The organism is Sporosarcina sp. P34, from assembly GCF_002743375.1.
In the GTDB taxonomy this organism is placed as follows: domain Bacteria; phylum Bacillota; class Bacilli; order Bacillales_A; family Planococcaceae; genus Sporosarcina.
This window is the reverse complement of sequence record NZ_PDZC01000002.1, coordinates 285,820-343,490: the sequence shown is the minus strand read 5'-3', so window position 1 is coordinate 343,490 and position 57,671 is coordinate 285,820. Positions and strand designations below refer to the sequence as shown.

At 41.2% G+C, this 57,671-nt stretch carries 54 protein-coding genes, 1 pseudogene and 1 other annotated feature (2 of these 56 only partly in view); of the genes and pseudogenes, 30 read left to right on the top strand and 25 right to left on the bottom strand.

The annotated features are described in order from the left end of the window. Both ahpF and ahpC read right to left on the bottom strand, forming a co-directional pair. Positions 1-373, bottom strand: partial view of an alkyl hydroperoxide reductase subunit F gene (ahpF, locus tag CSV63_RS05605; protein ID WP_099694909.1) — the beginning only. Its footprint begins 1,166 nt before the window's first position; only the first 373 of its 1,539 coding nucleotides appear in the window; it begins with the start codon at positions 371-373; its stop codon lies off the left edge, out of view. A 13-nt stretch (positions 374-386) separates the two neighbouring features. Continuing rightward, the gene (gene ahpC / locus CSV63_RS05600; protein ID WP_099675825.1) at positions 387-956 is read right to left on the bottom strand and encodes an alkyl hydroperoxide reductase subunit C; all 570 of its coding nucleotides are present in this window, start codon (positions 954-956) and stop codon (positions 387-389) included. Positions 957-1,803: 847 nt separating this feature from the next. Here ahpC and CSV63_RS05595 point away from each other — a divergent pair. After that, entirely contained in the window at positions 1,804-2,019 is a 216-nt protein-coding gene (locus CSV63_RS05595) for a hypothetical protein (RefSeq protein ID WP_099694908.1), read from the top strand. A gap of 88 nt (positions 2,020-2,107) precedes the next feature. On the opposite strand, the pseudogene CSV63_RS05590 reads toward CSV63_RS05595, so the two are convergent. The 7 genes and pseudogenes from CSV63_RS05590 to CSV63_RS05560 all read right to left on the bottom strand — a co-directional run. Continuing rightward, positions 2,108-2,417 (bottom strand): annotated as a pseudogene (locus CSV63_RS05590) (IMP dehydrogenase); the annotation flags it as partial. Then, positions 2,416-3,180: an ABC transporter permease gene (locus CSV63_RS05585; RefSeq protein WP_099694907.1), complete on the bottom strand. Its 765-nt coding sequence runs from the start codon at positions 3,178-3,180 to the stop codon at positions 2,416-2,418. The gene CSV63_RS05585 and the pseudogene CSV63_RS05590, both read right to left, overlap by 2 nt. Next, entirely contained in the window at positions 3,177-4,079 is a 903-nt protein-coding gene (locus tag CSV63_RS05580; protein ID WP_233191956.1) for an ABC transporter ATP-binding protein, read from the bottom strand. Before CSV63_RS05580 ends, CSV63_RS05585 begins: the two co-directional genes overlap by 4 nt. Continuing rightward, positions 4,057-4,284: a PLD nuclease N-terminal domain-containing protein gene (locus tag CSV63_RS05575; protein ID WP_099694906.1), complete on the bottom strand. Its 228-nt coding sequence runs from the start codon at positions 4,282-4,284 to the stop codon at positions 4,057-4,059. The genes CSV63_RS05580 and CSV63_RS05575 overlap by 23 nt, the downstream gene beginning before the upstream one ends. After that, entirely contained in the window at positions 4,281-5,381 is a 1,101-nt protein-coding gene (locus CSV63_RS05570; RefSeq protein WP_099694905.1) for a helix-turn-helix domain-containing protein, read from the bottom strand. The genes CSV63_RS05575 and CSV63_RS05570 overlap by 4 nt, the downstream gene beginning before the upstream one ends. Before the next feature lie 149 nt (positions 5,382-5,530). Beyond that, positions 5,531-6,127: a GNAT family N-acetyltransferase gene (locus CSV63_RS05565; protein ID WP_099694904.1), complete on the bottom strand. Its 597-nt coding sequence runs from the start codon at positions 6,125-6,127 to the stop codon at positions 5,531-5,533. A 406-nt stretch (positions 6,128-6,533) separates the two neighbouring features. Further along, positions 6,534-7,148, bottom strand: a complete 615-nt coding sequence (locus CSV63_RS05560; protein WP_233191955.1) for a DUF421 domain-containing protein — start codon at positions 7,146-7,148, stop codon at positions 6,534-6,536. A 118-nt stretch (positions 7,149-7,266) separates the two neighbouring features. Between CSV63_RS05560 and CSV63_RS05555 the strand changes: the two genes are divergently transcribed. Beyond that, positions 7,267-8,217: a hypothetical protein gene (locus tag CSV63_RS05555; RefSeq protein WP_099694902.1), complete on the top strand. Its 951-nt coding sequence runs from the start codon at positions 7,267-7,269 to the stop codon at positions 8,215-8,217. A gap of 6 nt (positions 8,218-8,223) precedes the next feature. Here CSV63_RS05555 and nhaC read toward each other — a convergent pair whose 3' ends face one another. Next, positions 8,224-9,603, bottom strand: a complete 1,380-nt coding sequence (gene nhaC / locus CSV63_RS05550; RefSeq protein WP_099675819.1) for a Na+/H+ antiporter NhaC — start codon at positions 9,601-9,603, stop codon at positions 8,224-8,226. 265 nt (positions 9,604-9,868) lie between these two features. Here nhaC and CSV63_RS05545 point away from each other — a divergent pair, with 265 nt between their 5' ends. Continuing rightward, positions 9,869-11,131, top strand: coding sequence for a cytochrome P450 (locus tag CSV63_RS05545; protein ID WP_099694901.1), 1,263 nt, complete (start codon positions 9,869-9,871; stop codon positions 11,129-11,131). Positions 11,132-11,372: 241 nt separating this feature from the next. After that, a complete protein-coding gene (locus tag CSV63_RS05540; protein WP_199203606.1) occupies positions 11,373-12,869 on the top strand; it encodes a DASS family sodium-coupled anion symporter in 1,497 nt (498 codons plus the stop codon). A 140-nt stretch (positions 12,870-13,009) separates the two neighbouring features. Here CSV63_RS05540 and CSV63_RS05535 read toward each other — a convergent pair whose 3' ends face one another. After that, positions 13,010-14,521 (bottom strand): APC family permease, encoded by a 1,512-nt coding sequence (locus CSV63_RS05535; protein ID WP_099694900.1) that lies wholly within the window; start codon positions 14,519-14,521, stop codon positions 13,010-13,012. A 235-nt stretch (positions 14,522-14,756) separates the two neighbouring features. Here CSV63_RS05535 and CSV63_RS05530 point away from each other — a divergent pair, with 235 nt between their 5' ends. Genes CSV63_RS05530 through CSV63_RS05520 form a run of 3 tightly spaced genes read left to right on the top strand, consistent with a single transcriptional unit; the run spans position 14,757 to position 17,018 of the window. Continuing rightward, positions 14,757-15,578, top strand: a complete 822-nt coding sequence (locus CSV63_RS05530; protein WP_099694899.1) for an amino acid ABC transporter substrate-binding protein — start codon at positions 14,757-14,759, stop codon at positions 15,576-15,578. Continuing rightward, a complete protein-coding gene (locus CSV63_RS05525) occupies positions 15,568-16,284 on the top strand; it encodes an amino acid ABC transporter permease (RefSeq protein WP_099694898.1) in 717 nt (238 codons plus the stop codon). The genes CSV63_RS05530 and CSV63_RS05525 overlap by 11 nt, the downstream gene beginning before the upstream one ends. After that, positions 16,281-17,018, top strand: a complete 738-nt coding sequence (locus tag CSV63_RS05520; protein WP_099694897.1) for an amino acid ABC transporter ATP-binding protein — start codon at positions 16,281-16,283, stop codon at positions 17,016-17,018. The genes CSV63_RS05525 and CSV63_RS05520 overlap by 4 nt, the downstream gene beginning before the upstream one ends. Before the next feature lie 218 nt (positions 17,019-17,236). On the opposite strand, the gene CSV63_RS05515 is transcribed toward CSV63_RS05520, so the two are convergent. Further along, on the bottom strand, positions 17,237-17,551 hold the full coding sequence (locus CSV63_RS05515) for an MGMT family protein (RefSeq protein WP_099694896.1): 315 nt from the start codon (positions 17,549-17,551) through the stop codon (positions 17,237-17,239). A gap of 124 nt (positions 17,552-17,675) precedes the next feature. On the opposite strand from CSV63_RS05515, the gene kynU reads away from it, so the two are divergent. The 5 genes from kynU to CSV63_RS05490 all read left to right on the top strand — a co-directional run bounded on the left by kynU (position 17,676) and on the right by CSV63_RS05490 (position 23,613). Continuing rightward, complete coding sequence (gene kynU, locus CSV63_RS05510) at positions 17,676-18,947, top strand: kynureninase (RefSeq protein WP_099694895.1); 1,272 nt, start codon at positions 17,676-17,678, stop codon at positions 18,945-18,947. Further along, the gene (kynB, locus tag CSV63_RS05505; RefSeq protein WP_099694894.1) at positions 18,944-19,570 is read left to right on the top strand and encodes an arylformamidase; all 627 of its coding nucleotides are present in this window, start codon (positions 18,944-18,946) and stop codon (positions 19,568-19,570) included. Before kynU ends, kynB begins: the two co-directional genes overlap by 4 nt. 2 nt (positions 19,571-19,572) lie before the next feature. After that, complete coding sequence (kynA, locus tag CSV63_RS05500) at positions 19,573-20,391, top strand: tryptophan 2,3-dioxygenase (protein WP_099694893.1); 819 nt, start codon at positions 19,573-19,575, stop codon at positions 20,389-20,391. A 67-nt stretch (positions 20,392-20,458) separates the two neighbouring features. Then, a complete protein-coding gene (locus CSV63_RS05495; protein ID WP_099694892.1) occupies positions 20,459-22,090 on the top strand; it encodes an S-layer homology domain-containing protein in 1,632 nt (543 codons plus the stop codon). Between the two features lie 338 nt (positions 22,091-22,428). Beyond that, entirely contained in the window at positions 22,429-23,613 is a 1,185-nt protein-coding gene (locus CSV63_RS05490; protein ID WP_099694891.1) for an MFS transporter, read from the top strand. A 51-nt stretch (positions 23,614-23,664) separates the two neighbouring features. Here the strand turns inward: CSV63_RS05490 and CSV63_RS05485 are convergent, their stop codons facing one another. From CSV63_RS05485 to CSV63_RS05475, 3 genes are all read right to left on the bottom strand, one after another. After that, entirely contained in the window at positions 23,665-24,609 is a 945-nt protein-coding gene (locus CSV63_RS05485; RefSeq protein ID WP_099694890.1) for a GGDEF domain-containing protein, read from the bottom strand. A gap of 3 nt (positions 24,610-24,612) precedes the next feature. Then, positions 24,613-25,425 carry an alpha/beta fold hydrolase gene (locus CSV63_RS05480; RefSeq protein ID WP_099695015.1) on the bottom strand — a complete coding sequence of 271 codons (813 nt, stop codon included), beginning with the start codon at positions 25,423-25,425 and terminating at the stop codon, positions 24,613-24,615. Between the two features lie 125 nt (positions 25,426-25,550). Further along, positions 25,551-26,741, bottom strand: a complete 1,191-nt coding sequence (locus tag CSV63_RS05475; RefSeq protein ID WP_099694889.1) for a coenzyme F420-0:L-glutamate ligase — start codon at positions 26,739-26,741, stop codon at positions 25,551-25,553. A gap of 112 nt (positions 26,742-26,853) precedes the next feature. Here CSV63_RS05475 and CSV63_RS05470 point away from each other — a divergent pair, with 112 nt between their 5' ends. Further along, complete coding sequence (locus CSV63_RS05470; protein WP_099694888.1) at positions 26,854-27,738, top strand: LysR family transcriptional regulator; 885 nt, start codon at positions 26,854-26,856, stop codon at positions 27,736-27,738. An 88-nt stretch (positions 27,739-27,826) separates the two neighbouring features. Here the strand turns inward: CSV63_RS05470 and CSV63_RS05465 are convergent, their stop codons facing one another. The 5 genes from CSV63_RS05465 to CSV63_RS05445 all read right to left on the bottom strand — a co-directional run bounded on the left by CSV63_RS05465 (position 27,827) and on the right by CSV63_RS05445 (position 32,822). Continuing rightward, on the bottom strand, positions 27,827-29,899 hold the full coding sequence (locus CSV63_RS05465) for a catalase (protein WP_199203605.1): 2,073 nt from the start codon (positions 29,897-29,899) through the stop codon (positions 27,827-27,829). Between the two features lie 56 nt (positions 29,900-29,955). Beyond that, on the bottom strand, positions 29,956-31,632 hold the full coding sequence (locus CSV63_RS05460; protein ID WP_233191966.1) for an ABC1 kinase family protein: 1,677 nt from the start codon (positions 31,630-31,632) through the stop codon (positions 29,956-29,958). A gap of 105 nt (positions 31,633-31,737) precedes the next feature. Continuing rightward, positions 31,738-32,307, bottom strand: a complete 570-nt coding sequence (locus tag CSV63_RS05455) for a manganese catalase family protein (RefSeq protein ID WP_099694885.1) — start codon at positions 32,305-32,307, stop codon at positions 31,738-31,740. Between the two features lie 36 nt (positions 32,308-32,343). Beyond that, a complete protein-coding gene (locus tag CSV63_RS05450) occupies positions 32,344-32,607 on the bottom strand; it encodes a spore coat protein CotJB (RefSeq protein WP_099630474.1) in 264 nt (87 codons plus the stop codon). Further along, positions 32,607-32,822: a spore coat associated protein CotJA gene (locus CSV63_RS05445; protein WP_099694884.1), complete on the bottom strand. Its 216-nt coding sequence runs from the start codon at positions 32,820-32,822 to the stop codon at positions 32,607-32,609. The genes CSV63_RS05450 and CSV63_RS05445 overlap by 1 nt, the downstream gene beginning before the upstream one ends. 278 nt (positions 32,823-33,100) lie before the next feature. Here CSV63_RS05445 and CSV63_RS05440 point away from each other — a divergent pair, with 278 nt between their 5' ends. The 7 genes from CSV63_RS05440 to CSV63_RS05410 all read left to right on the top strand — a co-directional run bounded on the left by CSV63_RS05440 (position 33,101) and on the right by CSV63_RS05410 (position 41,727). After that, positions 33,101-34,348, top strand: a complete 1,248-nt coding sequence (locus CSV63_RS05440) for an EAL and HDOD domain-containing protein (protein WP_158233917.1) — start codon at positions 33,101-33,103, stop codon at positions 34,346-34,348. Between the two features lie 185 nt (positions 34,349-34,533). After that, a complete protein-coding gene (locus tag CSV63_RS05435) occupies positions 34,534-36,219 on the top strand; it encodes a BCCT family transporter (protein WP_099694882.1) in 1,686 nt (561 codons plus the stop codon). Between the two features lie 61 nt (positions 36,220-36,280). After that, positions 36,281-37,057: an ABC transporter ATP-binding protein gene (locus CSV63_RS05430; RefSeq protein ID WP_099694881.1), complete on the top strand. Its 777-nt coding sequence runs from the start codon at positions 36,281-36,283 to the stop codon at positions 37,055-37,057. 120 nt (positions 37,058-37,177) lie between these two features. Then, a complete protein-coding gene (locus CSV63_RS05425) occupies positions 37,178-38,626 on the top strand; it encodes a phospholipase D family protein (protein ID WP_233191954.1) in 1,449 nt (482 codons plus the stop codon). Between the two features lie 112 nt (positions 38,627-38,738). Continuing rightward, positions 38,739-39,356 carry an NAD(P)-dependent oxidoreductase gene (locus tag CSV63_RS05420; RefSeq protein ID WP_099694880.1) on the top strand — a complete coding sequence of 206 codons (618 nt, stop codon included), beginning with the start codon at positions 38,739-38,741 and terminating at the stop codon, positions 39,354-39,356. 138 nt (positions 39,357-39,494) lie between these two features. After that, positions 39,495-41,066: a sensor domain-containing diguanylate cyclase gene (locus CSV63_RS05415; RefSeq protein WP_099694879.1), complete on the top strand. Its 1,572-nt coding sequence runs from the start codon at positions 39,495-39,497 to the stop codon at positions 41,064-41,066. A gap of 49 nt (positions 41,067-41,115) precedes the next feature. Further along, a complete protein-coding gene (locus CSV63_RS05410; RefSeq protein WP_099694878.1) occupies positions 41,116-41,727 on the top strand; it encodes an SAM-dependent methyltransferase in 612 nt (203 codons plus the stop codon). A gap of 25 nt (positions 41,728-41,752) precedes the next feature. Here CSV63_RS05410 and CSV63_RS05405 read toward each other — a convergent pair whose 3' ends face one another. The 3 genes from CSV63_RS05405 to rluF form a co-directional block, all read right to left on the bottom strand. Beyond that, a complete protein-coding gene (locus CSV63_RS05405) occupies positions 41,753-43,054 on the bottom strand; it encodes a uracil/xanthine transporter (RefSeq protein ID WP_233191953.1) in 1,302 nt (433 codons plus the stop codon). A gap of 178 nt (positions 43,055-43,232) precedes the next feature. After that, positions 43,233-45,650, bottom strand: coding sequence for a bifunctional diguanylate cyclase/phosphodiesterase (locus CSV63_RS05400; RefSeq protein ID WP_099694877.1), 2,418 nt, complete (start codon positions 45,648-45,650; stop codon positions 43,233-43,235). A 253-nt stretch (positions 45,651-45,903) separates the two neighbouring features. Next, positions 45,904-46,608, bottom strand: a complete 705-nt coding sequence (rluF, locus tag CSV63_RS05395; protein WP_099694876.1) for a 23S rRNA pseudouridine(2604) synthase RluF — start codon at positions 46,606-46,608, stop codon at positions 45,904-45,906. A 174-nt stretch (positions 46,609-46,782) separates the two neighbouring features. After that, positions 46,783-47,002 (top strand) — a binding site (T-box leader). Between the two features lie 88 nt (positions 47,003-47,090). Between rluF and CSV63_RS05390 the strand changes: the two genes are divergently transcribed. The 10 genes from CSV63_RS05390 (at position 47,091) to CSV63_RS05345 (ending at position 56,687) form a co-directional block, all read left to right on the top strand. Next, the gene (locus CSV63_RS05390; protein WP_233191952.1) at positions 47,091-48,473 is read left to right on the top strand and encodes an anthranilate synthase component I family protein; all 1,383 of its coding nucleotides are present in this window, start codon (positions 47,091-47,093) and stop codon (positions 48,471-48,473) included. 65 nt (positions 48,474-48,538) lie between these two features. Continuing rightward, a complete protein-coding gene (gene trpD, locus CSV63_RS05385; protein ID WP_369823788.1) occupies positions 48,539-49,570 on the top strand; it encodes an anthranilate phosphoribosyltransferase in 1,032 nt (343 codons plus the stop codon). Continuing rightward, positions 49,567-50,355, top strand: a complete 789-nt coding sequence (trpC, locus tag CSV63_RS05380; protein ID WP_099694873.1) for an indole-3-glycerol phosphate synthase TrpC — start codon at positions 49,567-49,569, stop codon at positions 50,353-50,355. The genes trpD and trpC overlap by 4 nt, the downstream gene beginning before the upstream one ends. Next, positions 50,352-50,984, top strand: a complete 633-nt coding sequence (locus CSV63_RS05375; protein WP_099694872.1) for a phosphoribosylanthranilate isomerase — start codon at positions 50,352-50,354, stop codon at positions 50,982-50,984. Before trpC ends, CSV63_RS05375 begins: the two co-directional genes overlap by 4 nt. Further along, on the top strand, positions 50,968-52,158 hold the full coding sequence (gene trpB / locus CSV63_RS05370; RefSeq protein ID WP_099694871.1) for a tryptophan synthase subunit beta: 1,191 nt from the start codon (positions 50,968-50,970) through the stop codon (positions 52,156-52,158). Before CSV63_RS05375 ends, trpB begins: the two co-directional genes overlap by 17 nt. Further along, positions 52,155-52,946, top strand: a complete 792-nt coding sequence (gene trpA, locus CSV63_RS05365; RefSeq protein ID WP_099694870.1) for a tryptophan synthase subunit alpha — start codon at positions 52,155-52,157, stop codon at positions 52,944-52,946. Before trpB ends, trpA begins: the two co-directional genes overlap by 4 nt. 254 nt (positions 52,947-53,200) lie before the next feature. Then, positions 53,201-54,130 carry a S66 peptidase family protein gene (locus CSV63_RS05360; protein ID WP_099694869.1) on the top strand — a complete coding sequence of 310 codons (930 nt, stop codon included), beginning with the start codon at positions 53,201-53,203 and terminating at the stop codon, positions 54,128-54,130. Further along, complete coding sequence (locus CSV63_RS05355; protein WP_099694868.1) at positions 54,131-55,240, top strand: mandelate racemase/muconate lactonizing enzyme family protein; 1,110 nt, start codon at positions 54,131-54,133, stop codon at positions 55,238-55,240. It abuts the gene before it with no gap. After that, positions 55,233-56,117 carry a C40 family peptidase gene (locus CSV63_RS05350; protein WP_158233916.1) on the top strand — a complete coding sequence of 295 codons (885 nt, stop codon included), beginning with the start codon at positions 55,233-55,235 and terminating at the stop codon, positions 56,115-56,117. Before CSV63_RS05355 ends, CSV63_RS05350 begins: the two co-directional genes overlap by 8 nt. Before the next feature lie 90 nt (positions 56,118-56,207). Further along, a complete protein-coding gene (locus tag CSV63_RS05345; protein ID WP_099673024.1) occupies positions 56,208-56,687 on the top strand; it encodes an acyl-CoA thioesterase in 480 nt (159 codons plus the stop codon). Between the two features lie 407 nt (positions 56,688-57,094). Here the strand turns inward: CSV63_RS05345 and mscL are convergent, their stop codons facing one another. Beyond that, on the bottom strand, positions 57,095-57,481 hold the full coding sequence (gene mscL / locus CSV63_RS05340) for a large conductance mechanosensitive channel protein MscL (RefSeq protein WP_099694866.1): 387 nt from the start codon (positions 57,479-57,481) through the stop codon (positions 57,095-57,097). 54 nt (positions 57,482-57,535) lie between these two features. Further along, positions 57,536-57,671: the 3' end of a phosphatase PAP2 family protein gene (locus tag CSV63_RS05335; protein ID WP_158233915.1), read on the bottom strand. The gene runs 500 nt beyond the window's last position; only the last 136 of its 636 coding nucleotides appear in the window; its start codon lies off the right edge, out of view — the gene reads right to left on this strand; its stop codon occupies positions 57,536-57,538.

Sequence of the window (57,671 nt, the reverse complement as noted above, 5' to 3'; positions counted from 1 at the left end):
GGCTGATATAGGATTCAAAATGATGCGCGCCTTCGATGTTCTTCACTTGCTCGATCACCCGTTCGTCGACTTTAGGCGCTCTGCCGCTCACATGCAGCAAAGCCAAGACGAGTGAGGTAAATTCATGGCCTAGCGGAATACCGGCAAACACGATGCCGGTATCTTCGCCAGGGCGGTTGACACTGAAACTTGGGGTTCTTTCCAATTCTGCTTTCTCTACTTTGATGAGGGAAGACATGGAGGCTAGTTCATCCACTAGCTCCTGCATGTCCTGTGATATTTTGTCAGAGCCCACGCTGATCTTCAGCTGGACTTCCTTTTCCATCATCTCGAGATATTGAGCTAACTGCGCTTTAATATTCGCATCTAACATATGAACCGTCTCCTTAAATTTTCCCTACAAGATCCAGGCTTGGCTTCAGTGTTTCGCTGCCTTCCTGCCATTTAGCCGGACATACTTCACCCGGATTGTTGCGGACATATTGTGCTGCTTTGATTTTATTGACTAGAACGCTTGCGTCACGACCGATTCCGTCTGCGTTGATTTCCGCTGCCTGCACGACGCCATCTGGATCGATGATAAACGTACCGCGTTGTGCCAGACCTGCTTCTTCGTCCAGCACATCGAAAATGCGGGAGATTTTCTGTGATGGGTCACCGATCATGATGTAGCGCAAACTGCTGATGGCATCTGAGTGGTCGTGCCATGCTTTGTGCGTGAAGTGTGTGTCCGTTGAAACGGAGTATACTTCCGTATCAAGGCCTTTCAATGTTTCGTACTGGTTCTGAAGGTCTTCGAGTTCAGTAGGGCAGACAAATGTGAAGTCAGCCGGATAGAAGCAGACTACGCTCCATTTGCCTTTAAAGTTTTCCTGAGTCACCTCGATAAATTCCCCGTTACCGCTGTTGTACGCGTTTGCTGTAAACTCTTCGATTTGCTTTCCGATCATTGACATGAATGATTCCTCCTAAAGTGTTTTTGATGACTGATGCAGTCACATGTTCAAGTTATAGAATATAATAATTCTAATTACACAATCATTATTATATAACTGTGCAGAGTTGTCAACATTATTGATTCTATATAGTAAAATGTCTTTGTATATTAACTTTAGAAATGATAGTATACGTTCTGCATTCTCTTTTATTCTCAATTGAATTGAATGATTACCAGTTGGATTGAAAGCGGTGGAAGGGACTAAGCTAAGCAATTTAAGAATAAACCAAATCGTGCAAGTTAAGTTGCGCGTGAAGAACTAATCTGTACAACTGCCGGGTGTGTTAATTTAAGTGACTTTGTGTGTGGCCCAAGTCAGACCGTTGTGGAAATGTGTTATATTTTACCGTAGAGTAGTGATTAAATTGAATGTCTAAATACTTTCTAGGATTCCGCAGTAAATCGTTGGATTGGCCCAAGAGAAACTCATAGACTTTTTTATGTCACGGAAGGATAAAAGCCCAGAGGATACCGTTAAACAGTATTCTCCTAGGCTTTAGTATTTACAAATGATTGAAAAGGGCTATTAAATGAATCGAAATTGAATGAAAGATTTTATAGCGGCTTTTTTGAGTGATTGGATTAACACACGCTTATGATTTTGAATATGTACTGGAACCATGATTTTGATCACAGTGGGCAACTATTTAATGATTACGGTGGCGCATGTGCTTCCAGCTGTAGCGCAGATCAACGGGTTTCAACCACTATTCCTTTACCATGTGCGGTCTGATGTAAAGGATCTTCACTCATGCATTCAAAGAATTAAGTTGTTAACTTAAAGTTATCGGAAAGGAGAAAATACAATGGATGTATGGTTTGTAATTAAAGAGCGTTATATGCTTCTTTCTATTTTTTTAATCATTATAGTGGCCAGCTTGTTATTACTTATAGCTATTTGGAAAAATCGTTCTGATATACCCAAAAGCCTAACCTTAATCATAACGATAATCTGTTCAGTCATCATTGCCTTATCAATATTGGCATGGGTATTTGCAATTTCGTTTGGATATAATTCTTAAAAACACTTCAATGACCTCTACGTTAAGTATAAATATAGTACGACACCAAAAACCGGTTAGACACTAGTCTCTAACCGGTTGAACTTCATTAAAATACTTTATCACCATTGAAGATCGAGTTCTTTACAATCACGTAATCGACAGTGCGAATTGAACGGAGAGTCTTGCCACCTGAATAAGAAATAGCAGACTGAAGATCTTGTTCTACAATCTGTCCTTGCGATGTCGCCATGTGTGCGGATTCCACCGTCTGCAATGATTGGTTTGTAAGCGGCTTTCGCGCATAAGCGAACAGCCACAAGTTGCCAGCCAACTGTTCCGAATCCTGTTTTGATTTTCGTAATACAGACTTTACCTGGTCCGATACCAACTTTTGTAGCGTCAATGTCAACGCTTTCAAAGTAATTTTCTTTTAAAATGTGTCATAGTTAACAGCACGACAAAAATTGCGGCAAATAAAGCGATAATATAAGGAATCCATAAGTCTGAAGGTGTTAGTTCACCGGTTAATAGCTGTGTCGTAGCCGTCAGTAACTCAAGGGGATTCCAATTGGCGGACTTGGGAAATATGGCTGCAATAAATAATGCAATGACGACCAATAATGTAACCAGGGTTCCTCCATAAGGTGTAGCGAATAAGGTATTCCCCCATAACGTAACCGCTAGTAAAAGTATGCCGAATACATAGAGGCAACTGACTGCAAACAACAGATGTTGCAGTTGACTTTGATCCCAATAATAAGCCGTATAAGCGTAGGTGATGGTGAATGACAGAGTGATCGCCAGTGTCCAATAGCAAAGAGCCATAAAGAATTTAGCCGTAATTACGGTACTACGATGTAATCCTTTCGTCAGTAAGATCACAAGTGTACCTTTTTCTAATTCCTTCGACATCATGGTACTGAATAATAGTATGAACACAATTAGCCCCATTTGCGGAACGTTTTTATAAAACTGTAGCCACGAATCGAGTGCGGTAGGTTCAGGTAAATTAACGAATGTACCTTCAGGCATGAATTGTTCTAATAAGGTCGGAGTGATTTTCGCTGTAAACGGGTTCAGTATGCCTAAAATCGAAAAAATGACGATAACGAGCAATAACTTATACGTCTTCACACTCTCAAACCATTCCTTCTTCAAAAAACCAAACCATTGATTCATCCAAGCACCTCCAACACGAGCTGCTCAAGCAGACGAGTTTTGGGCTGCATCGACTGTATCAGGATTTTCTGGTTGGTGAGTTCCTGCATGAAAGCCAATTGCGTACTTTCGTCAAGTAAACTTACAACTAATTGATCGCTGTCGATCTTCATTTCGAATGGGGTATTTTGCAATCGATCATGAACTTCTGCTACAGGTATCGTAAAGGTAAAAACAAATTCTCCTGTTATTCGCTGCTTTAGATTAGTCAGTTCATCCTGGAATATAATGGTCCCTTCATGCAACATCGCGACGTGATCGCAGATTTGTTCTGCATCCGATACGATATGCGTGGAAAAGAATACAGTTGTCTCTGCTTTTGCTTGCTTTAAAATGGAAAGAATCTGCGCACGACCGGCTGGATCCAAAGCAGAAGTAGGCTCATCACAAATCAACAATTTCGGACGATTTAGCAGTGCTTGAGCTATTCCTAAACGCTGTTTCATCCCCCTTGAATACGTGCTAATGAATGAGGTCGTGTCAGCTAATCCGACTAGTTCCAATAGTTCCCGGATCCGTCCTCGTCGTTCTGTTTTCGTCATATTCGTAATAACGGCGCAGAGCTCCAAGTATTGTGTTGCGTTATAGAAGGGATAAAATTCAGGAACGTCAGGCAAGTACCCGACATACTGATTGGACTTTGTTTCGCCAAATGTTACAGATTCACCTGCAATTGTAATGGATCCTGCATTGAGTGGTAATAACCCTAGCATGCATTTCATCAATGTCGTTTTGCCAGAACCATTTGCACCGACAAATCCGAAAACTGTATGCTCGGGAATATGAAGATGTATATCTTTGAGCACTTCATGATCTCCGAAACGCTTCGTTACACCATTAATTTGCACGACTATTGTCATCACCTCTTCCAAAAACGAAATAGATTAATGGTCCGATAAATTGAATTAATAAAACTATCAACAACCACATGATTTGATTGCCAAAGCGATAGTGTGGATGACGAACAACATGTATCGCTGAGAAAATAGCCAATCCTAGTTGCAAAATGATAAGAGGAAGTAAAAATGGTAGATACTCCATAAGTAAAGCCGTATCGTTGTTCATGAACGCCCCTCCATTCCAAAGTGTAATCGTCGTCGTAACTCGTGCATTTCATCGTCTTGCCTAAAAGGTTCAAAGAAATCGGCATCCATCGATTCAATGATTGATCGCTTAATAATCTCAGTATTACGCAGTGCATTTGTTCCTAAATCTAATTGTTCTAACCAATCATCTAATAAATCGAAGTATTCATCCCCGCGTAATGTAAAGGGGAGTAAATCACGAACACATACATCCACGTACTTGTTAAGATATGGATAAAGTAGCTCACGGTTAGCTGAAAGAGCAGCACATTGCGCCACGCTGAAATAAAATTGCAGACACATATTCGGATGAAGTGTACGCAAATCATATAGCTCAATCAATCCGTTCATCCGATGAATGGTTTCATTAAAAGTTTGTCGATTGGCTGCGGAAAGTCGTAAATAGAGCGGGCTGCTGCCGACTAGTTGTATGACGTTTTGATACATCATGACTTGAATGACACGCATTGCTTCCTCTTGATCACCAAGTTGTTCGTGAGCAGTTGCTAGTAAAATTTCGTCACCAATACTCGGTTTAATTACTCCATCTAATAATTCCAATGTAGCTTCAGGATTGGACTGCATGAGAGACACAGTAGCCTGTAAGGAATTAGCTTGACGCAAGACCCATACATCGTTACTTACTTGCCGAATTCGCTTTAACCAGCGATTGGTTTTCTGTAAAACAGACGGACTATCACTACTTAACATATGATGATTGAGCAGTAATATACTCATCTGCAGGAGGAATGAAGGATCGTGGAAGTACACTTTAACTTTTTCTTCTACGTCAATAAATACTGACTCAAAAGGTTCTTTACCAAAACGAGATGCGAATTCATAATAATGGTGTTGGATGACTTCTTTGGAAAGTTGTCGTTCATAACCAAGTAGTTCATCAACGGTCAATTCGAAATATGAAGCAATTTTTGGCAATAGTGTGATGTCGGGATAACTTAATCCCTTTTCCCATTTCGACACCGAAGCTTTCGATACTTGGCAATAAGAAGCTAGGGTATCCTGGGTAATTTGAAGTCGCCTTCGTTCTTGGAGAATCACGGTACCTATTTGCAGCATAACCTCACACCTTTCTCATTCATTTAGTTTAAGGTTAAATGCTTGTTGATTCAATCAACTGTTAGGTGATTATTTAGATGAGGAGTCAACTAACGAGATATTATGTATCAAGATACAAAAAATCCGGTCTATGAAAGACCGGATTTTCATCACACGCTCACTGTTGTGAATGGTTCTAAAATATTATTTTTTGGTTTAGCTTGAAATTGCAGAACTTTGTCAGTGGAATCGTATGAATCTCCATAGAAATCTTGGTCTTTGTAGGTGTGAATTTCTTCGTAGGTTGTTTTCATCGCGTTGAATACATCTTGTTCATCCGCTTGTGATGATTGCGGGGGTGCCCAGTATAGAATTTCGAGGATGGTTTGTTCTCCAGTAGCTAATGAACGACGGTTATAGCCAATTTTCTGTGCGTGAGTGAATTTTTCACGTGCATAGAACTTCAGTCGTTTCACAGTATCGGGTTCGGATTCGTCTACTGGTTCAACTTCCAGTAAGATCGGTTTTTTCTTGGTTTTCAACGAATCCAGCAGTTTTTTTCCTAACCCTTCACCACGTGCGGCTGAAGATACGAAAAGATAGTCTACGAAAACGAAGTCCTCCGTTTCCACGTACATCAATACGTGTTTTGGTCCTTCTTCCTTATAGTAGACATTCCCTTTATCATTCAGTAATGTCTCCATATGTTCCTGTGACTTCATCTCTTCGATTGGAAAATACTCTTTCAATTTGTTGTACCAATGCATGTGTTAAATTCTCCTCCATAGGTAAAGAATGTACCCGGAGCTTTTTGTTTGGGATCAAACAATGTGAGGAAAAAAGAGGTCAGAAAAAAATCCTCATACTTAGTATACTCTTTTTACAGAAAAAAACAAATATAATTTTCAGCATAAATTTTACTTTTTCATTATAATAAATAAAACCAATGTCAGATGATCAAATGACATTGGTTTAGATTATGTTTTACCTACGGCTTTTAGCGCTTGAATAAGCTCCTTTTTTATTCTTTTCATTCATTACGGTTTTGACGACAGGATATAACACCATTCCCCATTTTACTAATTTTTTTATTACTCTTATCATTTATACTTCTTCCTTTCGATTTTGGAGTTGTTATAAGTAACTTCCCCCTTTCCCTTGCAAGTTAAACTTTTATTCCAGAGGTTTAGGAACAGAAGTAGGGTTTTCTATTTCTGTGAATAGGTTGGAACTTTCAATGTTAGGCGTAGTCGTAAATGTGGAAGGAATAGTAAGTTCCAGTTGTTTGCTCATATCTTCCAACGTCAGCTGAAGTCGTGCAATGTCTTCCTTTGTCGCATATTGCTTGCGGTCAATCAAGACATAACCAAGCTGTCCACTCATTTCGATAGTCGCCCATTTTACATCATCAATTCTTTCAATCCCACTTTGCCGCAAATGCATTTCCAATTCATCCACGGTTAAGCGGAGTTTTTTCATAGTGGATTTTTTGAGGATCCCATTTTCTATTACAATTTTTGATCTACCACGTAAAATTCCTTCGAAGAAATTCCACTTCAATGCGAATAATTCAAAGAAAAAAAGTGTCAGCACTAAAATAAATGAAAGCAATAGCGTTTGCCATAAATTTTTGTTTGCTACAGGCTGAATCAATAATGTGCCGACCGCAATCATCAATACGGTTTGACCGACTGTCATTTGTGAAATGGACTTGCGGCCAGAAATATGTAAAAGCACAATGCCTGCCACAATAATGAGTACCGCTTTCCAAATTGAATCGAATTCCATTAAGTTCACGTCATTTCATGCGTTTAGCATTAATATGGATTAAATATAAAATAGTATGTATGAAAATTATGAATCCCTCCTATATATTTCTTCGTACAGTAGGAAAGGAGTGATCAACATGCGGCAAGATATTCAAAAACAACAAAATATTCTACAGGAAAAACGAGTGAATCAGCGTCGTTTGATGAAACGTTTAGAGCAGACGAACGAAAAACTACTCACTATGAAGCAAAAACGTGATCAACTTCACCGTCAGTTAACGAAAGAACAGCAGGACGTTGTGAAGCTTGGTAAGTTTTCATTTGCAAATAAAATTAGTGAGTGGACGGGTAGATGGGACGAGAAGATGAAAAAGGAGATAGAAGAAGCGGCAGAAGTTGAATTGAAATATAATGAGGCAGAAAAAAACGTACTAGATCTGACTATAGAAATGGAAGACTTACGTAATGAACTGGAGAAGCCAGATTTCATGCATATTGAAGAGGATTGGGAAGATTTCTTGAAGAAAAAAGAATCATGGATTCGCATGAATGATTCTGTTGCCAATCGAACGCTCCAGAAGATTTCGGATGATCGTGTACGTGTCTATTCTATGTTACGTGAAATAGGTGAAGCGTTTGAAGCTGGGGAAAAGGCGGAACGAGCTTTGGCGGGTGCACTGAAAAAACTAGATTCAGCCGAAGGGATATCGATGTGGGACACATTTTTAGGAGGAGGGATTTTCGTTTCAGCATTAAAGTACTCCGAAATCAATAGTTCGGATGATTATGTCCATCAAGCACAACGGGCGCTACGACATTACGAGACGGAATTGATGGATGTACAGGATGCCGCAACAGATTCCTACCAAGTAAATAAAAATGATATCTTTACATTCACTGATGTGTTTTTCGACAATATATTTTCTGACTGGATGGTCCATACACGTATTACAGACGGCAAAAAGAAGCTACACGCAGTCATGCAAGATGTCCGTCGTATACAGGACCGACTTGCAAGAAAACGTGCAGCTTTAGAAGAAGAAATTCGGCGGCTTGATCAGCAACAAGATGATATGATCCTGTCGTAACTAAAATTAAATGCGTGTCAGCGTCTTCCCTAAATAGCCAAATAGTACAGTCAAAATCGGGCTCAATAAACAGAAAAACGCAAAGGGTAAATAAGCGATCGTGGGAACATCCAGCACAGTAGTGATGAAAATTCCTGCTACACTCCACGGAACGAGAGGATTAATGACAGTTCCGGCATCTTCCATAACACGGCTCAAATTTTTATTTGCCAGTCCAACCTTTTCGTAGCTGGATTGGAAGGCCTGGCCTGTCAATAAGATAGACAAATATTGTTCGCCAATCAGTACGTTAATGCCAATGGCGGTAAGTGCAGACGTCAAAATAACTGACGACACTTTACGTAACACACTTTCAATTTTTGCAAGTAAGCACTGCACAATACCTAATGTGAACAGCATGCCGCCCATACTAAGTGCGAGCAACACAAGCGAGATCGTGAACATCATGCCTTCCATTCCATCGCTGCGGGACAGCAATTCGTCCACGACAGCGACACCTGTAGACCCTTCATACCCACTAAATAAAATACTCAATACTTCGGAAACTCCATAAAAGGTATGAATATAGGCAATGACAATGGCGGACAATGCGCTGACAGCCAGTGTGAGAATTGCCGGTACTTTTACGAATGTCAAAATGATTAGCACTACGACAGGAATCAACGTATACCAATGTATTAAGTTCGTACCGATGAGTGCATCACTGTATTTCTCGATTGTCGTAAAATCACTAGATGTCACGTTGGGTGATAATACACCAAATAAGATAAGTGAGATGAAGAATGCGGGAAATGTTGTCCATCCCATATTTCGAATATGTTCAAATAGGTCTACACCAACAATTGAAGAGGCCAAGTTGGTCGTATCAGACAACGGTGACATCTTATCACCAAAGAATGCCCCCGAGACAATTGCACCTGCCGCAATGGGTAAAGAAAGTTCCAAAATATGCGCCATACTGATGAACGCCACGCCAATTGTGGCAACGGTTGTCAGTGAACTACCGACAGATAAACCGATAATGGCCGTGACGATGAACACGATGGCATAGAAAAACGTTGGAGTAATGATTTGGAGTCCGGCATAGATCAAGGTAGGAATCGTTCCGCCCATCATCCAGCTACTCACAAGAACCCCGATGAAGAAAAACAAGAACACCGCGCTCATTCCGGAGCTCGCACCTTCCACCAATCCACGTTCTAACTCTCTGTAAGAGATCTTCTTCCATAATCCATAGCCAAATAATAAAAGAATAGCAAATAAAATAGGTACATGTGGTACGGATTCGAATACTACGATACTACTACTAATCATTACTACAATTAGCACTGTTAGTATGACCGACGCTTTAACGGTTGGCGTATGAATCGCCTTAATTGGAAACATGCTTATGACCTCCTGTAAATGTAGAAAAACTCCTGTCATCCCCTTAAAGGACGAAGGAGTACTCCGCTCTGTCTCTTTGCTGTTGCGAATGAAAATATGGATGATAGTGATTCATTATAGAATAGATCGCTCATTACATATGTAGAAAGTTATCGTTTTGAATTTTATCACGTCAGAAAGATATGTCAATAGAGGAATAGACCGATTACATGCAAGCCGAACAGGGTAAAGCTATAAAAAGTATGTGAATAGGAAGTGATCACTCATGCAAGATAGTAGGACAATACCAAAAGTAGAAGGAAAGAGCCAAACGGCGAATATGATTCGTGAAGGGTACCAATTTTTAGGCAATCGTAGAAAAGGGTTGCAATCCAATATATTTGAAACGCATATACTTGGAGAAAAAGTCATTTGCCTGTCAGGAGAAAAAGCTGCAGAGCTCTTTTATGATACAGAGAAATTTATTCGAAAAGGAGCTATGCCGAAGCGCTTCCAGGAAACATTAACAGGTGAAGGCGGTGTACAATCACTTGACGGAGCCGCGCATCGCCATCGTAAAGAAGCATTTATGTCACTCATGTCAGCAGATAAAATCAATCAGTTGAAAGAAATGGCGAGGGGTCAATGGGAGCGGAAGCTAAGCGATTTTGAAAAACAAGAGGAAGTGAATGTCTATAGTGAGGCACAGGAATTACTTCTGCGCTTAGCCTGTCAGTGGGCAGGCGTTCCGTTAAAAGAAAAAGAAGTACAAGAGAAAAAGGAGGCAATTATTCAACTTTTTGAATCACCTGTCACGCTCGGTTATAAGCAGTGGAAAGCGAAGAAAGCACGTCAGGTATTGGAGGCATGGCTTGGAGATCTTATTAAATCCGTTCGAAAAGGTGATTTGATTCCTTTCGAAGGGACAGCTATGAAAGTCTTTGCCTTTCACCGAGATGAAAATAATAAGTTGCTCAAGGAAAGAATAGCTGCTGTAGAAGTATTGAACATCATTCGTCCGATTGTGGCAATCTCTATCTATATTGCATTTGAAGTACACGCAATCATTCAGCATCCGCAAGAGCATAAGAGATTGGCTTCTGGCGATGAAAAAGATTTGCAAGACTTCGTTCAGGAAGTACGAAGACTCTATCCCTTCTTCCCGTTCAATGCTGCACGTGTGAAAAAAGACTTTACGTGGGAGGGTTATGCATTTAAAAAAGGAACGCTAACGATGCTTGACTTTTATGGAACGAATCATGATCCATCTATATGGAATAATCCTGAAGTGTTTAATCCGATGCGATTTAAGGAAGAGCCGATCACTCCATATAATCTCATACCACAGGGTGGGGGAGAGTTCGTCCTTACCCACCGTTGTGCAGGAGAGTGGGCGACAATTGAAGTGATGAAAGTGAGTTTGGATTACTTTGCGAACCGTATAACATTTGATGTACCAAAACAAGACTTGAGCTACAGTCTTGTCGACATTCCAAGCATCCCGAAAAGTAAAGTCATTTTAAAGAATGTAAAACGAAAAAGTTACTAAGCAGTTAATTATCTGAGAAGTGATCTGCTTCATGGGAGAGTTTTATTTTTGTTAAATGCCTACTTGAAACGTCAGGTGAACATCTTGCGTGAAAGACCTATTTGGCTTACTGAGGCTCTTCCTATAAACGCTTTATTAATGTAGTTCAATATTGCTCTAACATATTTCGTGAATGTAGTTAATTGTAAAATGTTTTGGGTATGATGAAAAAATAACTACGTCTAGAAAGGAATGAAAACTTGTGACAACAGCACAAGAAGATTCGCGTCAGCCTGAGAAGCAAAAACGCAATCTTAATGGAGTGTGGATACTCTTGGCATTCGCTGCACTCCTAACGATCGTTTTACTTCCTAACCCTGCAGACCTCCCTGTAGTCGGCCAGAGAGCACTTGCTATCTTAGCATTCGCAGTTATCCTATGGGTAACAGAAGCCGTACCATACCCTGTCAGTGCAGCCATGATTCTCGGTTTAGCCGCAGTCCTCCTCGGCCTCTCACCAAATATGGAAAATCCTGAGGAACTGCTAGGAACGCAAAATGCCTTGAGAATGGCATTGGCTGGATTTTCGAGTCCCGCTGTAGCATTAGTAGCGGCAGCGTTATTCCTTGCAACTGCTATGCAGACAACCAATTTGCATAAACGCTTAGCGCTGTACATCCTCTCGAAAGTAGGCGTCAAGACCGGGGCGATTATCTTTGGTTCCATCGTCGTATCCATCGTCTTAGCATTCTTCGTACCAAGTGCAACCGCGCGTGCCGGTGCAGTCGTACCGATTTTGCTTGGTATGGTCGCTGCATTCGGGTTACCAACAAACAGTCGATTGGGAGCTTTGCTCGTCATCACGGCTGTTCAATCCGTTTCAATATGGAACGTTGGCATTAAGACGGGTGCTGCGCAGAATATGGTTGCGCTTGGCTTTATTGAGAAGGAGTTCGGTGTATCGGTTGCCTGGAGTTCATGGTTCTTGTATGCTGCTCCATGGGCTATTCTCATGTCAATCGCTTTATACTTCATCATGAAATTGGCTATTAAACCCGAAACGCAAGTAGTAGAAGGCGGTAAGGAATTGATTCAAGGCCAATTAAAAGAACTAGGCAAAATCAAAGCTTCCGAACTCCGCTTGATCGTCGTTGCAGCTGCTTTACTTTTATTGTGGGCAACAGAAGAAAAACTGCATCCATTTGATACAACGACTGTCACCATAGTTGCCATTGCGATTTTACTGACACCGAAAATTGGTGTATTTGACTGGAAAACTGTTCAACAAATGATTCCGTGGGGAACGATCGTCGTCTTCGCTGTAGGTATCTCACTGGGCACACTATTATTAGATACAACAGGTGCACAGTGGCTGTCTGATAAAGTGTTCGGTGCAATGGGCTTAGACACAATGCCATTGCTCGCAACGATTGCTTTACTGTCGCTATTTAATATCTTGATTCACCTCGGATTTGCCAGTGCAACGAGTTTATCTTCTGCACTGATTCCGATATTTATTGCCTTAGCAACGACTATTTCACTAGATGTCAATGAAGTTGGATTTGTTTTGATTCAGCAGTTCGTCATCAGTTTCGGGTTTTTATTGCCTGTAAGTGCTCCGCAGAACATGTTGGCTTATGGAACGGGTGCTTTCTCGGTGAAAGACTTCCTAAAGACGGGTGTTCCGCTCACAATTATCGGCTACTTACTAATCTTGCTATTCAGTGCGACATACTGGCAGTGGATTGGACTTCTATAATACTGTACGTAGCGAAAGCAGAGACCGTTACGATTACAAGTGTTAGACATAGTGATATCAATAATACTAATTAATTATAAGAAAGGACCGCCACAAGCAGTGTAGATTTGTGGCGGTCGTTTTACTTTTATCTAGTATGTCTACAAACGAGTGGCATGTGGAATTGGTAGATCTGATTCTTGTTTTGCAGGCGCTGTATCCATCACTTCTGATTCGATGGATTTACCTAATACGTAATACTCGGTTTCTTCTTGCGTTAAGCTGTTATAACGCTTGCGGATGGCCGTATAGAAGACTACTCCAACGATTGTCCAAGCGAGTAACAGTAGGTATGAAGGAGTTTCGAGTGTTGCCGGAGAGTTTGGCACAAGTAATAATGCCAAGAACGACCCACTCGCCACCATACCTAGTAAAGCCAAGAACTTTTTTAATGGTGCAATTTCGCGTCGCATTTCTTCTTTGCCAAAAGCAAGTACTTTAAATGCTGCGAGACAAGTGAAGAAGTAGGCTACGGATACGCCCGTTGAAGACATGTCGACGATCCAGGTCAATGCCTGACGACCAAACCATGGTGTCGGCAATGTAATGAATGCTACGAACCAAATCCCCCATTTAGGTGTTTGGTTAGCTGTCATCTCGCGGAAGAAGTTAGGTAACGCACGTGCGCGCGCCATAGAGAATAATAGACGACTAGAAGACATGAAGAATCCATTCAAACCAGTGAAGATTCCCATGACAATCGCCACTGCCATAACAGCTAATCCCCCGACCCCTAGTGCGGATTGAACCACATCCCCCGTTATCCATAAATCCCCACTTCCAATACTTGCCGATGCAGGGTATGTCCAGCTAGTTAAGCCAATCATGATTGCATAGATTATGAATGAAGTGAAAAGAGAAGCTACAATTAGTATAGTTGCTTTACGGGGAGAAAAGTTAAATTCTTCCGCGGCTTGTGGCACATTATCAAATCCAACGTATGCCCATGGTGCAATCGCCAATACTACAAGTATAGAAGTAATAATGGACTGGTTACCTTTGAACAAAGGTTGCATATTTGTAAGTGGTTGTTCGGCCCCAGCGAATGTGAAGATACCAAGCACTAGGACACTAGCAACGAGTAAGACGCTGAAATAAAATTGAATCCGACCTGAAATACTTGTTCCTGTCGTGTTAATAAATGCAAATACTAAAATCAGTAAACTGGCAATGATAATTTCGGGTATGTAGACGTCCCACCCTGCGACGCTATATAGAAACCCTTGTTTCATAAATCCAGGCGCTAAAAACTTCAGTAATAAAGTGAGTGCAGAAGCATTCAATGCAACGATCGATATATATCCGAGTGATAAGAACCAACCGCAAATAAACGCCCATATTTTACCTGCCGCTACAAAAGCATATGTAAATCCACCACCGGAAACCGGAAACTTCTTGATCATTACGCCATAACTGGAGGCGATGATCATCATCACGAGTGCACCAACTCCTAATCCAATGACTGCGCCTAGTGGTCCGGATGATTGAATCCAATCTCCCGGTAAGATGAATGCGCCCCAACCAACAGATGAACCGAGTGCAATCGCAAAAACCCATGATGGCTTTAATGTTTTATTTAATTTCCTTCGTACGTTTTCAGATCCTTGATCCATGTGATCCAACCCCTAAGTTCGTAGTATAGCGATTGTATGCCCTTTCTTTAGGCAATCAAAACGTGTAAGGGATCATATTATTATTTTACTATTTTAAGACAGAAGTATTTAGTTTTGATCATGAATTCTGTATAGTGTAATAACATACAATACAAGCTTTAGATGTTGACAGAGTCTACGCAATCTTTTATGATTCTAAACAACAAATACTTATAAGAATAGTGGGGTTTTATAAATGAAAAAAGTACTTATACCGTTTATGATCGTTTTATTGGCTGCTTTTTTGGTAGCATGTGGCGGGAAAGAAGAAAGTAAACCCAACGACTCCGCTGAAAAACCGGCAGAGCAAGACGGGTTGCTAGAAGATGTACTCGCAAACGGAGTACTTAATGTAGGAACAGAAGGAACATACGCACCTTTCTCTTTTCATGATGAATCGGGAAAGCTCACAGGCTATGATGTAGAAGTTACACAAGAAGTGGCTAAACGTCTAGGGGTGGAAGCAAAGTTTTTTGAAACACAGTGGGACGCTGTTTTCGCAGGATTAGATGCAAAACGCTTTGACATGATCGCCAACCAAGTCGGTATTAATGAAGAGCGCAAAGCAAAGTATGAATTCTCTCAAGCATATACGCACTCGAACTCTGTCCTAGTTGTTCGTGAAGACGCTGATATTGCGTTTGATGGAATGGAAGGAAAAAAAGCTGCGCAGACATTGACAAGTAACTACGGGGAACTAGCGAAAGCTAATGGCGCGGAAATTATAAAGATTGACGGCTTTAACCAAGGTGTCGACTTAGTCATTTCAAAACGAGTAGATGGTACGTACAATGATAAACTTTCTGCACTCGACTACTTAAAGCAAAAACCTGATGCGCCTATTAAAATTATTGAGGAAGAGGAAATCTCTAAAGACAATCAATCAGAGAGCGCCTTTTTATTCAGACAAGGCAATGAAGACTTAATAGAAGAAATAAACAAAGCGTTGGATGCGATGCGTGAAGATGGTACATTAAAGGCGATCTCCGAAAAATGGTTCGGCGAAGATGTATCTTAATACGATTGCACTAAGTCCCGAACGGTTACAGAGATTCCAGGAAATCGCATCTACATCCATCGGGCCTTTGATTGAAGGGGCTATTAAGTATACGATTCCCTTGGCAATCATTGCATTTAGTATTGGATTAATCATTGCAATTTTTACTGCATTAGCGAGAATTTCATCTAATAAATTCTTACGAGCAATAGCGCGGATATATGTATCAATCATCCGCGGAACCCCTTTGCTTGTACAATTATTTATCATATTCTACGGGTTGCCAACAATCGGCATTACCATTGATCCTTTCCCGTCTGCGGTCATAGGATTTTCATTGAATGTCGGTGCCTATGCTTCGGAAATTATTAGAGCAGCTATACTATCCATTCCTAAAGGACAGTGGGAAGCAGCATATTCTATTGGCATGAATTACTCGCAGGCATTGCGGAAGATTGTTTTGCCGCAAGCCGCCAGAGTATCTGTGCCACCGCTTTCGAATTCCTTTATTGGATTGGTAAAAGATACTTCGCTCGCAGCTACGATTTTAGTAGCTGAGACATTTAGGCGGGCGCAAGAAATTGCCTCTATGAACTATGAGTTTTTATTCGTCTATGTCATGGCAGCTCTTGTGTATTGGGTGATTTGTTTTATCTTGTCGATCATTCAAGGGAGAATTGAAATACGCCTGGATCGTGTTGTCGGTAAGACGGGGGGATTATCATGATTTCTATACAAGGACTGAAAAAGTCTTTCGGATCGCAAGAAGTGATAAAAAATGTAGATTTAGAAATCGAACAGGGAAAAGTGGTCGTGATAATTGGTCCATCGGGTTCTGGTAAATCTACGTTGTTACGTTGTTTGAATGTGCTTGAAACACCGAATGGTGGTGTGCTGTCTATAGATGGGCAGAAGTTAGACTTTAATTCAGCGGTCTCTAAAAAATCTATTAGTGCATTCCGTCGATTGACAGGAATGGTATTTCAGGGCTATAATCTGTTTCCGCATCTGACAACGACAGGTAATGTAACAGAAGGTCTCACTACAGTCAAAGGGCTATCGCATAAGGAAGCCGTGAAGAAGGCAGAACTTCTACTTGATAAAGTAGGGTTGGCTGATCATAAAGACAAGTATCCATTCCAACTTTCAGGCGGTCAGCAACAACGTGTCGCGATTGCACGAGCGCTTGCGATGGATCCGAAAGTCATGTTATTCGATGAACCGACATCCGCTCTAGATCCTGAACTTGTCGGTGAAGTACTTCGCGTCATGAAGGATCTAGCGCATGAAGGTATGACGATGGCTGTCGTAACACATGAAATGAGGTTCGCTAAGGAAGTGGCTGATGAAGTAATCTTTATTGATGAAGGTGTCATTGTAGAACGCGGTGCACCAGCTGAGATCTTCAACCATCCAAAACATGAGCGAACGAAGAAGTTTTTGAGTTTATTACAAGTATAGACACAAATAACGCTTGGCATATTAAATGCCAAGCGATTTTTTGTGTTGAAATGAGCGAAAATTAACTGTTGCGCTCATTAATTAGTATAAGTGATCGTAGTTCATCCTTAACCGCTCTATGTTGCCCATCTGCCGCTCTATCCATCACTATGAACGCTCTATCGACTCGTTCAAGCGCTCATAACAATTCCACAACCGCTCTATTAACAAATTTCCATTCAATCAGGGTGCCAGCGATACGTATCGAGAGGGACACGGCCATTTTCATTGAATTGAACACCTTCCGCGAGCAATCGTTCACGTTGCGTTTCACCTTTACTTTGTGCGTTTTCCGGAGTAGAGATTCCGCCTTGTGCATTAATGATACGATGCCAAGGTAATTCATATTTAGCACTCATCGAATGTAAAATACGTGAGATTTGTCTTGCGCCACGAGGGTTGCCCGCTTCTGCGGCTACTTGTCCATAGGTCATCACACGACCTGGAGGAATAGCTTGAATGATTGCCACGGCCTGTTCTGTAAATGTTTCCATAGTGGTGACAGCCTCCTTTTCAATAAAGTCTAGCATAGAATGTCGCGGGAGGTCATGCCAATATTCAGACGACATATAATGCCAGTATGGTATTATTTATGTACAGTTAGAAAGGAGAATATATATGAACTCCAATACGTTAGAGTACGCAAAAACACTAGATCAGCGAGATGTACTTGCATCTTACAGAGAAGAATTTTATTTACCGTTAGAGAAAATCTATATGGATGGTAATTCACTTGGATTATTATCAAAGCGTGCAGAGAAAAAGTTATTCGAACTGTTAGACACTTGGAAAACACTTGCAATTGATGGCTGGACGGAAGGAATGCATCCGTGGTATTACATGGCAGAACAAATAGGTGGAAGAATGGCACCGCTAGTTGGTGGGGAAAAGTCGGAAGTAATTGCGACGGGCTCCACTACGACGAATCTACATCAAATGATTTCTACATTTTATCGGCCTTCGGAGAAACGAACGAAAATACTTGCGGATGAATTAAATTTTCCGTCAGATATTTATGCTTTACAAAGTCAGATACGTGTACAGGGCCTGGATCCGGAAGAGCATCTGATTCGTGTGAAAAGTGAAGATGGTTTAACGTTGGATGAAAACCGAATCATTGATGCCATGACGGAGGATGTCGCGTTGATTGTACTGCCATCCGTTTTGTATCGTAGTGGTCAGGTGCTGGACATGAAAACGCTTACGCAAGCGGCAAGAGAAAGAGGTATCCCAATTGGGTTCGATTTATCGCATTCGATAGGATCCGTAACGCATGCACTTCACGAATGGGGCGTAGATTTCGCTTTTTGGTGTACATATAAACATTTGAATGGCGGACCTGGTTCTGTCGGTGGTTTATTCGTCAATGAACGACATTTTGGTAAAGAAGCAGGACTTGCAGGATGGTTCGGCTCTGATAAGAACAAGCAATTTGATATGAATCATTCGATGACTCCTGCAATAGATGCGGGCGCATACCAAATCGGCACACCGCATATATTGAGCCTGGCTCCGCTACTCGGTTCACTTGAAATGTTCGAGGAGCTTGGAATGGAGGAAATCCGTAAGAAGTCATTGAAACTGACGAGCTTTATGTTGTGTTGTATAGAGAATGAACTAGGTGCGTATTCTTTTGGTATTGGGAATCCACTAGACGATTCGCGTGGAGGCCACTTATTACTACAGCACAAGGAAGCGGCAAGAATATGTCAAGCATTGAAAGCACAAGGCGTCGTTCCAGACTTCCGTGCACCTGACGGTATTCGGCTAGCACCTGTTGCATTGTATAATTCATTCGAAGACGTTTGGCAAACGGTACAAATCCTCAAAAATATTATGCGAGAAAATCTATATAAACAGTTTCCGAATGAACGCGGGGTAGTAGCATGACGAATCAGTGGATCGATATTACACAACCTTTGAACCAACATATTGCGGAGTGGCCTGGCGACACACCGTTTACCTATGAAGTAACCGTAACGAAAGAGCAATCCGGTTCCGTTAATATCGGCAAATTAACGATGAGTACACATATCGGCACGCATACGGATGCACCTTTTCATTATGATGACGATGGATTAAAAATCTTGGAATTACCAGTGGATTTGTATATAGGCAAAGCTTGTTTGGTAGATGTAACAGGGGTTCGTTGTGTGACAAAGGCAGACTTAGAGCCGTTTGATTTCGGCGGCGCAGAACGCTTATTATTGAAAACGGGGAGTCATCCAACACCAACGAAGTTTCCTGAGAACTTCACGGTTATCGGAGAAGATGTCGGACCATTATTGAAAGAGCGGGGTATACGTCTAATCGGCGTGGATATGCCATCTGTTGATTCGGAGACTAGTAAAGATCTACCTGGTCATCATTCGTTATATCGCAATGATGTGATCATCATCGAGAATCTAGTATTGCATTCATTGGAAGAAGGATATTATGAATTAGTTGCATTGCCATTGGCACTAGAAGATGCGGATGGAAGTCCCGTCCGTGCAGTCGTCAGGAGGTTGTAGCTATGAAGGAGAAAGGAATTTACACCGATTTCCGCGAATCGATGACGTACGGTGAGTATTTACATTTAGATAAGGTGCTATCGAGCCAAGAACGTTTGTCAGGACATCATGATGAAATGCTTTTCATCGTGATTCATCAAGTGAATGAATTGTGGATGAAGCTGATTTTACATGAGCTGGAAACAGCGATCGAATCAATTCAGCAAGATGAGTTACCAGAAGCGTTTAAAATGCTTGCACGCGTCTCGAAAGTTCAGACTCAGATTATTCAGGCCTGGGATGTACTAGCTACGTTGACACCTGCCGAATACATGGAATTTCGGGACAGTTTAGGTAAGGCCTCAGGGTTCCAATCCTATCAAAATCGTTTGATTGAGTTTGCTTTAGGTTATAAGCAACCACATATTATTAAAATCTATGAAAAGGATTCCGAGCTGTCAGCGAGATTGGCGAAAGCGTATCAAGCCCCAGGGATTTATGATGTAGCCATTCAAGCGTTGGCACGTGCAGGCTTTGCTATCAATCCGAACTTACTAACACGTGATTTTTCAATTACTTACGAGGGCGATCCGAGTGTTACGGCTGCATGGCTTGAAGTCTATCGCAATGTAGATCAATATTGGGATTTGTATCAATTGGCAGAAAAGCTCGTGGATATCGAAGACAGCCATCAACAATGGCGCTTTAGGCATATGAAAACAGTGGAGCGTATTATTGGATTTAAGCAAGGTACAGGTGGCTCTTCGGGAGTACGTTATCTAAAATCTGTACTTGATCATCGCTTTTTTCCAGAACTGTGGGATGTTCGAACTGAGATTTGACAAACTGGCAAGCTAGCGACTATTATTGAATTTATAATAATCTGAAAATGGAAAGGTGGTATGTATAATGACCAAAAAGTCGTTTAGCTATGTTGTGATAACATTTGCCTTAGTTTTGCAAATGGCTATCCTCCCGTTACAAACGTCTGCTGCAGATCCTGAAAAAGCACCTACGTGGATTTCACCTATTAATTATTTAGCGCTAGGGGATTCATTAGCGGCGGGTGTCACACCGAATAACGAACTAGGTAAAGGCTATACAGACTTTTTAGCAGAGGAACTGGTTACAAGTGAAGTATTGCAAGCGAGCAACAAAGGATTTTCGTACCCCGGATATAAAACGGACGATATTTTGAAGGATTTTGAGATGGATGTCACGAAGCCGATCATAGGTATCGGACATTCTGATAAAACCGCTAGCCTTCATCAATCGGTGAAAGAAGCAGATCTCATTACGTTAACAATTGGCGCAAATGATGTGTTACCAAAGGTTACGTTTGATGACAACGGCACACCGCAATTCAATCCAGAGGAATTACAAGCAGCTATAATGAAAGTAGGAATGAATACGCAAAAGATCTTGGCTAAAATTTATCAACTGAACCCGGATGCACAAGTATATGTGATGGGCTATTACAACCCATTCCCTTACTTGAGTCCACAAAATCAACCTGTAGTGAATCAGCTCGTCATCACGTTAAATGACGCGATTAAAAAAGGTATGACAGGCACTACAGCACAGTTTGTAGAGACATCAAAGAAAATTGCCGAGGATCCTTATACGTACCTGCCTAATCCTAAAAATATTCATTTAAGTCAATCAGGCTACAAAGTAGTGATGGAGGCTTTCCATAAATCATTGATGGAGAACTATTCATGGTTTGCTAAAGATGCGCTTACTGTCACAGCCAAAAATGCGGCAACAGTAGAGTTAAACTGGAAACCGGTTATTGATACGGGAATGGTCTCGACGTATCAAGTCTTTGCTGGCGATAAAATGGTAGGCGAAGTGATGTCTCCTGTATTGTCCTATGAAATTGCAGATCTTGAGCCGAATAAGGAGTATCGTTTCTCTGTTCAAGCCGTTAATCAGAACGGCACGAGGAGTATACAACACTTGAATACTAAATACACAGTAGATAAAGAGCCAACTATGGTGTTTACAGATATCACAAATCACTGGGCTAAAGAAGTAATCGAAATGGCGGCAAGTAAGGGTATTGTTAGTGGCTATGCAGACCATACTTTCCGACCGGACGCATCACTGACACGTGCACAAGCTATATCAATCATTGTCCGTGCGCTGGATTTAAAACCTAAAAGCACAAAATGGGCATTTACTGACTTAGCAGACTACGCGGACAGCACCAAGAGGGATATTCAAGCGGCTTATGACCATGATTTAGTTCATGGAGTTAATGGTCACTTCATGCCAAACAAGCCCATTACTCGTGCGCAACTAGCTTTAGTACTTAGCCGAACGTATGAAGTAGCAACTGGAAAGCCTTTCACTCCAACAGTGGCTGCACCGTTTACGGATATTCAGAAGTTCTCAAAAGACACGCAGTGGGCAATCGCTGGTCTTTACCAAATGAATATCGCAACAGGGGATAATGGCAAATTCATGCCAAACCAACCCACAACGCGAGCACATGCTGCAAAAATGGTCGTTCATTCATTGGAAGCCATTGCACAGTAATATACACGTCAAAAGGCAAACCTCACATCGGGGTTTGCCTTTTACTATTGTTCAGTAATGAAGTGATACTAGTCGAATGTCGATTAATGATATAGTTTATGTATAAATTCAGACAAAATGACGTTAGCAGAAATTGCTGCACGTAGAAAAGTTGAAAAGCCAAGTGTCATTAAAGTTGTCTAGCAAAACAAGGACGAACATCGAATTTAAGTAGTATGGTAGACTTGGAAGTGTTTTAAGAGAATATACTTGATGATGCCACAGGGAAAGAGTTAGAAGTGGGCGTACGTGTAAGAAAACGAAGGAATAAAAATCTTCATAATTGAGAGAGTGGTAAAATGGAAAATAGGACCATTTGGACAAAAGACTTTGTCGTTATATCTATCATCAACTTCTTCTTAATGCTAGTAATGTATTTACTTATAGTTACCATTGCGCCTTATTCAGTGAAGGAGTATGGCGTATCAACTAGTGTTGCAGGTCTCGTGTCAGGCATTTTCATCATTGGAACACTTTGTGCACGCCTTGCAGTAGGTGGTTTAATAGAAAAGGTCGGTAGCCGGAGGATTCTATTGATAGGATTGTTAGTCTCTGTAGTGGCATCCATCTTTTATCTTGGTGTAGGTAACTTACCCTTATTGATGGCAAACCGATTCTTTCATGGAGTTGGACTTGGTATATCTTCGACCGCCACTGGCACGATGGTAGCTCAAATGCTACCCCCTTCACGTCGAGGTGAAGGTATTGGGTATTTCAGTTTAAGCTCGGTCCTGGCTACAGCGGTTGGGCCATTTTTCGGTATTTTCCTAAGTCAGCACTATCATTTCAATGTACTCTTTATGTTTTGTCTGGCACTCAGTGTTAGTTGTGCAGCCATGTTCACTTTTGTTAAGAAAAACCCCATGGTCATGCCTAAAAAGAATGTACAAACACCCACAAAGAAACTTGGAGTTAACGGATTAGTAGAAGTGCGCGCATTACCGATCGCGTTCGTGACTTTGTTAGCTGCTATTGCCTATTCTGGTGTGCTGTCATTCATTTCGTTCTATGCAGCAGAACTCAACTTAGTCAGTTCAGCCAGCTTCTTCTTTTTAGTATATGCCATTGCTGTACTGCTCTCGAGACCATACACTGGAAAGCTATTGGATATAAAGGGGAGTAAGTTTGTCGTCTATCCTTCATTATCATTATTTGCTGGCGGCTTGTTAGTATTAAGCGAGACAAATGCAGGTTGGATGCTATTGCTTGCGGGTGGTGTCCTTGGACTCGGGTTTGGAAACTTTCAATCATGTGCACAAGCGATTGCGTTGCAGGGCGTGAAACCTGAGCGCTTAGGTGTTGCTACATCCACGTTCTTCATCTTCTTAGACATGGGTTTTGGCTTTGGTCCGTATGTACTCGGATTACTTGTACCGATCATCGGCTACCAACAACTGTATTTGGTTCTCATGGTTGTAGTACTAATCGCGCTTGGCTTATTCATGCTGTTCAGTCAGATGCGTCAACGTGCTATCGTGGAATAGAAATGATAAACTATATAAAAACGACACTACATGTTATAAGTAGTGTCGTTTTTATATGCATGTTAGACGATTTCGACCGTTACGTTTAGAAGTATATTGAGCGTCATCCGCTCTGCCATAAATATACTTCGATTGGTCGCCTTTTTGGAAACTCGTGATTCCCATACTAACGGTGATCGAGATGTTACTCAATTCACAGTTCTCTATATAGCTTCGAAGCTCTTCTGCTCTTTCACAGTTCCGTTGGTGATCAGGATCATCGAATAGTATGGCAAATTCTTCGCCGCCAATTCGTGCTACTATGTCGGGAGAATAAATTTTGTTCTCCAACTTACAAGCTAATTCCTTCAGTACTTCATCTCCTACTTGATGACCGTGTGTATCATTTACGGTTTTGAAATGGTCGATGTCAAACAACAATAAGGAGAATGAACATGGCGTATGGAGTTTTGCACGATCGATTGCAGCTGCTAAACTTCTTCGGAATACACGACGATTATAAAGTCCAGTCAATTCATCCCGTGTCGCTAGTTCTTGAAGTTCTTCATTCAATTCAAGAAGTTGCTGTTGCTTGTATTTTACTTCCTCAAGCAATCCAAGCAATTTATTGTACGCTTCATCCGTCTGTTGTTGAATTTTCTCCGCTTCTTTTTTTGATTTTAATAACTGATTCTCATATTCATCCCGTACTTTAATCTGGACAACGATCCCTTCATACAGTCCATTACGTTTACTAACATTCATCAATGCAGGAAGGGGGCGTTTATCTACTTTAAAGTTTAGATACATTTCCCGTATTTCATGGTGTACAGCAATTGACGGTACGAAATAGGTTTGGAAATAGACTTTAGATGGGACTGTTAACACATCATGCATATGTCGCGGCATTTTGTCTAGGCGTAATATATCTCGCATCGTCTGATTCATTTCAACAAACTCCCAGCCATTTGTTAAGACGAAATATCCGCAAGGTAATAAGTCTAACCGCTCATCCATAGTTTATACGCTCCTATTCTCTTCGATAAAACGTTTAATCTCTTCAATAGTTTCTGTAGGGTGACTAATATGTGGATTATGTCCTTTTGCTTTCATGATGACTAGTTCGCTATCCTGAATATGCTCTTGGATATAGTGTCCTACTTCTATCGGAACAATTGAGTCTTCGGTTGGCTGTAAAATAAGCGTTCTTTTTGAAACCTTATGTAGTTCCTCGCGAACATCTGACATGAATGTTGCTTCTGCAAAGCGGCGTGCAATGCTAGGGTCATTCGTACATAGCATAGATTCGAACTCTTCGGAGAGATGGGGTCGATCTTCATTTTTCATAGCAATAGGAGCTAAATATTTAGTGAATTCTTTATAGTTCATCTCCATCATATCGAGCAATTCATCAATATCTTCTCGTTCAAATCCACCACGATAATCAGGTTCATTCAAGTAATGGGGAGAGGGGCCAATCATAATCAGTTTTTCCATCAAGTCAGGTCTTTTAATAGATGCGAGTGCACCAATCATTCCGCTTACAGAGTGACCAACATAAATAATATCTTTTAGGTCTAGGGCGTCACATATCTCGATTACGTCTTGTGCGTATCCAGGCAGGGATGCATAACGCTCTACTGAGTAGGCCGTCTTATCGCTTAGACCAGAGCCGACGTAATCAAACGTGATAATTCGATAGTTTTTTTCAAATGCAGAAATAACATGATTCCATACCGTTTGATCACAGCCAAAACCGTGTGCGAAGACTAGTGTTTGTTCACCAGAACCTGTTATTTGGACAGCATTTCTACTTTTAATATCTATTGTCATATGCTCAATTCCTTTCTTTTGAACTTCACGTAAATTATTACCATTGTAGCATAGAAAGATCTGTTTATAATACATGGGCAATAAAATAAAGAAACACCTGTGAGGATGCCCACAGGTGTAATGTATTAGTTTGTGAAGTTATCGAAATAGCCTTGAATAAAGACAATAGGTGTACCTTTGTCTCCGCTACCTGAAGTCAAATCTGATAAGGATCCGATTAAATCCGTTAGCTTACGAGGAGTTGTTCCTTGTGACGCCATAGATCCCATTAAATTTGAATCTTTATTCTCAATGAAATCCGACACAGCTTTCTTTAATTCATCTCCGCGCAACTCAGAGAAATCATTATCAGCTAAGTATTTTAGTTTCACTTCATTTGGAATACCATCGAGCCCGTTTGTGTATGCAGGGGATACAACTGGATCAGCCAGTTCCCAAATCTTACCCACTGGATCTTTAAACGCGCCATCTCCGTAAATCATCACTTCAATATGCTTGCCTGTTTCTTTTTTTAACATGTTCTGAATGTTATCCACTATAGGCTGACAGCTATGAGGGAACAATTTGATACTATCCTCTTGGGCTTTGTTTGCTCCAAGTAATCCGAACTCTTCGTTGTAGCCACTGCCGTCGATAGAAGTTTTCAAGATATCATCCAAACCGTAAATCTTTTCGGCACCATTTGCTTCCAAAATACGCTTTGTTCTGAAGCGTGTGTGAATATCGCAAGTTAATACAGTTTTCGTATAGTCTAAAATCGTTCTCGCATTATTGGAGAATATGACTTCGTGTTCTACACCGAACTCGTCCATTAATGATTTATAGTATTCAATATAGTCAACGCCTGTGAATGGGTGTTTATTATCACCGAAATGTTCGCGGAACTCAGTTTCAGTCAATACGTCAGTCCAAGGGTTAACACCCTTTTCATCTAGACGATCAAGCTCGACTAAGTGATTACCGACTTCATCGGAAGGATAACTAAGCATTAAAACGATTTTTTTCGCACCTTTTGCCACACCACGCAAGCAGTTTCCAAAACGGTTACGACTTAAAATAGGGAAAATGACACCAATAGTATCATCGCCGAATTTCGCTTCAATGTCTTTTGCGATATCATCGATTGTTGCATAGTTTCCTTGTGCACGCGCTACAATCGACTCCGTGATAGATACAATATCTTTATCTTGAAAAGTAATATTTTCTTTTTTAGAAGCTTCTAATACACTATCCACTACGATCTGATCAATATTGTCGCCTTCATTAATAATTGGGCAACGTAATCCTCTAACAACCGTTCCTACAACTCTTCCCAAAACAATCGCTCCTTAGTGAAACTCAATTTGATCACTCTTCTTTGTATTATACCGTCCATTTATGATATAAGTAAAATTAATATACTTAATAGGGGATATAAGGAGGGTTTATATGTCGATCAACTTGGAGTGGTATAAAGTCTTCCGTACAGTTGTGCATAATGAAAGCTTCTCAAAAGCCGCCCGAAGTTTATTTATGACACAACCTGCTGTCAGTCAAATCATCTCGCAGCTAGAAGGAGCATTGGATACACGTCTATTCAATCGTACATCCAAAGGAGTGTCATTGACCGATGAAGGCTCCTTGCTATACGAGTATGTCAATTCGGCACTGAATTTAATCGAGGCAGGCAATGAAAAATTGCAGGAATTAAAGAATCTATCATCGGGTGAATTAAAAATAGGGGTAGGGGACACGATCTCGCGTTATTATCTGCTCCCTTATCTGGAAGCTTTTCATACGAGTTTTCCGGGTATCCGATTCAAAATCATTAATGGTACTACGTTAGAGCTAATCGCCGCGTTGAAATCTGGCGAAGTGGATATTGCAATTTGTAATTTTCCAATTGAAGATGATTCGTTGGAGAAGCGTACTTGTTTCGATGTGCAGGATACCTTCGTTTATGGCGAACGGTTTAAGAAGTTATTTTTAAAACCTGTGCCTTTGCATGAGCTCTCGAGGTTGCCTTTGATATTACTGGAGTCGAAATCCAATTCGCGGCAGTATGTAGAGGAGTTTCTGTTGAAGGAAGGTGTAAAGATTTATCCTGAATTTGAACTGGGGTCGCATGAATTGTTGCTGGAATTTGCCCAAATCAACTTGGGCATTGCGTGTGTAGTGAAAGAATTCTCGGAAGAATACTTGGAACGTGGCATGCTGCAGGAAGTAGAATTTCTAAAGCCCATACCTAAGCGGAGTATCGGCGTATGCTTCCTAAAGGCAGTGTCATTATCACCAGCAGCCTCGAAGTTTATTGACATATTGGAGAAGAAGTAGACAAGTTACACGCTACTAATTATGAACGTAAAACTGTGCATAAAAAGGCTGCCACAAGAAGGATCTTCTTGCGACAGCCTTGGTTTGATTATGCGTAAATATTACGATCCCAGAAGCGGTGTTGTGCAACTGCCTCTACCCACTGCTCGCCTTCACTTGAAACCGCCAAGTCTGTCAGAATGCCAGGGCCTGGTTTTACTTTCGTCTTCTCCATCAACTCTTTAGCCGCTGAAGCAGAGCCGATTGGTTTGAAATGCATATACGCTTCATTGACGAAATCAGCAACATCCGCTTCGAACTTCTGTTGTTGCTTCGCCTGTCCGCCGACGACATACAACGCATCATATAGGACGGAGTGAACTGTCAACAACGTTTCGTCTACATCTACTGTAGCTCCATTCTTACCAGTCAGCTTGCCGAACTTCTCGCTCACAATATCAATCGTCATACCTGCATCCAATGAAACTTTCAAAAATGGCTCAAGTGCTTCATCGTCAAACTGGTCGGCGATCAATACCGCCACTGTACGAGTATCAGGTACCTTCACCATATTTTCCTGACTAAGGGCAGGGGATGACTTAGATTCAGTGGACTGCACAACATCTGTTGGTGCATCGACACCCACTGCATCTGCAACTTGGGTAGCCATATCCATATCGACATTAGCAAACATATCTACGGCTTGTTTTCTCACATTCATATCATTCACTTTTCCAATTTCAAAGCTGAATGCAGCGATGATATGCTCTTTTTCTGGGTCAGACATACTGTTCCAAAATAAACGGGCTTGTGAAAAGTGGTCCTTAAACGAATCGCTTCGAGCTTGTATCTTGCGGCCCTCTACCTTCTCTTGATAATGTACGTATCCGCCATCTTTTTCGGGAGTCGTATCGGGTTTATTGTTGGATAAAGAATTTTTGTGATAGTGAGTTTGTCCGACGTTGATCGTCTGTCTACCATATCCGTCACGCTGGTTATTATGGAACGGACAGACTGGTCGGTTGATAGGCAACTCATGGAAATTAGGTCCGCCAAGACGTATTAACTGCGTATCTGTATAAGAGAACAATCTACCTTGTAGCAATGGATCATTCGAAAAATCAATTCCTGGTACAACATTACCTGGATGGAATGCAACTTGCTCCATTTCTGCAAACACATTATCTACATTGCGGTTTAAAGTCATTTTCCCAATGATTTTTACCGGAATATCTTCTTCAGGCCATAGCTTGGTAGGATCTAAAATATCAAAATCAAATTTGAATTCATCTTTTTCTTCTAGTAATTGTACGCCGAGTTCAAATTCCACGAAATTTCCATTTTCAATTGATTCCCATAAATCACGGCGGTGGAAGTCAGGATCTTTTCCGTTAATCTTCTGCGCTTCATCCCAAACTAATGAGTGGGCACCGAGCTTGGGCTTCCAATGAAATTTCACAAAATGAGCTTCACCTTGTTCGTTTACGAAGCGAAACGTGTGTACGCCAAAACCTTCCATCATACGGAAGCTTCGTGGAATCGCACGGTCGGACATTTGCCACATGACCATATGTGCGGATTCTTGATTGTTCGCAACGAAATCCCAGAATGTATCATGTGCAGACGCAGCTTGCGGCATTTCATTATGTGGCTCAGGCTTCACAGCATGTACTAGGTCTGGAAATTTAATGGCGTCTTGAATAAAGAATACCGGTATATTATTTCCAACTAAATCATAGTTCCCTTCTTGCGTATAAAACTTCACAGCGAAACCTCGCGCGTCACGCACAGTTTCAGCAGAACCTTTACTTCCTGCTACACTAGAGAATCTGGTGAATACAGGAGTTTTGACGCCGGGTTCTTGTAAGAATCCTGCCTTCGTATATTTCTTCATGGACTCATATACTTCGAATTCACCATGTGCCGCAAAGCCTCGTGCGTGAACTACCCGCTCTGGGATCCGTTCGTGGTCAAAGTGCGTCATTTTCTCCCGGAAATGGAAATCCTCCATCAACGTTGGACCACGTGTCCCTACTTTTAGTGAATGTTCATCTTCTGAAATCTTTAAACCTTGATTTGTCGTCATAGAATGTTTGTAGTCATATGCACGGAATGTCTCCAATTGTTTGTTTTTACTCTCTTCGTTTACTTGATGATCTTTCTTCACATAAAATCCTCCCATCGTAAAATAGTAATCTGCTTTTCATATTCCCCAATTGCCAGGAGGTAAACAGAGGACTATATTCTTCCGGAACGTATGATGGAAAATAGCAGATAAATAAACATTAGCGATGCGATGACCGCGCCGACTTCAATAAGTGGCAATTTTAAGAAGAGCGCAGTTTGTCCAGCGATGGCAGAACCGATAATCAGTCCGACCATGAGAATACTAAATGCCAATAACACAATACTTAATGAAAGACGGTTGGCAATTTTATCGAGTCGGCGAAAAATGATATTTGTTTGCTTCAAGCCTACATCCAATTCTACTTTACCCTTTTGTATAGTTTTGATGGCTTTTTTCATATCGTTAGGCAATTCGGACAAAACTTCGGCATTCCTGATAAAAGTGTGCCAACCATTTTCCAGTAAGTAGCGTGGATCAAATTGTTTAAATACCATCTTTTTACCATACGGTTCAATAGCTTTCATAATACTGAATGAAGGATCCAACTTTCCTAATACGCCTTCAAGTGTAAGAATCACTTTGACAAGAATAGCGATTTCATTCGGCAAGCGTATTCGGTGTCGATAAGCGATTGAGAAAATTTCCATGAATACATCGCCCAACCTTAAATCCGTAAGCGACGTCTCATAGTACTTTCGCTGAATAATCTGCAAATCACGATATAATGCATCGGTGTTAGTGTTTTCATGCAAAATATTCATAGCTTCGAAGACATCGATTATTCTAGCAATATTACCTTTTTGCAATGCAATAAGTAAGGAAATGAAATGATAAGTCATTTCTTTACTTAGTTGGCCGACCATACCGAAATCTAAATAATGAATAACGTTTCCAGGTGCAATGAAGATATTACCTGGATGAGGATCACCGTGGAAGAAGCCATTTTCCATTACTTGTGAAAGCATGGAATCCGCAATTCTTTCTGCAATAACTTGGCGATTATATCCTTCGCGGTCCAATTGACCGATATTGCTCACTTTAATACCGGTGACCAATCCTGCCGTTAAGACCACACGCGTAGTGTATTCATCGTACACGACAGGAACTTGAATAGTAGGGTCTTTTGCAAATTGTTGCGAGATTCGTTCTGCGTTACGGCCTTCTAGTTGATAGTCTAGTTCTTCTCGTAGAGAGTGAGAGAACTCATAAATTAAATCTTTTATATGGTACGCTTTCGCCCAGTCCATATTCTTCTCAAGAAATCCTGCCAAGTCGTGCAAGATTGCTAAGTCCGTATTGATCTGTTGTTGGATATTAGGCCGCTGTACTTTCACTGCTACTTGTTCACCGCTAGGCAAGCGAGCGGTATGCACTTGGCCTATGGAAGCCGAGGCGAGTGGTTTTTCATCGAATTCCAAGAAAAGTTCTTCAATTGTTCCGCCTAATTGATGTTCAATTATTTCTTTTACGACTTCAAATGGGAAGGACTCTACATGGTCTTGCAGTTTTTCAAGTTCTGAAGCAATTTCCTCTGGTACTAAATCACGACGGCCGCTGGCAATTTGTCCAAGCTTAACGAAAGTTGGTCCAAGTTGTTCCAATGCAGTTCTTAATTTTTTGCCAACGTGGTATAAATTCAGATCAACTTGTTCATCCGTAGAAGTAAACTTTCGATCGGTCAGTCCAAGACGAAATAAGATGTGACTGAATCCATTTCTCAAAAAGACATTAATAATTTCTTGTGAGCGATGTGCATTTTTCATTCTTCGTTTTAACAAAAAGAACACCTCCGTATCAACCCTCACTACAAAAGATACCATTGAATCCCTGTTATTAAACACTAAAAAGGTCTCCTTCTCTCTATTGAAAAGAGAAAAGGAGACCCTTTCATGTTAGAAGATTTTTTTCCTGTCACGTTCATCTTTCAAGACTTCGACCGCTTCGCGGAAACGCAGGGAATGCACGTTTTCTCTTTCTCTTAGAAATTTAAGAGAATCATTAATCCATGCATCGTCTGAGACATTGATGATCCATTGATACGTAGCGCGTGCTTTTTCTTCCGCTGCGATATCTTCATACAGATCAGCTATTGGATCTCCCTTTGCCTGGATATACGTAGTCGTGAAGGGTACACCGCCCGCATTTTCATAAAACAACGCATGGCCGTGATTGACGTAATGAGCCCCAAGTCCAGCTTCTTCAAGTTGTTCAGGGGTAGCATCTTTTGTTAATTTATAAATCATAGTGGCTAGCATTTCCAAATGGGAAAACTCTTCGGTCGCAATATCATTCAGTACACCGATGACCTTATCAGGAACGGTGTATCGCTGATTCATATAGCGTAAAGCAGCAGCCAGTTCGCCATCTGCACCACCATATTGCTCTGCAATGTATCTCGCAAGTTTTGGGTTACACTCTTTGACTTCTACCGGATACAATAACTTTTTCTCATAGACCCACATCAACATTCCCTCCAGTAACATAGTGCATATTTGAGACTACATTTGCCATGGCCAAGGTGCTTGGTTCCAGCGCCAGCCCGTATCAATTGCTTGTTCCGATGGTATGGAATGTAAGGAAAGCGGTCCGAAACGCTTTTCGTACATTTTTCTCAGACTTGCGGCTTCTTTAATGGCAAGTCGCCATTGCGTTAGTGCTTCCTGATCGTCAGGATGCGTGTTGGTGTAGAGTGTCAGTTCGACTACCACAAAATCAGCTTGCTGCACATTCTTCAACATGTCTCTTCGTTCAGTTGCATCCATCAGGAGATCCCCTCCCTCTTTGAATAGCCGTCGACTAGCGCCGGCCACAGCGACCCGTGTTGTAAAGCTTCAGCAGGTGAAAATTGTGGAAGTGACGCGGGTTGGAAATTCATGAAAAGCTGGGGCGGCAAGGGAAATGTTTTAACTATGATAGGTGGACACGGATCCCATGGAGAAATATACGGTTCATAACTTCCTCTGAACGTATAATCCATTCTTTATCAACTCCTCTTCGCAAGTTATGTAATGATCTTATGGTATATGACTAAAGATAATCACTCCGTGTAACAAATAAAGTGATCTCCGTAATAGATAGCTCTTGGTATAGCTATATCTAATTAATATATTTATTAATAATGTGTATTCTAGTACAATAGAAGGAGTAATGAATTATCTGAATGAATTAAGTGTGGGAATATGTAGCTTCAGTAATACCCTAAGATGAATACATATAATGAAGGGGACGTTCAAATGAAACACGGAGATGGAATATATGGATGATTACTCCATATTTATCGGAAGACAGCCGATCTTAAATCGATCAGGAGAGATTTATGCATATGAACTATTGTATCGAAATAGCGAAGAAAACTATTTTCCTGATATAAATCCTGAACAGGCTACAATCGGTCTATTGATCAATACTTTTCTCTCCGTTGGAATTGATCAGGTGACGAGCGGTGTGCGTTCGTTCATAAATTTTTCAGGCGAACTACTTGCGCAGGATGTATTTATGAGTCTGAACCCTGATCAGGTAGTGATTGAGATTCTTGAAGACGTTGAAATAACGTCTGCTTTGTTACGTCGGTTAAAGATGTTTAAAGAAGCGGGATTTACTCTGGTGCTGGATGATTTTATTTTACAAGAACAATATCTTACATATTCACAGTTATTTGAACTCGTGGACATTATTAAAGTAGATTTCATGCAAACGAGTATAGCAGAGAAACATCGTATCATCGCATTTTTGAAAAGATATCCATCGATTACTTTATTGGCAGAAAAAGTGGAGACGGAGGCTGATTACCAGCTTGCATTGAAGAGTGGTTATGATTTGTTTCAAGGCTATTTTTTCGCAAAACCCGACATTATTAAAGGTGCAGAAATTCCATCCAATACATTAACTCATCTGCAAATTATTAAATATTTCCAAAAGGATTCCCAGTCTATCAATCAGCTATCCGATTTAATCATGCGCGATGTATCGATTTCCTATAAATTATTACGCTTTATAAACTCATTAGCCTTCGATATACCGCGCCAAATCAGCTCCATTAAGCAAGCGATTATGATGATTGGGTTAAATGAAACGAAGAAATGGCTACAAGTTTTAATGTTGCATGATTTAGGTCAAAATCTACAAGATGGTCGTGTTAAAGCACTGATTGATTTATCACTTCGTCGCGCACGGGCATGTGAACTGCTAGCGAAGTATAACAGAAAACCGAATAAGGACGAGTATTTTCTCACAGGCATGTTTTCACTGATTGACGCAGTGATGCAGCGTAAATGGGAAGATGTTTTACCATTACTTTCTCTATCTGATGTCATTGTGGATACGTTACATGGCAAGCAAACCGAAATGAGCCCTTACATGAAACTAATAGAAGCGGTAGAGTACTTTAATTGGGAATCAGTAGAGCGGATTTCACGTCAACTGGCAATCCCTAAAAAAGAATTAAGTGAAATTTTTCTACAAGCCTTGCGCTGGTCGCACGAAATACAGAATGAAATACACTGAATACATATGGAAAAAGGCATTTTCTCTTGAAGATGCCTTTTTTGATGTGTAATATAGACTGTTATAATCTATTTGGTAATTTCTAGTTCTGTTATTAATATAGGCAGAAGTACGTTATATCTCTGGAAATCGGGGTAAAGAGTGTAGTAAGAGAGTTACCAAATGAACACTAGGAGTCGATAAGTTTGGACAAAAAGTTTTGGAAAAATCCCGTGTTCTCTATTTCTGCTGTATTTATTCTTATACTCGTCGTATTAGGAGCGACTATACCTGGACGATTTGGTGTGGTTGCCGAAAGGCTTTTTCATTTCACGACAGATAACTTCGGATGGTTCTATTTACTTGCTGTATTTATTGTCATTATATTTTTAGTTGGATTGACAATTAGTAAATTTGGAGCTATTCGTTTGGGTGGAGATTCAGAACGTCCAGAATATCCATTTTTCACATGGATTGGCATGCTTTTTTCTGCCGGTTTCGGCGTAGGGCTAGTGTTCTGGGGTGTGGCGGAACCAATGAGTCACTATTTCAAGTCGCCTATTGCAGGTATTGAATCACATACGGAAGAAGCAGCACGTGTTGCGATGGGGTATTCTTTCTTCCACTGGGGTATTTCACAATGGGCCATCTTCGGTATAGTAGGACTGGTTATTGGGTTTCTCCAGTTCCGGAAGAAGAAGGACGGTTTGATTTCAACGGCGCTTGAGCCTTTGATTGGGAGTAATCGTCACGTGAAGACAGGTATCGATTCATTTGCGGTTATAGCAACTGTCATGGGGATTGCTACTTCGCTTGGTATGGGTGTTTTACAGATGAGTGGTGGACTGGAGTACGTCTTTAATATTAAAAGTACGTTTACGATTCAATTGTTGATCATTGCCGTTGTGTTCGCTGCGTACATGACGTCCGCTGCTTCAGGCCTAAGTAAGGGTATTGCATATCTAGGTAACTTTAACTTGGGTATGGCGATTGCATTATTACTATTCTTCTTTTTCGTAGGACCGAAAGTATTTATATTGGAAACCTTTACGCTGGCGATTGGAGATTATATTAATAACTTCATTACGTACAGTTTACGTCTTCAGCCTTATCAAGGCGGTACGTGGGTGAAAGATTGGACTATTTTCTACTGGGCTTGGACGATCGCTTGGTCTCCTTTCGTAGGTGCTTTCGTGGCACGTGTATCGAAGGGACGAACAATTAGAGAATTCATCATGGGTGTGATGGTCATTCCACCAGCGTTTTCTTGTATGTGGATTGCAACACTCGGTGGAACTGCGCTATACAGTGATTTGCGTAATGGTACACAAATTGCACAAGAAGTAGACAAGGATGTCACGTCAGCTATTTTCGCGACGCTTCAACACTTGCCGATGACGGGTATCGTATCGTTCTTGGCGATTGTGTTAATTTTCACGTTTTTGATTACGTCCGCGGACTCAGCAACGTATATTCTAGCAAGTATGACGACGCGAGGCAGTTTATTCCCACCATTAATTGTAAAGTTCATCTGGGGATTCTTAATGACTGCAATTGCGGCTACATTATTGTATGCAGGTGGGTTGGAAGCTTTGCAATCAGCATCACTTGTGTCTGCCTTGCCGTTTACCTTACTTCTTCTATTACTGATCTTCTCACTGGCTAAGCTACTAGTCAGGGAACCGATTACAGTCAGACCGACAGATATTCGCCAATTTGAACATGTAGAAGGCGAAGTCAAGAAAAAACGTAAACGTAAAGAAAGTGAAAAAGAAAAGAGAGCCCGCAGAGAAGCAGAAAGGGCAAGAAGAATAAAAGAGAAAAACGATAGAAAATATCAAGAGTTAGAAAAGAAGAAGTATATTGAAGTAGAGAAAGAAAAGAACAAATAGAAAAGGCCGGTTCGTAGCGTTTAGCACGAACCGGTTTTTTATCACAGAGAGGAGAATATGTGTGGCGATTGTAAAAGTTAAAGACGTTCAATTTAATAGAGGAGATAATCCAATCTTGCAAGATATAACTTGGGAGATTGAGCAAGGCCAACAGTGGGGAATGCTCGGCTTGAATGGCTCGGGTAAGACATCGTTATTATCCATTATTTCTACATATGAAATCCCTTCCAGTGGTGAAGTAGAGGTGCTAGGCAAACAGTTTGGGAGCGCATATTTACCTGAATTACGTAAAAAGATCGGCTTTGTCAGTAGTTCATTGGAAAAATTCTCGGACTACTTCTGGAATGAATCGATTGAGCGAATTATTATCAGTGGTAAATTTGCGAGCTTCGGTATTTATGATGAAATTAAAGCAGAAGACTGGATACGTGCCGATTATTTAGTAAAGGATTTTCGTTTAAGCCATGTGAAAGGAAAGAAATTCAGACTCCTTTCTGAAGGTGAAAAACGTCGTGTGCTGATCGCACGCGCTTTGATGGGCGATCCAGAACTATTGATTTTGGATGAACCTTGTTCTGGGCTGGATGTCTTGGCAAGAGAGCAATTTCTTGATTCGCTTGAAATAGCTGCGAAACAGAATGTGCATCTCGTTTATGTCACACACCATATAGAAGAACTCGTGCCCGAAATTACTCATGTACTATTATTGAAAGAAGGAAAAGTTGTGGCCAGTGGTCTTAAAAAAGAAGTTTTGACAGATGAATTGCTATCAGATACATTTCAAGTTCCTGTAAAGATCGAGTGGCATGCTGAACGACCTTATATTTCGATGAAATAATGAAAATCTATACAATTTATTGCCAGATCGAGTGGGAATATTATAGTACATGTACTAGCGCAATGCGAAGCGTTTAGAATCATATACATCAAAAGAGCTAGAGAAAGGGGGAGAGAGCTTGTGGCGATAGAGAAGCGCAAAATGACCAAAAAGCGTATAGCTTCCTATGCATTACTTTTTGTTGCATTGCTCTACATGGGTGTCATGCTTTGGCACACGTATAAGCCATTGCCACCCGGCATTTCCTATAAAGGAGAACTTCATCAAGTAGAAAATGTAGAGTTCATATATGATTTAACGTACTCCAAGACGAAGTCGAAAGATCACTACAAATCAGAATTACGTATTTTCGATGAAGTATTTCGAATGATTGAAGATGCGAAAGAGTTTATTGTCCTCGATTTCTTTTTAATGGACGACTATTATGATGAAAAAGAAGATTTTCCTCAAATTGCAGACCAACTAACAGAAGTGCTTGTCAAGAAAAAGAAGGAATCTCCGGACATGCCAATTGTTTACATAACTGACCCAGTAAATACCGGCTATGAATCATATGAGTCTGAATGGTTTAAAGCGTTGGAAAAGGTGGGTGTACAAGTAGTATATACAGACTTGGAACCATTACGTGATTCGATGCCTCTATACTCAGGTGGATACCGTATCTTTCTCCAGTGGTTTGATTTTAATGGAAAAAATCGTTTTCCTAACTTCCTAGCAAGTGATGCGCCTGACGTGAAGTTTTCATCTTATTTGAAATTATTGAACGTCAAAGCAAATCATCGGAAAACACTCGTGACAGATCAAGCGGCATTAGTTACGTCCTCTAATCCTCACGCAGCTAGTGGGCGACACGGTAATGTGGCATTCAAAGTACAAGGCCCAATCCAGAATGACATATTGGAAGCGGAAGAAGCTGTGCTTCAATATTCGTCGGGTGGAAAGTTGCCACGTATTCAAGCAGAAGAACAAAAAGGACCTTATCAAGTTCAGTACTTGACCGAAAGCAAGGTTATGGATGCTTTAGTGAGTGATATTAAAAAAGCGAAAAAAGATGATGTGATCCGTATGGGGATGTTTTATCTTTCAGAGCAGGAAGTAATCCGTCCGTTAGAAGAAGCGGCTAATCGTGGTGTTAATGTAGAGATGGTCTTAGACCCGAATGAAAACTCATTTGGTAGTAAAAAGTCTGGCTTACCTAATCGTCCAGTCGTCCAGGAAATAAGGGAAAATACAGACGATAAAATTAAAGTGCGTTGGTATAATACCGTGATTGGTCAATATCACACCAAGTTGGTAACGGTACAGACTGCAGACAAAACGTATATTACAAACGGATCCTCCAATATAACGGAGCGAACGTTGCGTGATTATAACCTGGAGGCGAATCTACGAATTGTAGCACCTGTAGACAGCGAGCTGACAGATGAAATCAATGCGTATTTTGATAGGATATGGGATAACGAAGATGCGTTGTACACTCTGGATGTAGACGAATACCAAAATAGCCTGACATTCTTCCAACGTGGAATTTACGCACTGCAACGTTGGGCCAAGCTTACATCATATTAAATTTGAAAATGCACCGTACAATGTTTATGATGTATCAATCACATTTGACATAATACACGTACATAAAACATGAAGAGTTTCTAACATGAATAAACGATAGGAGATGTAGTAGATGAAGATTGTACTATTTGGCGCGACAGGCCGAACAGGTAGTGAGATTGTTCGTCGTGCATTAACTGACGGACATGAGATCACGGCATTGGTTCGATCTCCTGAGAAGTGCAAACCTCAAGAAAGGTTGACAATCATTGAAGGAGACGTACGGAACCCCGATTCAGTAAAAAAAGCACTGGCGGGTGCCGACGCAGTCGTCAGTGCACTGGGCACTGACAAAACCACTACATTGACAGAAGCAATGCAGGCCATTATTGAAGGGATGAAAGAATATGGCATCGAAAGAATCGTCACAATTGGGACGGCTGGGATATTGAATAGTAGAACAGAACCGTCCAAGCTACGTTATCAATCGAATGAATCTCATCGTAAATTGACATTTGCGGCGGAGGAACACCATAAGGTATTTACTATGTTGAAAGATTCTGGTTTAGATTGGACGATAGTTTGCCCAACCTATTTACCAGATGGGGAAGCGGTCGGCAATTATCGGATGGAAAAAGAGTACTTACCGATTAACGGCACCCAGATCTCTACCGGTGATACTGCTGCGTTTGCTTATAATGAACTATCAAAACAAGATTATAAAGGATTCAGAGTAGGTATTTCCTATTAAGAAATTTCGATAAGGGCGGGAATACGTTCTAACTACTGGTATATATTGTATTAAAAATGAATAAAATCTCATAATATCTCTTTACTCTATGATATAATAGGAGGATAGCACCACAGGGAAAAGGAGAATGGGAAACAAATGAGATGGTCCTTGAAAACCTTAATTCAAGTCATGGCAATACTGGCAATTGTGTTAACCTTTCTAACGAGTACTACGGTGGCATATCAAGTGCATAAAAAAAACCTAATAAAGTCAACTCTCGAAACGAACTACGCATATGTCCAAAAATTGACTTCTACTACAGATACGTATTTACGTGAGATATTAAACACATTAGAAGTTAATGCAGAAATCGTGGTTCCGCTACTTAAGGAACCTTCTTCACAAATGCAAATGAATGCGTTGACAGAGCGGATTAGATTGGAAACAAATACATTTGATTCCGTTGCGATTGCTTCTACAGAAGGTGTCCTACTAAGTACGTCCACTCCGAGCCTTGGGTTGCTTGGAGAGAAGTTGACGTCAATTGGGGCAATACAAGCTCTGAAGGAAAAGCGAAAAATAATCTCTCAGCCTTACGTTGGAATTGAAGGAGAACCGATTATATTCATCAGCGTCCCACTCTTTGAAGGTAGCGAGTATAAGGGATTTTTAGGAGGAGCTATCTATCTAAATAAGCCCAATATATTAGAGAAACTTTTAGGGAGCCATTATTATGAAAATGGTTCATATGTTTATGTAGTAGACAATGCCGGGAAACTAATTTATCATCAACAAAAAGAGCGTTTGAATGAGGATGTTTCAAGCAATCCAGCGGTCCAGAAAGTAATTACAGGAGAAAGTAATTATACACAGCTAATCAATACAAAGGGTATATCTATGTTAGCCGGATATGCCTATATTCCTATTGCCGAATGGGGAATCGTCTCGCAAACAAAACTGGACACTTCTGTTGCCCCAGCGAAAGAAATGGTGCTAGAAATGGCATTGAAATCTCTGCCGTTACTACTTCTTTCGTTTATCTTGGTTAGATATTTTTCGAGAAAGATTGCTTTGCCTCTTCAAAAGTTGGCATACTATACAGAAAACAGTACAGAGTCTGATCAAAAGGAAAAAATGGAAATGATCTCCGATTGGTACTATGAAGCAAGACAATTAAAAGGAGCTATGTTACATAGTTTGGATTATTTCAAAAACGAGATGAACTACTTCATTCACGAATCAACAACTGATCCTTTAACGAAGTTACCGAATCGCCGCATGATGGATAGTTATATGAAGCAATGGGTAGACGAAGGAACGCCATTCGCTCTAATTATTTTTGATATAGATAAGTTTAAACGTGTCAATGATCGCTACGGTCATGCAGTCGGTGATAAAGTATTGATTTACATGGCAGACTTGGTGCAACGAACAATTCGTGAGCAAGATATTTGTTGTCGCTACGGTGGAGAAGAATTCGTCATCTTATTACCGAAGTCGGATAAAGTTACGGCTTATCTGACCACGGAACGCCTTCGTGAAAAGTTGGAAGACACAGTCAGTCCATGCGGTGAAGTCATTACAATTTCAGCTGGGGTAGCTGCTTATCCACTTCATGCCAACCATTCGGCAGGACTTATTGAATTGGCTGATCAAAGTCTGTATGAAGCCAAACGTACAGGACGTAATAAGACCATCGTCGTTTCCGATGAACCTCGGCATGAGTGATATGTCGAGGTTTTCTTTACTGTCAGATCAATAGAAAGGGGATAGAGCCATGCCGGAGCACTCTATGGATAAACGCTTACACATCCAAACACTTGGTATTAGAGAGTGGAATCATCAGTCTTCTCATTATAATCGTTATGAGGCGACACCTTACGAGGTGCTAGACTATTTATTTGCCGACCATGACCTCTTAAAAGAGGGGAGCTTGATTGACTTTGGCTGTGGAAAAGGAAGAGTACCTTTTTACGTAAATCACCTCTTTTGTTTGGACACGATAGGTATTGAAATGAATAGTGTGTTATACCAAAATGCCATGACCAACTTAATGGATTATCGGCAAGCCTTTCCTAAGAGACCAGGATCTATTTCGTTTGAATGCTGTATAGCGGAGAGTTACATCATTCCGGCAGATGCCGTGACGTTCTACTTTTTCAATCCATTTTCTTTGGATATTTTTCGAACTGTAGTTCAACGGATTGTAAAGTCAGTTGAAAACTCTCCTCGTACATTGGAAATCATTCTATATTATCCGACTGATGAATATGTTTATTTCTTGCATCGTCATCCATTATTTGAAAAGATAGCGGAGATTCCCATTACACATTTGCAAATTTACGACAAAGCAGAGCGTTTCTTGGTTTATACCTACAAACACCCCTGATTATGCAAATCAGGACTGAATTTTATCACGTAGAATGACTGAATCGCTGACCAATCCAGAAAATTAATTCCATCAAGAGTGCAGCCAAGATACCTACTAGCAAGCCGCTTGATAATAGAGGTTGAACGAGCTCAGGAAGTGAAGAGAACACAGTGGTTGGCAGTGTCATGATGGATAATCCAAGAAGTGCAGGTAATGCGACTCGATATATAGTTTTAGGTTCGAATGTTAATCCTTCCACGTTGCGCAAAGCAGACCGGAATAGCTGTAAATACGCTACAAATAATACCGTGTTTCCGACACTTTGAGGGATAGTAGAGAAAAATGCACTTAAAGGCGGTACGAGTCCGAGCATGATAAACAGTATGGACCCGAGAAAGAATGGGGCTCTGTCCTTTATTCCGCTGGACTGCAGAAAACCGATGGACGATGCATAAGGTGCATACGGGACGAGGCCTAACGCACCTGCTCCGATATTCATTCCTCCCGTAATGAGAAATGAAGTTTTATACTGAGTTTTAGTAGTTTCTTTCTCATATATATCTTCCGCCCCTTTTAGGGTAGCGATTGTATTCGTCGTATTCAATAAACCTGTAATGACCACTGTAATTACGATACCGATCTCAAGAGTCGGTTCACCCCAAGGGAACCATTGGATAAACGGTGTAGTTTTTATCGTTTCAGTAGCTACTTGCGGAAAAATCAGCACGGCACTAATCCAACCGACGGTCATACCGATAAGTAGATTCAAGCTACTGATAATCCCTTTTCCTTTCACATGAACCAGAATCGTCAGACCCGCTAGAGCGAATGAAAATAGAGTCTTCGACAGACTGATGAATTCACCGTCATTGAGACCAATCATTCCTTTTAAGAAAATGGTAATCAATTGATTCGCCAAAAGTAGTAAAAACACGAACATGACAGTAGGTGTAAACCATTTCTTCAGAATATCACCCATGCCGAGCATGCCGAGTGTAGCAACCAGTACACCGGAAATCATAGCGCCTACTGCGATACTCCCTCCAACTGTAGGTAAACTTAAGCCCATTGCACTCGCTGTTCCGGCCAAGCTGAGTACTACGCCCCACCATAAACCTGACTGACCTTCCATCAATGCCAATCGATGTCCAAATGCTCCTTGCAGTAAACAAGCTATTCCTGTAAAAATAAATGAGCGCTGTATAGCAGAAACAATTTCTATTTGCTCAAGCTCAAAAGCAGTACCGACCGAAATAGGGATTACAACTGTATTGGCGAACATAAAGAACAACCATTGAAATCCGGCTAACGCAGTAATTGAATACCGCATTTGTATAGAACGCATTCACATCTCTCCCCTGTAGATATCTATGTATGTCGAAATAATTTAAATATAAAGAAAACTATAGCACAAAATTAATAGGAAGAATAATGTTTCTAGTAGTACCGTAAGGAAAAAGTAATTTACTGACAATCATATATACTAGTAATAGCCAACAGACGTCTGTCTGCTGGCTACATTATTACGATTTTATATGAGGAAGTAACTGTAAAAGTTCGTGAGGGGGTAGGGGTCGGGAATACAAGAAACCTTGTGCTTCATCACATTCAAGTTTCTTGAGAAATTCGGCCTGTTCGTAAGTTTCGACTCCTTCAGCAATTACTCGTAAATGTAAGTTCTTAGCTAAATCAATAATAGCTTTGACGATAACCGAATTTAAATGCAGTTCTCTAACAAAAGATTGATCAATTTTGAGATGGGTCAGAGGAAACTTAGATAAGTAGCTTAATGAAGAATAGCCTGTTCCGAAATCATCGATACTAATTTTAATACCGATAGCACGCAGCTCTTGTAAAATACTTTGGCAATAGTCCACGTCAGATGTCATACTCTCCGTGATTTCGATATTCAAATAGTGTGGTTGCAGACCCGTTTTATGAAGTGTGTCTTTAACATCTGCCACAAAGCTACTACTTTTAAACTGACGTAACGAAACATTTACACTCATTAATAGTGAAGTGTGGCCTAAGTCTTGCCACTCTTTCGCCTGTCTACAAGCGGTCTCTAGCACCCATAAACCAATAGCCAGAATCATTCCCGTTTCTTCTGCTATAGATATGAATTGTCCGGGAGGTATCATACCTCTAGATGGATGTTGCCAACGTACCAATGCTTCTACACCAATTATATTTCCTGTGTTAAAATCATATTGTGGCTGGTAATGCAATGACAATTCTTTTTTATGGAGTACTTGACGTAATTCCATCTCAATTAACGTTCGTTCCATTAAGTCTTTATACAGTTCTTCTGTAAAAAACTGATAGGTACTTTTACCCGATTGTTTCGCTAAATACATAGCGGAATCCGCATTACGAATAAGCGTATCGTATTCTGTCCCATCGTCTGGATACATGCTGATTCCGATACTAGGTGCAATAAAAACTTCTAAGTAATCGATCAGGAAGGATTTTGATACTTCATCGACGATTCGCTGGGCGACCATTTGGGCACCTTGTTTCGTCGTAGAAGAACACAATATAAGAAACTCGTCTCCACTGAGTCGGCCGACCAAGTCATTTTGTCTAATAAGCGTTTGTAATCTTGCTCCAACCGCTTTAAGCAATTGATCCCCCACATAATGGCCCATAGAATCATTAATATTCTTAAATCGATCCAAGTCCATATAGAGTAGGGCGAAAGGTTCCTGGTTGTTTACACGGGTTTCAATCAAGTCTTCTACCGTTTGTTTTAGCAACCTTCTATTCGGTAATCCAGTTAGGTGGTCGTGAAATGCCATATGTTCGACTAAACGTTCAGCTTCTTTCCGATCGGTAATATCACTAGCGGTACCGACAACTTCGACTATATTCTCCCCTTCAAAAATAGGAGAGAGATAAACTAGAAAGGTTCTGGAATGATAGTCAATTTCAAACTGTCCAACCCGGCCAAGTAAAGCCCCAAGAAGCTGTCGCTTAAATGTAGACGAGTTAAATGTATTATTGGAGATGAGCTGATTAAGTGTATTTGCAGTGACACCAAGTTCTTCGGCTACTTTTCCTTCCAATAATGTTATATTGATTTGATTATTTTCATCAAAAGAATACTTGAAAATAGCATTTTGAAGATTTTTTACGGTCATTGTAAAATCATTTTTTAATGCCAATTCCAATGACTTTTCCGCTTCCATCTGAGATGTCACGTCTTGGCGTATAGAAATGTATTGAAACGGCTTACCATCGGGACCAATGAATGGAACGACAGTAGTATGGACCCAATAAAACTTTCCAAACTTAGATTTATTACGGATAACGCCTCTCCATACCCGACCGGATTGAATCGTTTTCCACATATTCGCAAAGAAGCTTTTAGGATGTGTACCCGAGTTGACTACCCGATGTGTTTTGCCGATCAGTTCCTCGCGTGAGTACTCCGAAAGGACACAGAAATGGTCATTAACATATGTAATGACGCCTTGCGGATTGGTAATAACCACTACTGCTGATTCATCCAGTGCATATTTAAAGTTTTGCAAGTCTGCACGTGTTTTGACGTATTCGTTTGAGGCCAGTTTTGATCCAGTTACATCAATATCAAGAGAGAGATAACCCGTTAAGTTTCCCGTAGCATCATACATGGGTACAATTGTACTATCCAACCAGTGCACTGTACCCGACTTAGAGTAAATCTGTATAGATTCTTGATAGACGGCATTATGGATAAAGTGTTCTGTAAGCATGTGAAACTTCGCTTTAAGAGAAACCTCTCTATTTAACTTTCCCCACGTTCTACCTATTAACTCATCTTCTCTATAACCCGTCAGCTCACAAAAATTCTGATTTACATAGGTGAGATAACCACTTAAGTCGATGAGTGATATGCAGAACTTTTCATCTAGTAGTGTGGATAGATGTGAAGAAATACTAGGAGTTTGTAACGGCATATATGCACAACCTTTCTTTTAAAAAAGTTAGGTAAATAGAATAGTCCTTAATTTAAAAGCCTAAATCTATAAAATTATATAAAAATACCTAATAGGTAGAAATAAATATACTAACTGTCTGATTATAGCACGAATGAGAGAGTTTTGAACTAGTTTCTGAAGGAAATATTCGTAGGTTATTAGATCTGTTGTAAATAGTAGAGCGTTACATAGAAAAAAGACCATGGAAGCTTTGTAGTGCCTCCATGATCTTTTATCTTTTCGGTTCGTAATGAAGTGTTTTGAACAACTTCTTTCGTTCTGTATCTGTGAGTTCACGCCATTCCCCAATGGGAAGATCGCCGAGTTCAATGTTAAGAATACGCACACGTTGCAAGCGGCGTACATGATAGCCAAGCGCTGCACACATTCTGCGGATTTGACGATTTAAACCTTGTGTTAAAATAATAGAAAAAGTTTTAGGACCGAGTTTTTTCACCGTACAAGGCTTCGTTACGGTATCGAGAATTTTCACTCCATTTTCCATTTGTGAAATAAATGAGGCGGTTAGGGGGCTATCCACGGTCACAATGTATTCCTTTTCATGCCCGTATTCTTCCCTTAGGATTTCATTGACGATATCGCCATCGTTCGTTAATAGTAATAAACCGTCGGAATCTTTGTCTAAACGTCCGATGTGGAAAATTCGTAATGGATGGTTAACAAAGTCTACAACATTCCCTTCAATATGACGTTCTGTTGTACTAGTGATACCTACTGGTTTATTAAGTGCAATATACACTAACTGCTCTTCTTGTTCGACTAGCTTGCCATCGACTTCTACTCGATCGCCTGCCTTGACTTTACTTCCGAGTTCCGCGAGTTGTCCGTTGATTTTCACACGACCGTCAGCAATCCACTGATCTGCCCCTCGTCTGGATACAATACCAGCGCCACTTAGAAATTTATTGATCCGCATATAGACTCTCCTCCTGCATTTGTTACACTAAGCTAATTATAGCATTTTTCCCGTAAGAAATTGTTGACATTAAAGATTCAGCATATTAAGATAAATATAATAACTAGATGGACAGAAGGTTTCGATAGCGGAATCGTCCCGGCAGATGAGATGAGTTAGCAGAGAAGAGAATAGCGAAAAGATAAGAATAAGAAGAGTAGCGATTGCATGTGCTTTCTAGAGAATCAGTGGCTGGTGAAAACTGATACACATCGTTCGTGAATGGACTTATGGCAGCTGTTTTGATATAAAACAGACGTTTGCCCGCGTTAAGGGCAGTGTGAAAACACATAAAGTGGGAGTGCTTCGGCGCTTCAATTTGAGGTGGCAACGCGGTTACATAATCGTCCTCTGCAACAGGCTAACTGGCTCTGTTTGCAGAGGGCTTTTTCTATTTAATTATTCGAATTATACAACAGTCCATAAAGAAGAGGAGCATGATCATGATGACAGAGCAGAAGAACTTACGGGTAACGACACGAAAGATTGAGGGCGATTCCTTAACCCCTATTTTGATATTTAGAAGATTGAAAGGAAATCATAAGTTCCTGTTGGAGAGTTCTTCGCAAGCAGAGGGGTCAGGGCGGTATTCATTCATTGGACTCAATCCCCAAAAAGCCTATCGAGGTCGGGATGGTGTAGTAGAAGAGATCGTCTACTCGACGAATAGAACATATACGCATGAAGGGGATCTCTATACTTTATTGAAGCGCCTAATGCCTCGTATTACGGAAGATGCTGGATTTCCGTTTACAGGCGGCGCAGTTGGTTATGTAGGATACGGTGCAGCTAGAAATGGTGAACAGCGAACAGCTGATGATCTTCAGGTGCCGGATGTCTACTTTAATATTTATGACACCATTGTCATCTATGACCATCAATTGCACGAAGTAACGTTACTGCATACAGAAATCAATCCGGTATACGAAGCGCCTGACTTGGACGCTATCGAAGACATGATTGTGAATGGTTCCGTTGATAAAGAGGATAGTGTTTCTCTTTCTGATTATCGTTGTGCCATCTCTAAAGAAGAGTTTGAGCGTCGTGTCCAGATTGTTATTGATGCGATTAAAGAAGGACAGGCGGAACAAGTCGTTTTGTCACGTCGCTTTGAAGCAGATATTACAGGTGACCCATTTGCGTTGTATCGTAAACTACGTCGCCGTAACCCATCTCCATATATGTATTACATGGAATTTGAAGATCATACGGTAATCGGAACGTCACCGGAAAGTCTCGTCCGTGTCACTGGAGATAAAGTATTAACAAATCCGATTGCAGGTACACGCAGAAGAGGACGAGATCAAGCGGAAGACAAAGCGCTCGAAATAGAATTACGCCATGATCCGAAAGAGCTGTCCGAACACGATATGTTAGTGGAAGTTGGCAAGAAAGAATTGCAACAAGTCTGTCGTCCCGAAACGATTGAAGTCTCAAATTACTTGGAAACAGTTCGCTATGAACATGTCATGCATTTAGTTTCTGAAGTGACGGGTGACCTTGCACCAGGCTTACATGCGTTGGATGCACTGAAAGCGACAATGCCAGCAGGCACTGTAACAGGTTCTCCTAAATCGGTTGCTATGGATATGATTGATGAACTAGAAGACCAGCATCGCGGAATTTACGGTGGCGCTATCGGGTACATTGGTCTAAACGGTAATATCGACTTCGCATTGACGATTCGTACGATGCTTGTAAAAGAAGGAAAAGCGTATGTTCAGGCAGGTGCCGGGATAGTAGGAGCTTCTGTACCTTCATTAGAATATAAAGAGACGTCCAATAAAGCCCGTTCTTTACTAGAAGTAACGGAAATGACAAAGTAATTGCCCAGGCTCAAGCCTTACCGAACGATCAAGTAAACATCTAGATGAGAAGGGAAGAGATGAGTATGGAGAAGTTTTTAAGTATAGTAGAGAAGCAACGCCACCTTATGTATGAAGAGATGAAAGAAGCTGCCGAGCTAATGTTTAATGAAGCAACAGACGAAAATCTCATTGCACAGTTTTTGATCGCATTATCGAAAAAAGGTGAGACTTCACATGAATTAGCGGCATTGGCGTCCGTTATGAAGTCCTATGCAAATGACTTAACACCTAAAGAAGCACGTTATTTAGATAACTGCGGAACGGGTGGAGACGGCGTCAATACATTCAATATTAGTACGACAGCTGCATTTGTTTTGGCGGGTGCTGGGGTCCAGGTTGCGAAACACGGTAACCGTAAAATCTCCAGCGCATCTGGAAGTCAGGATGTCCTAGACGCACTTGGCATTCATTCCGACTTCCAGATATCGGATATGCAAAACTTACTGGAACAACAAGGGATTGCATTCTTATTCGCGCCCGCTGTTCATCCAAAAATGAAACGGATCGGCACTATACGCAACAAAATTGGTAAGACAACGATCTTCAACTTGGTTGGACCTTTGACGAATCCCGTAGCACTTGAAACTCAATTTACCGGTATTAATCGTCCAGATTTTATCATGGAATATGCATCAGTACTCCGGATGTTAGGACGTGAAAGAGCGATTGTTGTGAGTGGAGCAGGTGGAATGGATGAGGCATCACTTGCAGGCCAGAATGAATTTGTACTTCTCGATCATGGTGACTTAATTCCATTTTCATTGACTGCGGATGACGTGGGGCTAGAATATGCACCGTTGTCAGCGATTAAAGGTGGAGATGCAGTAGAAAATGCTGCAACTACCCGATCCATTTTAAATGGAGAACGTGGACCAAAATTCGATACAGTCGTGTTAAATGCGGGAATCGGTTTATTTGCAAATGGCCAAGTCTCCACAATTCAAGAAGGTGTGAAAGTAGCTACTGAAAGTATTCTATCAGGCAAGGCGCTAGAAAAACTAGATGCCATCGTCGCATTCAGCGAAAAGATTCGGCAAAAGGCGGTTATCCAATGACGATTTTAGATAAGATTATTGCACAGAAGAAAATAGAAGTGGATCATTTGCTAGCAAGTAACATGACATTTCTAGAACGGGAAATTACACGACCGTCCCTCTATCAGACGTTGGTAAAAGCAAAAAAACTGCAAGTTATTTCTGAGATGAAACGTGCATCGCCCTCTAAAGGTTTGATTGCAGAAGGTACAAATCCGGTTGAACAAGCGACGGCTTATTATGAAGCAGGTGCTGCGTGTATTTCAGTATTGACTGACAAGGAATTTTTCAAAGGATCATTTGAAGACTTGTCTGCAGTAGCCGATGCTGTACCCATCGCAGTGTTGTGTAAAGACTTTATTATCCATAAAATTCAAATTGACCAAGCGAAAAGCGCAGGTGCATCAGTTATTTTATTGATAGTGGCTGCACTCGATGACGAAACACTCGGAAGTCTGTATACGTATGCCAACGAAGAAGGTTTGGATGTGCTAGTGGAAGTGCATAACACTGACGAGTTGCAACGTGCTTTGTCAATCGATGCAAGAATCATCGGCGTCAACAACCGTGATCTGCACACATTCGAAGTAGATTTAGCGCAGACGGAACGGATTGCAACACACTTCCCATTTGATGAAGAGCGTGTGTTCATCAGTGAAAGCGGAATCTGGGGACCTGAGGATGCAGAACGTGCGGCAAAAGCTGGAGCAAGTGCAGTACTTGTCGGAGAATCTTTGATGCGCAGTGATTCAGTAACAGAAGCCCTGCAAGCTTTACAAGTAGAAAAACACGTGATTCGCCCATGACAAAGGTAAAGATCTGCGGTCTGATGAAGCCGGAACATGTACAAGCGGCTGTAGACGCGGGCGCAGATGCAATAGGTTTTGTATTTGCACCAAGCCGCAGGGAAGTAACGCTAGAGCAAGCGCAAAAATTGGCTAAACTCATTCCACCGTCCGTAGTAAAGATCGGAGTCTTTGTCGATGAAACGAAAGAGCAGCTACTTAAGATGTTTAATGAAGTGCCATTGGATTACATCCAGTACCATGGTGATGAGACTCCGGCTTTCATTCAACAAGTGGGGTTACCTTCTATAAAAGCACTTGCTATTACAAGTGAAGATGACGTAAAACTCGCTGCTACCTATGATGTGGATTATTATTTATTCGATACACCAGGTGTTGAATACAAAGGCGGTAGTGGTAAGACGTTCGACTGGTCATTACTTGGAGATGTAGGGGTATCAAAAGAGCAAATTATTTTAGCCGGTGGACTGCATGCAGGCAATGTGCAGGAAGCGCTCGAGCAAGTGAATCCATATATGGTTGACGTGTCAAGTGGAGTGGAGATAGAGAAGCAAAAAGATTCAGAACGTATTCAGACGTTCATTCGTACAGCGAAAGGTAGGAGAGATCATCATGACAACAGAAACTAAAGGACGCTACGGTAAATTCGGAGGACAGTTCGTTCCGGAAACATTAATGACTGCATTGCAGGAGTTAGAAAGAGCTTATGAAGAAGCACAGCTAGATCCTACGTTTTCAAAGGAACTGGATTATTATTTGAAAGAGTTTGTAGGTCGTGAAACTCCTCTGTTTTTTGCAGAGCGTTTGACGAAGCATGCTGGTGGTGCAAAAATTTATTTGAAGCGTGAAGATTTGAATCATACAGGTGCACATAAGATTAATAACTCTCTTGGACAGGCGTTACTTGCGATTCGTATGGGCAAGAAAAAAGTTGTAGCAGAAACTGGAGCGGGTCAACACGGTGTGGCGACAGCTACAGCTTGCGCGCTACTCGGTCTTGAATGCGTGGTATTTATGGGTAAAGAAGATATCCGTCGACAAGAACTAAACGTTTTCCGCATGGAACTACTCGGTACGAAAGTAGTTTCTGTTGATAAAGGTTCAGGTACATTGAAAGACGCGGTCAATGAAGCATTGCGCTACTGGGTTTCCAATGTAGAAGATACACATTATATACTTGGATCGGCATTAGGTCCGCATCCTTTCCCACAAATCGTTCGTGATTTCCAGCGCGTTATTGGTGATGAAACACGTAGGCAAATTGTAGAACATGAAGGACGTCTACCTAATGCAGTCGTAGCTTGCATTGGTGGCGGCAGTAATGCGATTGGTATGTTCCATCCGTTCGTTGATGATCAAGATGTAAAGTTGTTCGGAGTAGAAGCTGCTGGTAGCGGAATTTCAACAGGTAAACATGCAGCAGCCATTGCGGGTAAACAAGAAGGCGTTTTACACGGCGCCTACATGTACGTCTTGCAGGACGATGACGGATTTATTCAAGAAGCGCACTCCATCTCTGCTGGTCTCGATTATCCTGCAGTAGGACCTGAGCACTGCCATTTGGCAGATATCCAACGTGTACAGTACGATTCTGTTACGGATCAACAGGCACTTGAAGCGGTGCAATTACTTTCACGTGTAGAAGGAATTATTCCAGCCCTTGAAAGTGCACACGCTGTTTATTATGCAGTACAGTTAGCGAAAGAAATGAAAGAAGATCAGCTAGTCGTTATCTGTTTATCAGGGCGCGGAGACAAAGATATGCAAACAGTACGTGATGCGCTAGGAGGTCAATCCATATGACAAAAAAACTAGTAACACAAGCGATTATGCAGTGTAATGACCAAGGAAACAAAGCGTTTGTACCGTATATCATGGCAGGAGACGGCGGATTACAGACGTTGAAGAAGAACATATTATTCTTGCAAGAAGCCGGTGCAACGGCTATTGAAGTGGGTATACCTTTTTCCGACCCAGTGGCGGATGGCGATGTTATTCAGCAAGCTGGTGAGCGAGCGTTAGCTGAAGGCATTACATTACGAAAGATTATGAAAGAACTTGCTTCATTCAAAGAAGAAGTCAAGATTCCCTTAGTGATCATGACGTATTTGAATCCTGTGCTTAGCTATGGTTTACAGTCGATAGCAGCAGATTGTGAAGCGAGTGGTGTCTACGGTTTAATTATTCCAGATCTCCCGCTCGAAGAAAGTGGCTTACTAAAAGATGCATTGAAAGACACTGAGGTGGCATTGATCCAATTGGTTTCCCTAACTAGCCCTACCGAGCGTATAGAAGCGATTGCGAAAGCGGCGGAAGGTTTCATTTACGCAGTGACAGTAAACGGCATCACAGGTGTGCGTTCATCATTTACAGAAGAACTAGAAGGTCACTTGGAGCGACTAAAGGCAGCAAGTTCCGTTCCGGTTCTCGCAGGATTCGGTATCTCAACTCCAGAACACGTTCGCACACTTGGTGGACTTGCTGACGGCGTTATCGTTGGAAGTGCCATTGTGACGGCCCTTCATGAAGGAGATTACGAGAAGGTTCGGACGTTAATTAACGCATCCAAAAATCAACTAACCAATAGCTAAAAATGTGGCGGACAACTGATACATTTCAGTTGTCCGCTTATTCATGTAAATAAAACTATCCACAGCAGAGAGTTTGTGAATAACTAATTCTGTTATTTTAGTAATTTCATATGTAATATGCACAAAAGTCGGGGATTATTTGTTCATAAAGGGGGTAACTTAAGAATTACCCACAATCTATTTTCATTATATTAAAAATCTCGTGATGACGATGGAGTTTCTTGAATACGATAAAGTAGGACATAGAAAGGGTGATGAGTAGAATGATTCGTCCAGCACATTTAGTACAGGGGGATGTAATTGGAATCGTGGCACCTGCCAGTCCCGTAGAACGTGAAGAATTGGAACGTTCATTTCAATTTTTGGATCAATTGGGGCTGCGCTATAAGATAGGACAATCTGTGTATAAGAAAAATGGTTATTTGGCAGGGGCTGATGAGGAAAGGCTCGCTGACTTGCACGAGATGTTTAAAGATCCGGAAGTGAAGGGAATACTCTGTGCGGGTGGTGGTTACGGCTCGGCGCGCTACGTAGAGCAACTGGATCTCGATTTAATCCACAACCATCCGAAAGTGTTTTGGGGGTACAGTGATATTACGTGTCTACATACCGCGATTCGTCAAGGAGCTGGACTCGTTACATTCCATGGACCGATGCTTGCATCATGTGTCGCACAAGATGAGTTTCATGAGTTGTCGGGCAAAATGTTCGGGCAATTATTTACGCCAGTAGAAATTCATTATTCCGAAGCTATCTCGCCACTTGAAACACTTGTAGGCGGTGTTGCGGAAGGCGAAGTGGTCGGTGGTAATTTGACGCAACTAGCCAACAGTCTAGGTAGTGAGTTTGAGATTAAGACGACTAATCGATTGCTTGTAATTGAGGATGTCGGTGAAGAGCCTTATAAAGTGGATCGTCTCCTCAATCAATTACGTCTAGCAGGTAAGCTGCGAGAAGCAGCAGGTATCGTGATTGGGGATTTCGCTAAAGCGACACCGAGCAAGCCAAATGATTCACTCACAATGGATGAAGTGTTTGAACATCACTTCGGAAAATTTGATCAGCCTGTTGTCAAAGGATTCCGTATCGGTCATTGTGAACCGAATATCGCCATTCCATTAGGCGTGAAAGGACGTTTGGATGCAAATAGCAAGACGCTAACTATCTTACCGGGAGTGGAGTAATTGCAAATTCGCACGGTGGAAACATTCCTCGTGTCATCCCTATTACGTAAACCGTTTGTCACGGCATTACGAACTGTTCATACTGTGCATTCGGTCATTGTCAAAGTAACAACTGACGATGGCTTAATCGGCTGGGGGGAAGCGGTGCCAACGCATGTCATAACAGGTGATTCCATCGGCAGCATTCGTTATGTCATTGATAAGGTTTTTGCACCCCTATTGATAGGCCAAGATATCATCCAGCGTGAAGTACTATACGAAAGAATACAACAAGCGATTATAGGAAATACGAGTGCAAAGGCTGCAATTGACATGGCGGTACATGACTTATTCGGTCAGCTTTGCGGTTTACCTTTAGTCCAAATGTTAGGTGGCTACCATCAAAGCCTAAAAACAGACTTCACGGTCAGTGTTGGAAAACCTACTGAGATGGCTAAGGAAGCAGCAGAACATGTTGCCCAGGGTTTCGATACATTAAAAGTGAAAGTCGGCACAGGAAATTTCCAACAGGAAAGAGAAAGGATTCATGCTATTCGTCAAACCGTTGGCCATGGCATCACGATTCGCCTCGATGCCAATCAAGGCTGGAAACCAAAAGAAGCCATTCGACTTATTCGCCAGTTGGAAGATGACGGAGTTGATTTGGAATTAATAGAACAGCCAGTTGCCGCATATGATGTAGAAGGCTTGAGCGACGTGACAAGACAGACAAGCACGCTAATCATGGCAGATGAATCATTATTTTCAGCAAACGATGCAAAAAAATTGCTGGAGATGCGCGCAGTGGATGTGCTGAATATCAAATTGATGAAGTCGGGGGGAATCCGAGAGGCCTTGAAAATCAATGCATTAGCTGAAGTACATGGGATAGAGTGTATGGTTGGAAGTATGATGGAGACAGCAATTGGCGTGACAGCAGCTGCCCACATAGCAGCGAGTCAGCTAAATATAACGCGAGTGGATTTAGATGCCCCACTATTATTGGCAAAAGAATTTTCCGCAGGTGGTGTGCGCTATCACGGATCGCATATGGAGTTTAATAAGGAGTCAGGACTAGGTTTTGATTCGGAACGGATGATGCAATGGGTGAAGGAGCATGCATGTGAATGAGAAATGGATGTGCGCGGTAAGTGTTGCGACAGTATGGACCGATCCCGATTCTCCTCGTGTAGCCGATCTGCCTGCCTTGAATCACCCAGTGCAAATCGATAGATGGCTTTCCCAGTTATCTTATGAAGAACGTTTAGCGCTAAGTGATAATAATCAAATTCAAACGCAGTTATTATACGGTGAGTCTGTGATTGTCGAAGAAGTGGTTGGTGACTGGGCGCGTATAATTGCTAGCTCCCAGTCAACGCGCAAAGATCCGCGAGGCTATCCTGGTTGGGTGCCGCTAGTTCAACTTTCCATGAAGAAACGAATCCAGACGGAAGAGTTTGTCAGAGTGACTAACCCAAAAGCAGCTTTGTTTGATCAATCAGGTGCATTCTTTTTACGTGTTTCTTTCAATACCATCTTTCCCATCGCAGAAAGACGTGGCAAGAAGATTCGCGTCTGGACACCGCATGGTTGGAAATTGTTAAATGCATCTGACGTCGAACGTGTGGGGGAAGAATCGATTCACCGTCCGCTTACTATAGGTAGACGCTTCATAGGTTTACCGTATTTATGGGGGGGGATGTCCGCTTGGGGCTTTGATTGTTCAGGATTCATCCGTACTATATGGAAAGCATGCGGAATTTGTTTGCCGCGTGATGCAGTGGATCAGGCAGAAGAAGGCAGACCGATCTCGCTCGACCCTGCAGAGTGGCAAAAAGGTGATTTACTCTTTTTCAAGAATGAAGAGCAGCGTATTCATCATGTGGCGATGTATGTGGGCAACGGGAAAATACTACATGCACCTTCAACTGGAAAACTAATTGAACAAATTGAACTGAGAAAATCCGCATATGCTAAAAATGTGTGTAGTGTGCGTAGAATTATCTAATCGTCTATGCATTACATCAAGCAAGTATTGGCGTTCACTCCCTTCTTTTATGTATACTGAAAAGAACGTACTAAAAAGGGAGATGTCGCAATGTCGGAACGAAAACCTATGAGCGAGTCAAGAACGATCCAAAGTAAGCTGGTCTTACCGCCAGACACGAACCATATTGAATCAATTTTTGGAGGAAAAGTCCTTTCTTATATAGATGAAATCGCAGCTATTTCAGCTATGAAACACGCTGGTACTAGAGCTGCCGTCACGGCATCGATCGACTCGGTCGATTTCGTTTCACCAGCCTTGCTTGGCGATGTCATTGAACTGGAAGCGGTGGTTACTTCCGTTGGTCGAACATCTATGGAAGTGTTTATTTCCGTTCATTCCAAAAACTTAGTTACAGGTGAAGTGAAGTTGACGACGGAATCATTCTGTACGATGGTTGCGGTAGATGACACAAATCGCCCGATACCAGTGGCAGAAGTGTATCCTGAAACAGAGTTAGAAAAGCGCCTTTTCGATACAGCACCTGCACGACGTGAACTTCGTAAACAGCGGAGATTGATGAAATATTAATAGTAGCGCGAGGTGAGACGGATTTCTCGTTTCTGCCTTGCGCTTTTTATTTAAAGTAATCAACTTGTTATTTTTTTGCAAAGTGCACTAAATGACTAATGCACTGGAATAGAAAGAGTTGATGTTAGGGTATATAAAAACAGCAGTGGATGAAAAGGTCGGTGCCCATTCATTCACTGCTGTTCTGTTGTATTAGTTATTGCTGCTAAACGTACGGACTAGTCCAAGTACTGTTCCACCAAGAATAAATGCAAACAATGCATACATGATATAGACGAACCACATGAATATCCACTCCTTTGATCAGTATCCTGCCTATAATTGTAACACCTTGACAGATGCGTTGCAATGGACTTTGTTAGACAACTGTGGCGGCTATACGACCAATTGAGTGAGTGTTCGCTATTTTATCGTTCGCTCTTTAATAAATCACGAATTTCAGTAAGTAATTCTTCTTTCATATCCAATGGTTTTTCTTCCGGTTCTTCTTCAACTATCTCTGCCGGCTTCATTTTCAACTTCATAAGTACGCGTAAGAAGACGAAAATGGAACCTGCTACAATCAAGAAGTCAATGATAGATTGAATGAATAGCCCATATTTGATTTGAGCGTCACCAATTGTATAGCTCAATGAAGAAAAGTCCAGACCACCTAATAAAATCCCAATGAGTGGCGTCATTATATTTTCAACTAATGAAGAAACGATTGTTCCGAAAGCTGCACCAATTACGACACCGATTGCTAAATCAAAAATATTTCCTTTAAACGCGAACTCCTTAAAATCCTTCCACATACACATAACCACTTTCTTTATTATGATAGCTTTGTATTACATTGTAATGTACTCCTATTTTTGACGTTGGAATCTCTGATAGATTAAAATAACTCCAAATAAAAACACTGAACTGGCGAGCAGGCCACCGACAATATCACTTGGGAAATGAACGCCTAAATAGATTCTACTGACTGCAATCATTATAATC

Excerpts from the sequence above, each read along its gene's own strand:
- CSV63_RS05415 (WP_099694879.1), top strand. The coding sequence starts at position 39,495 with ATGAGATGGTCCTTGAAAACCTTAATTCAAGTCATGGCAATACTGGCA.
- trpD (WP_369823788.1), top strand. The coding sequence starts at position 48,539 with ATGGAGAAGTTTTTAAGTATAGTAGAGAAGCAACGCCACCTTATGTAT.
- CSV63_RS05530 (WP_099694899.1), top strand. The coding sequence starts at position 14,757 with ATGAAAAAAGTACTTATACCGTTTATGATCGTTTTATTGGCTGCTTTT.
- CSV63_RS05545 (WP_099694901.1), top strand. The coding sequence starts at position 9,869 with ATGCAAGATAGTAGGACAATACCAAAAGTAGAAGGAAAGAGCCAAACG.
- CSV63_RS05440 (WP_158233917.1), top strand. The coding sequence starts at position 33,101 with ATGGATGATTACTCCATATTTATCGGAAGACAGCCGATCTTAAATCGA.
- CSV63_RS05345 (WP_099673024.1), top strand. The coding sequence starts at position 56,208 with ATGTCGGAACGAAAACCTATGAGCGAGTCAAGAACGATCCAAAGTAAG.
- CSV63_RS05465 (WP_199203605.1), bottom strand. The coding sequence starts at position 29,899 with ATGGGAGGATTTTATGTGAAGAAAGATCATCAAGTAAACGAAGAGAGT.
- CSV63_RS05360 (WP_099694869.1), top strand. The coding sequence starts at position 53,201 with ATGAGTAGAATGATTCGTCCAGCACATTTAGTACAGGGGGATGTAATT.
- CSV63_RS05580 (WP_233191956.1), bottom strand. The coding sequence starts at position 4,079 with ATGACAATAGTCGTGCAAATTAATGGTGTAACGAAGCGTTTCGGAGAT.
- kynA (WP_099694893.1), top strand. The coding sequence starts at position 19,573 with ATGAAGGAGAAAGGAATTTACACCGATTTCCGCGAATCGATGACGTAC.
- trpA (WP_099694870.1), top strand. The coding sequence starts at position 52,155 with ATGACAAAAAAACTAGTAACACAAGCGATTATGCAGTGTAATGACCAA.
- CSV63_RS05585 (WP_099694907.1), bottom strand. The coding sequence starts at position 3,180 with ATGAATCAATGGTTTGGTTTTTTGAAGAAGGAATGGTTTGAGAGTGTG.
- CSV63_RS05400 (WP_099694877.1), bottom strand. The coding sequence starts at position 45,650 with ATGCCGTTACAAACTCCTAGTATTTCTTCACATCTATCCACACTACTA.
- CSV63_RS05490 (WP_099694891.1), top strand. The coding sequence starts at position 22,429 with ATGGAAAATAGGACCATTTGGACAAAAGACTTTGTCGTTATATCTATC.
- CSV63_RS05555 (WP_099694902.1), top strand. The coding sequence starts at position 7,267 with ATGCGGCAAGATATTCAAAAACAACAAAATATTCTACAGGAAAAACGA.
- CSV63_RS05485 (WP_099694890.1), bottom strand. The coding sequence starts at position 24,609 with ATGGATGAGCGGTTAGACTTATTACCTTGCGGATATTTCGTCTTAACA.
- nhaC (WP_099675819.1), bottom strand. The coding sequence starts at position 9,603 with ATGTTTCCAATTAAGGCGATTCATACGCCAACCGTTAAAGCGTCGGTC.
- CSV63_RS05575 (WP_099694906.1), bottom strand. The coding sequence starts at position 4,284 with ATGAACAACGATACGGCTTTACTTATGGAGTATCTACCATTTTTACTT.
- CSV63_RS05375 (WP_099694872.1), top strand. The coding sequence starts at position 50,352 with ATGACAAAGGTAAAGATCTGCGGTCTGATGAAGCCGGAACATGTACAA.
- CSV63_RS05450 (WP_099630474.1), bottom strand. The coding sequence starts at position 32,607 with ATGGATGCAACTGAACGAAGAGACATGTTGAAGAATGTGCAGCAAGCT.
- CSV63_RS05420 (WP_099694880.1), top strand. The coding sequence starts at position 38,739 with ATGAAGATTGTACTATTTGGCGCGACAGGCCGAACAGGTAGTGAGATT.
- CSV63_RS05480 (WP_099695015.1), bottom strand. The coding sequence starts at position 25,425 with ATGACAATAGATATTAAAAGTAGAAATGCTGTCCAAATAACAGGTTCT.
- CSV63_RS05455 (WP_099694885.1), bottom strand. The coding sequence starts at position 32,307 with ATGTGGGTCTATGAGAAAAAGTTATTGTATCCGGTAGAAGTCAAAGAG.
- CSV63_RS05405 (WP_233191953.1), bottom strand. The coding sequence starts at position 43,054 with ATGCGTTCTATACAAATGCGGTATTCAATTACTGCGTTAGCCGGATTT.
- trpC (WP_099694873.1), top strand. The coding sequence starts at position 49,567 with ATGACGATTTTAGATAAGATTATTGCACAGAAGAAAATAGAAGTGGAT.
- CSV63_RS05595 (WP_099694908.1), top strand. The coding sequence starts at position 1,804 with ATGGATGTATGGTTTGTAATTAAAGAGCGTTATATGCTTCTTTCTATT.
- CSV63_RS05520 (WP_099694897.1), top strand. The coding sequence starts at position 16,281 with ATGATTTCTATACAAGGACTGAAAAAGTCTTTCGGATCGCAAGAAGTG.
- CSV63_RS05535 (WP_099694900.1), bottom strand. The coding sequence starts at position 14,521 with ATGGATCAAGGATCTGAAAACGTACGAAGGAAATTAAATAAAACATTA.
- CSV63_RS05565 (WP_099694904.1), bottom strand. The coding sequence starts at position 6,127 with ATGCATTGGTACAACAAATTGAAAGAGTATTTTCCAATCGAAGAGATG.
- CSV63_RS05390 (WP_233191952.1), top strand. The coding sequence starts at position 47,091 with ATGATGACAGAGCAGAAGAACTTACGGGTAACGACACGAAAGATTGAG.
- rluF (WP_099694876.1), bottom strand. The coding sequence starts at position 46,608 with ATGCGGATCAATAAATTTCTAAGTGGCGCTGGTATTGTATCCAGACGA.
- CSV63_RS05470 (WP_099694888.1), top strand. The coding sequence starts at position 26,854 with ATGTCGATCAACTTGGAGTGGTATAAAGTCTTCCGTACAGTTGTGCAT.
- CSV63_RS05410 (WP_099694878.1), top strand. The coding sequence starts at position 41,116 with ATGCCGGAGCACTCTATGGATAAACGCTTACACATCCAAACACTTGGT.
- CSV63_RS05495 (WP_099694892.1), top strand. The coding sequence starts at position 20,459 with ATGACCAAAAAGTCGTTTAGCTATGTTGTGATAACATTTGCCTTAGTT.
- CSV63_RS05515 (WP_099694896.1), bottom strand. The coding sequence starts at position 17,551 with ATGGAAACATTTACAGAACAGGCCGTGGCAATCATTCAAGCTATTCCT.
- trpB (WP_099694871.1), top strand. The coding sequence starts at position 50,968 with ATGACAACAGAAACTAAAGGACGCTACGGTAAATTCGGAGGACAGTTC.
- CSV63_RS05525 (WP_099694898.1), top strand. The coding sequence starts at position 15,568 with ATGTATCTTAATACGATTGCACTAAGTCCCGAACGGTTACAGAGATTC.
- kynU (WP_099694895.1), top strand. The coding sequence starts at position 17,676 with ATGAACTCCAATACGTTAGAGTACGCAAAAACACTAGATCAGCGAGAT.
- ahpC (WP_099675825.1), bottom strand. The coding sequence starts at position 956 with ATGTCAATGATCGGAAAGCAAATCGAAGAGTTTACAGCAAACGCGTAC.
- CSV63_RS05570 (WP_099694905.1), bottom strand. The coding sequence starts at position 5,381 with ATGCTGCAAATAGGTACCGTGATTCTCCAAGAACGAAGGCGACTTCAA.
- kynB (WP_099694894.1), top strand. The coding sequence starts at position 18,944 with ATGACGAATCAGTGGATCGATATTACACAACCTTTGAACCAACATATT.
- CSV63_RS05445 (WP_099694884.1), bottom strand. The coding sequence starts at position 32,822 with ATGGATTATACGTTCAGAGGAAGTTATGAACCGTATATTTCTCCATGG.
- CSV63_RS05560 (WP_233191955.1), bottom strand. The coding sequence starts at position 7,148 with ATGGAATTCGATTCAATTTGGAAAGCGGTACTCATTATTGTGGCAGGC.
- mscL (WP_099694866.1), bottom strand. The coding sequence starts at position 57,481 with ATGTGGAAGGATTTTAAGGAGTTCGCGTTTAAAGGAAATATTTTTGAT.